The 57671-nt window shown below is 34.8% G+C and carries 46 protein-coding genes, 1 tRNA gene and 3 pseudogenes (2 of these 50 cut by a window edge); 27 read left to right on the top strand and 23 right to left on the bottom strand.

The window, feature by feature from the left end; all coding sequences use genetic code 11:
- On the top strand, nucleotides 1-147 hold the end of the coding sequence (gene mutY / locus M4Z11_RS01860; protein WP_249675423.1) for an A/G-specific adenine glycosylase. Its footprint begins 912 nt before the window's first position; 147 of the gene's 1059 nt are visible here — the last part of the coding sequence; the start codon falls outside the window, past its left edge; the stop codon is at nucleotides 145-147.
- Nucleotides 148-214: 67 nt separating this feature from the next.
- Here the strand turns inward: mutY and M4Z11_RS01855 are convergent, their stop codons facing one another.
- A complete protein-coding gene (locus M4Z11_RS01855; protein WP_249675420.1) occupies nucleotides 215-1351 on the bottom strand; it encodes a site-specific DNA-methyltransferase in 1137 nt (378 codons plus the stop codon).
- 296 nt (nucleotides 1352-1647) lie between these two features.
- On the opposite strand from M4Z11_RS01855, the gene M4Z11_RS01850 reads away from it, so the two are divergent.
- The 3 genes from M4Z11_RS01850 to M4Z11_RS01840 all read left to right on the top strand — a co-directional run bounded on the left by M4Z11_RS01850 (nucleotide 1648) and on the right by M4Z11_RS01840 (nucleotide 7848).
- Nucleotides 1648-2343, top strand: coding sequence for an HAD family hydrolase (locus M4Z11_RS01850; RefSeq protein ID WP_249675419.1), 696 nt, complete (start codon nucleotides 1648-1650; stop codon nucleotides 2341-2343).
- A gap of 855 nt (nucleotides 2344-3198) precedes the next feature.
- The gene (locus M4Z11_RS01845; RefSeq protein WP_249675417.1) at nucleotides 3199-4482 is read left to right on the top strand and encodes a M16 family metallopeptidase; all 1284 of its coding nucleotides are present in this window, start codon (nucleotides 3199-3201) and stop codon (nucleotides 4480-4482) included.
- A gap of 483 nt (nucleotides 4483-4965) precedes the next feature.
- On the top strand, nucleotides 4966-7848 hold the full coding sequence (locus M4Z11_RS01840; RefSeq protein WP_249675416.1) for an EAL domain-containing protein: 2883 nt from the start codon (nucleotides 4966-4968) through the stop codon (nucleotides 7846-7848).
- Between the two features lie 22 nt (nucleotides 7849-7870).
- Here the strand turns inward: M4Z11_RS01840 and M4Z11_RS01835 are convergent, their stop codons facing one another.
- A complete protein-coding gene (locus M4Z11_RS01835; protein WP_249675414.1) occupies nucleotides 7871-8455 on the bottom strand; it encodes a YqgE/AlgH family protein in 585 nt (194 codons plus the stop codon).
- A gap of 69 nt (nucleotides 8456-8524) precedes the next feature.
- Between M4Z11_RS01835 and M4Z11_RS01830 the strand changes: the two genes are divergently transcribed.
- A complete protein-coding gene (locus M4Z11_RS01830; protein ID WP_249675412.1) occupies nucleotides 8525-9403 on the top strand; it encodes a protein-disulfide reductase DsbD domain-containing protein in 879 nt (292 codons plus the stop codon).
- Nucleotides 9404-9418: 15 nt separating this feature from the next.
- Here the strand turns inward: M4Z11_RS01830 and rnhA are convergent, their stop codons facing one another.
- From rnhA to M4Z11_RS01815, 3 genes are all read right to left on the bottom strand, one after another.
- Entirely contained in the window at nucleotides 9419-9880 is a 462-nt protein-coding gene (gene rnhA, locus M4Z11_RS01825) for a ribonuclease HI (RefSeq protein WP_249675410.1), read from the bottom strand.
- Nucleotides 9881-10253: 373 nt separating this feature from the next.
- On the bottom strand, nucleotides 10254-11309 hold the full coding sequence (ispH, locus tag M4Z11_RS01820; RefSeq protein ID WP_249675408.1) for a 4-hydroxy-3-methylbut-2-enyl diphosphate reductase: 1056 nt from the start codon (nucleotides 11307-11309) through the stop codon (nucleotides 10254-10256).
- Between the two features lie 363 nt (nucleotides 11310-11672).
- Nucleotides 11673-11746 (bottom strand) — tRNA-Ile (locus M4Z11_RS01815).
- 169 nt (nucleotides 11747-11915) lie between these two features.
- Between M4Z11_RS01815 and M4Z11_RS01810 the strand changes: the two genes are divergently transcribed.
- The gene (locus M4Z11_RS01810) at nucleotides 11916-12659 is read left to right on the top strand and encodes an SIMPL domain-containing protein (protein ID WP_249675406.1); all 744 of its coding nucleotides are present in this window, start codon (nucleotides 11916-11918) and stop codon (nucleotides 12657-12659) included.
- A gap of 28 nt (nucleotides 12660-12687) precedes the next feature.
- Here M4Z11_RS01810 and M4Z11_RS01805 read toward each other — a convergent pair whose 3' ends face one another.
- The 3 genes from M4Z11_RS01805 to dnaG all read right to left on the bottom strand — a co-directional run bounded on the left by M4Z11_RS01805 (nucleotide 12688) and on the right by dnaG (nucleotide 17548).
- Nucleotides 12688-13149, bottom strand: a complete 462-nt coding sequence (locus M4Z11_RS01805) for a YcgN family cysteine cluster protein (protein WP_249675404.1) — start codon at nucleotides 13147-13149, stop codon at nucleotides 12688-12690.
- 116 nt (nucleotides 13150-13265) lie between these two features.
- Entirely contained in the window at nucleotides 13266-15275 is a 2010-nt protein-coding gene (gene rpoD, locus M4Z11_RS01800) for an RNA polymerase sigma factor RpoD (RefSeq protein ID WP_249675401.1), read from the bottom strand.
- A gap of 344 nt (nucleotides 15276-15619) precedes the next feature.
- Nucleotides 15620-17548: a DNA primase gene (dnaG, locus tag M4Z11_RS01795; protein WP_249675399.1), complete on the bottom strand. Its 1929-nt coding sequence runs from the start codon at nucleotides 17546-17548 to the stop codon at nucleotides 15620-15622.
- Nucleotides 17549-17683: 135 nt separating this feature from the next.
- Here dnaG and M4Z11_RS01790 point away from each other — a divergent pair, with 135 nt between their 5' ends.
- The 6 genes from M4Z11_RS01790 to M4Z11_RS01765 all read left to right on the top strand — a co-directional run bounded on the left by M4Z11_RS01790 (nucleotide 17684) and on the right by M4Z11_RS01765 (nucleotide 27627).
- A complete protein-coding gene (locus M4Z11_RS01790) occupies nucleotides 17684-18916 on the top strand; it encodes a mechanosensitive ion channel family protein (protein ID WP_249675396.1) in 1233 nt (410 codons plus the stop codon).
- A gap of 347 nt (nucleotides 18917-19263) precedes the next feature.
- On the top strand, nucleotides 19264-19515 hold the full coding sequence (locus M4Z11_RS01785) for a GlsB/YeaQ/YmgE family stress response membrane protein (RefSeq protein ID WP_249675392.1): 252 nt from the start codon (nucleotides 19264-19266) through the stop codon (nucleotides 19513-19515).
- 533 nt (nucleotides 19516-20048) lie between these two features.
- Nucleotides 20049-21239, top strand: a complete 1191-nt coding sequence (gene carA / locus M4Z11_RS01780; RefSeq protein ID WP_249675389.1) for a glutamine-hydrolyzing carbamoyl-phosphate synthase small subunit — start codon at nucleotides 20049-20051, stop codon at nucleotides 21237-21239.
- A gap of 630 nt (nucleotides 21240-21869) precedes the next feature.
- Nucleotides 21870-25355: a carbamoyl-phosphate synthase large subunit gene (gene carB, locus M4Z11_RS01775; protein ID WP_249675384.1), complete on the top strand. Its 3486-nt coding sequence runs from the start codon at nucleotides 21870-21872 to the stop codon at nucleotides 25353-25355.
- A 261-nt stretch (nucleotides 25356-25616) separates the two neighbouring features.
- The gene (locus tag M4Z11_RS01770) at nucleotides 25617-25826 is read left to right on the top strand and encodes a cold-shock protein (protein WP_249675382.1); all 210 of its coding nucleotides are present in this window, start codon (nucleotides 25617-25619) and stop codon (nucleotides 25824-25826) included.
- Between the two features lie 598 nt (nucleotides 25827-26424).
- A complete protein-coding gene (locus tag M4Z11_RS01765; protein ID WP_249675379.1) occupies nucleotides 26425-27627 on the top strand; it encodes a pyridoxal phosphate-dependent aminotransferase in 1203 nt (400 codons plus the stop codon).
- Nucleotides 27628-28296: 669 nt separating this feature from the next.
- Here the strand turns inward: M4Z11_RS01765 and M4Z11_RS01760 are convergent.
- Entirely contained in the window at nucleotides 28297-29202 is a 906-nt protein-coding gene (locus M4Z11_RS01760) for a LysR family transcriptional regulator (RefSeq protein WP_249675376.1), read from the bottom strand.
- Between the two features lie 58 nt (nucleotides 29203-29260).
- On the bottom strand, nucleotides 29261-30208 hold the full coding sequence (gene trxB / locus M4Z11_RS01755; protein WP_249675373.1) for a thioredoxin-disulfide reductase: 948 nt from the start codon (nucleotides 30206-30208) through the stop codon (nucleotides 29261-29263).
- Nucleotides 30209-30483: 275 nt separating this feature from the next.
- Between trxB and M4Z11_RS01750 the strand changes: the two genes are divergently transcribed.
- Entirely contained in the window at nucleotides 30484-31878 is a 1395-nt protein-coding gene (locus M4Z11_RS01750) for a TrkH family potassium uptake protein (RefSeq protein ID WP_249675371.1), read from the top strand.
- Between the two features lie 240 nt (nucleotides 31879-32118).
- Here M4Z11_RS01750 and M4Z11_RS01745 read toward each other — a convergent pair whose 3' ends face one another.
- Nucleotides 32119-33177 (bottom strand): glycosyltransferase family 4 protein, encoded by a 1059-nt coding sequence (locus M4Z11_RS01745; RefSeq protein WP_249675367.1) that lies wholly within the window; start codon nucleotides 33175-33177, stop codon nucleotides 32119-32121.
- 6 nt (nucleotides 33178-33183) lie between these two features.
- Entirely contained in the window at nucleotides 33184-33657 is a 474-nt protein-coding gene (gene greA / locus M4Z11_RS01740) for a transcription elongation factor GreA (RefSeq protein ID WP_249675365.1), read from the bottom strand.
- Between the two features lie 288 nt (nucleotides 33658-33945).
- Here greA and M4Z11_RS01735 point away from each other — a divergent pair, with 288 nt between their 5' ends.
- The 4 genes from M4Z11_RS01735 to M4Z11_RS01720 all read left to right on the top strand — a co-directional run bounded on the left by M4Z11_RS01735 (nucleotide 33946) and on the right by M4Z11_RS01720 (nucleotide 38400).
- Nucleotides 33946-34263 carry an SH3 domain-containing protein gene (locus tag M4Z11_RS01735; protein WP_249675363.1) on the top strand — a complete coding sequence of 106 codons (318 nt, stop codon included), beginning with the start codon at nucleotides 33946-33948 and terminating at the stop codon, nucleotides 34261-34263.
- A 296-nt stretch (nucleotides 34264-34559) separates the two neighbouring features.
- Nucleotides 34560-36980 carry an excinuclease ABC subunit UvrB gene (uvrB, locus tag M4Z11_RS01730; protein ID WP_249675360.1) on the top strand — a complete coding sequence of 807 codons (2421 nt, stop codon included), beginning with the start codon at nucleotides 34560-34562 and terminating at the stop codon, nucleotides 36978-36980.
- Nucleotides 36981-37462: 482 nt separating this feature from the next.
- Nucleotides 37463-37678 (top strand): cold-shock protein, encoded by a 216-nt coding sequence (locus tag M4Z11_RS01725; RefSeq protein ID WP_078680574.1) that lies wholly within the window; start codon nucleotides 37463-37465, stop codon nucleotides 37676-37678.
- 185 nt (nucleotides 37679-37863) lie between these two features.
- Nucleotides 37864-38400 (top strand): BA14K family protein, encoded by a 537-nt coding sequence (locus M4Z11_RS01720; RefSeq protein ID WP_249675358.1) that lies wholly within the window; start codon nucleotides 37864-37866, stop codon nucleotides 38398-38400.
- Between the two features lie 61 nt (nucleotides 38401-38461).
- Here the strand turns inward: M4Z11_RS01720 and M4Z11_RS01715 are convergent, their stop codons facing one another.
- Entirely contained in the window at nucleotides 38462-39106 is a 645-nt protein-coding gene (locus tag M4Z11_RS01715; protein ID WP_249675353.1) for an MBL fold metallo-hydrolase, read from the bottom strand.
- Nucleotides 39107-39263: 157 nt separating this feature from the next.
- Between M4Z11_RS01715 and M4Z11_RS01710 the strand changes: the two genes are divergently transcribed.
- Both M4Z11_RS01710 and M4Z11_RS01705 read left to right on the top strand, forming a co-directional pair.
- On the top strand, nucleotides 39264-39965 hold the full coding sequence (locus M4Z11_RS01710; RefSeq protein WP_249675350.1) for a response regulator: 702 nt from the start codon (nucleotides 39264-39266) through the stop codon (nucleotides 39963-39965).
- Nucleotides 39966-39972: 7 nt separating this feature from the next.
- Nucleotides 39973-41313 (top strand): ATP-binding protein, encoded by a 1341-nt coding sequence (locus tag M4Z11_RS01705; RefSeq protein WP_249675347.1) that lies wholly within the window; start codon nucleotides 39973-39975, stop codon nucleotides 41311-41313.
- A gap of 52 nt (nucleotides 41314-41365) precedes the next feature.
- Here the strand turns inward: M4Z11_RS01705 and M4Z11_RS01700 are convergent, their stop codons facing one another.
- Both M4Z11_RS01700 and M4Z11_RS01695 read right to left on the bottom strand, forming a co-directional pair.
- Nucleotides 41366-41866 carry a type III secretion system chaperone family protein gene (locus M4Z11_RS01700; protein WP_249675672.1) on the bottom strand — a complete coding sequence of 167 codons (501 nt, stop codon included), beginning with the start codon at nucleotides 41864-41866 and terminating at the stop codon, nucleotides 41366-41368.
- A gap of 378 nt (nucleotides 41867-42244) precedes the next feature.
- Nucleotides 42245-42517 carry an accessory factor UbiK family protein gene (locus tag M4Z11_RS01695; protein ID WP_249675344.1) on the bottom strand — a complete coding sequence of 91 codons (273 nt, stop codon included), beginning with the start codon at nucleotides 42515-42517 and terminating at the stop codon, nucleotides 42245-42247.
- 218 nt (nucleotides 42518-42735) lie between these two features.
- On the opposite strand from M4Z11_RS01695, the gene lgt reads away from it, so the two are divergent.
- From lgt to pgeF, 3 genes are all read left to right on the top strand, one after another.
- A complete protein-coding gene (gene lgt, locus M4Z11_RS01690) occupies nucleotides 42736-43593 on the top strand; it encodes a prolipoprotein diacylglyceryl transferase (protein WP_249675342.1) in 858 nt (285 codons plus the stop codon).
- Complete coding sequence (locus M4Z11_RS01685; RefSeq protein WP_249675339.1) at nucleotides 43593-44669, top strand: class I SAM-dependent methyltransferase; 1077 nt, start codon at nucleotides 43593-43595, stop codon at nucleotides 44667-44669. Before lgt ends, M4Z11_RS01685 begins: the two co-directional genes overlap by 1 nt.
- A gap of 64 nt (nucleotides 44670-44733) precedes the next feature.
- The gene (gene pgeF, locus M4Z11_RS01680; protein ID WP_249675336.1) at nucleotides 44734-45513 is read left to right on the top strand and encodes a peptidoglycan editing factor PgeF; all 780 of its coding nucleotides are present in this window, start codon (nucleotides 44734-44736) and stop codon (nucleotides 45511-45513) included.
- A 292-nt stretch (nucleotides 45514-45805) separates the two neighbouring features.
- Here pgeF and M4Z11_RS01675 read toward each other — a convergent pair whose 3' ends face one another.
- Nucleotides 45806-46273 carry a hypothetical protein gene (locus tag M4Z11_RS01675; protein ID WP_249675333.1) on the bottom strand — a complete coding sequence of 156 codons (468 nt, stop codon included), beginning with the start codon at nucleotides 46271-46273 and terminating at the stop codon, nucleotides 45806-45808.
- 575 nt (nucleotides 46274-46848) lie between these two features.
- On the opposite strand from M4Z11_RS01675, the gene M4Z11_RS01670 reads away from it, so the two are divergent.
- Nucleotides 46849-47781 (top strand): ribose-phosphate pyrophosphokinase, encoded by a 933-nt coding sequence (locus M4Z11_RS01670; protein ID WP_078680585.1) that lies wholly within the window; start codon nucleotides 46849-46851, stop codon nucleotides 47779-47781.
- Here M4Z11_RS01670 and M4Z11_RS07445 read toward each other — a convergent pair.
- Nucleotides 47778-49274 (bottom strand): annotated as a pseudogene (locus M4Z11_RS07445) (ATP-binding protein). The gene M4Z11_RS01670 and the pseudogene M4Z11_RS07445 sit on opposite strands and share 4 nt — an antisense overlap.
- A gap of 276 nt (nucleotides 49275-49550) precedes the next feature.
- On the opposite strand from M4Z11_RS07445, the gene M4Z11_RS01660 reads away from it, so the two are divergent.
- Both M4Z11_RS01660 and pth read left to right on the top strand, forming a co-directional pair.
- A complete protein-coding gene (locus tag M4Z11_RS01660) occupies nucleotides 49551-50177 on the top strand; it encodes a 50S ribosomal protein L25/general stress protein Ctc (RefSeq protein WP_249675330.1) in 627 nt (208 codons plus the stop codon).
- Nucleotides 50178-50246: 69 nt separating this feature from the next.
- The gene (pth, locus tag M4Z11_RS01655) at nucleotides 50247-50840 is read left to right on the top strand and encodes an aminoacyl-tRNA hydrolase (protein ID WP_249675327.1); all 594 of its coding nucleotides are present in this window, start codon (nucleotides 50247-50249) and stop codon (nucleotides 50838-50840) included.
- A gap of 101 nt (nucleotides 50841-50941) precedes the next feature.
- On the opposite strand, the gene M4Z11_RS01650 is transcribed toward pth, so the two are convergent.
- Nucleotides 50942-51625 (bottom strand): L,D-transpeptidase, encoded by a 684-nt coding sequence (locus tag M4Z11_RS01650; RefSeq protein WP_249675671.1) that lies wholly within the window; start codon nucleotides 51623-51625, stop codon nucleotides 50942-50944.
- A 258-nt stretch (nucleotides 51626-51883) separates the two neighbouring features.
- On the opposite strand from M4Z11_RS01650, the gene ychF reads away from it, so the two are divergent.
- Nucleotides 51884-52987, top strand: a complete 1104-nt coding sequence (gene ychF, locus M4Z11_RS01645) for a redox-regulated ATPase YchF (RefSeq protein WP_249675323.1) — start codon at nucleotides 51884-51886, stop codon at nucleotides 52985-52987.
- Nucleotides 52988-53125: 138 nt separating this feature from the next.
- Here ychF and M4Z11_RS01640 read toward each other — a convergent pair whose 3' ends face one another.
- From M4Z11_RS01640 to M4Z11_RS07435, 4 genes and pseudogenes are all read right to left on the bottom strand, one after another.
- Entirely contained in the window at nucleotides 53126-53572 is a 447-nt protein-coding gene (locus M4Z11_RS01640) for a PRC-barrel domain-containing protein (RefSeq protein ID WP_249675320.1), read from the bottom strand.
- 84 nt (nucleotides 53573-53656) lie between these two features.
- Nucleotides 53657-54452 (bottom strand): annotated as a pseudogene (locus tag M4Z11_RS01635) (cytochrome c1).
- Nucleotides 54453-54523: 71 nt separating this feature from the next.
- Nucleotides 54524-55264 (bottom strand): annotated as a pseudogene (locus M4Z11_RS07440) (cytochrome b N-terminal domain-containing protein); the annotation flags it as partial.
- Nucleotides 55265-55372: 108 nt separating this feature from the next.
- A complete protein-coding gene (locus tag M4Z11_RS07435; RefSeq protein ID WP_409337877.1) occupies nucleotides 55373-55633 on the bottom strand; it encodes a Rieske (2Fe-2S) protein in 261 nt (86 codons plus the stop codon).
- A gap of 368 nt (nucleotides 55634-56001) precedes the next feature.
- Between M4Z11_RS07435 and M4Z11_RS01620 the strand changes: the two genes are divergently transcribed.
- On the top strand, nucleotides 56002-56478 hold the full coding sequence (locus M4Z11_RS01620; RefSeq protein WP_249675316.1) for a tRNA (cytidine(34)-2'-O)-methyltransferase: 477 nt from the start codon (nucleotides 56002-56004) through the stop codon (nucleotides 56476-56478).
- Between the two features lie 474 nt (nucleotides 56479-56952).
- Here the strand turns inward: M4Z11_RS01620 and M4Z11_RS01615 are convergent, their stop codons facing one another.
- On the bottom strand, nucleotides 56953-57671 hold the 3' portion of the coding sequence (locus M4Z11_RS01615; protein ID WP_249675313.1) for a CCA tRNA nucleotidyltransferase. The gene runs 535 nt beyond the window's last position; the window shows 719 of its 1254 coding nt (coding positions 536-1254); its start codon lies beyond the right edge, outside the window; its stop codon occupies nucleotides 56953-56955.

Here is a 57671-nt window from a genome sequence, read left to right as displayed (position 1 = left end):
AATGTCTACTGTGCAGATAATATTCAGGGAATAAAGCTTAAAAATGGTTGGTGGTGCGATATTCATCATCTTACCAAAGAGGCACTCCCTACTGTTATGAAAAAAGCCATTGCTATAGCTATTTCTTCTCCTTTTAAATTCAAATAACTTCCCACCTATACAAAATAAAAATTGACTATAATAATGCTTTATCAGCAATTAAAATCAGTGCAACTCATATAATATTAGCTTTCAACATCTGTGAACGTATCATCATTCTTAAATCATCTATCGATTTTAATAGACCATTTTCTTCGTAATACCAAAATGTCCAACCGTTACAACTTTGCGAAGCCTGAGCCTTTCTTCCTATCATATGAATAGATCCCGCCTCACCATCATACATAATAGTCCCATCAGCTCTAACAATAGCAGATATTTCTTTCTTCTTGTCATAAAGAATGCTTCCGGGATAAAGCAATCCTGCATCAAGCAAGCTAGAAAATGCTATACGTGGTTCTGTCCTTTTTGTTTTTAAAATTTCTAATTCTGATTTAGCTAAAGGTTTAACTACAGCAATTCTTTCGCAGGCTGCATCAATATAATGTTGCTCGCGTTCAATCCCTACAAAATCACGACCTAAAAGTTTGGCAACAGCACCTGTCGTTCCTGAACCAAAAAATGGATCAAGAATAACATCACCAGGTTTGCTAGAAGCCATAATAATACGTGCTAGTAAGGATTGAGGCTTTTGCGTTGGATGTAATTTACGTCCTATTTTATCTTTTAAACGTTCAGCACCTGTACAGAGAGGAAACAGCCAATCTGAACGCATTTGTCTATCTTCATTGGCGGCTTTTAAAGCATCATAATTAAATGTATATTTTTTATCCTTTTGATCTCGAACAGCCCAAATAAGCGTTTCGTGAGCATTTTGAAAACGACGCCCTCGAAAATTCGGCATAGGATTATTTTTTCGCCAAATGATATCATTAAGCATCCAAAAACCTAAATCCTGTAGCGCCGTACCAACTCGAAAAATATTATGGTAAGATCCAATAACCCAAATTGTCCCATTAGGTTTTAATACACGACGACACGCAAGCAACCATGCGCGTGTAAAAGCATCATAAGCAGAAAAACTTTCAAACTGATCCCACGCGTCATCAACTGCATCAACGCGCGAGTAATCTGGACGATACAATACGCCTTCTAATTGCAAATTATAAGGAGGATCTGCAAAAATTACATCAACAGAATGTTTAGGAAGTTTTTCTAATACTGCAACACAATCTCCTTTAAAGATTTTATTACGCCACTGCGTCTGTGAAGAAGTGCAAACCTGATTTTTTTGTAGCTGAACAATTGTCATAAAAAACTCAACAACACGAACCGAAATAACTCTATAATTAAAATGATTAATTAATCTAATTGTCCACTATCTTCACAAAATAGAGTAAATGTATCGTTAAGCTAATTCAAATTTATTTTATTCGATGTAAGCAAAATAATTTCATATTGATAAATCTTTATTTTACTCCTTTGTAGCATATTGTTCATATTATCAAACTAATGAGAAAAATCTTTCAAGTTATATCTTTATCAAACCAGAGCTTTTCAATATCATTTTATGAAAATTCTTAAACCCGTTATAATAAGGAATGTCTTATGCTACAAATTGATCTTATTATTTTTGATTGTGATGGAGTTTTAGTAGATTCCGAATATCTTATAGCAAAAATTGGATCACAATTACTTAAAGAGATAGGATATAAAATATCGCCCAAAGAATTAAGCGAACGCTATTCAGGACTTATTTTTCAAGATACTCTTAAAAAAATTGAACAAGAAATTAAAAAACCAATTTCTGCTAATTTCATCGATCAAATGGCACATCTGTTTCGCACACAAATGAAAACTGAATTACATATTATTAACGGTGTAAAAGAAGCAATAGAAATTATTAAATCTCATTATCCCTATTGTATTTGCTCTAATGCAACAAGCACAGATATAAAAGATATGCTTAACACTGTTAAACTCTATCACCTTTTTGACAATAAAATATTTTCAGCACCTGAAGTTGGAACTAAAAAACCAAAACCTGCACCTGATGTTTTTCTCTTTGCTGCACAAGAATTACGTGTACGACCAGAAAATACTATTGTTATAGAAGATTCTATTCATGGTGTACATGCTGCTGCTGCTGCAGGAATGCGCGTTATCGGCTTTACTGGAGGCTCCCACAGTTATCTTGGCCACTCTAATGCTCTTATAGAAGCCGGTGCTGAAACGGTTATTACAAAACACGCTCATTTACCTGAAACCTTAAACGCAATGAAAATATGGAAAGATTCGCAATAAAAAGATACCTCTAACATATATTAGCTCATATACTCTCTCAGTAATTTTTGACTAAAAAATTCAACAATTACTACTAAAAACTAGAATATATCCGTAAAATTTAATAGCATTCTATCATAAGCAAAGAGTAAATTATATATGCTAAAAAAATGAAATATATCGAAATAAAAAACAAATTTATACGAATAACTCATAGAGTAATTAATCATTATAATGAACGATATTAACATCCTTATTATATATGAATATTGATCAGTGGTACTTATGCAATATACCTGTAAGCAATATAATATTATTTTTTATATCTATGAAAATGAATTTTTCTAATTTGGACATCTATTAACTCGAAAACAATAAATTCAAATTAATTTAGACTTTCAATATTATTGAAATCCTGAATCCAGTTGTTTCAAAATTGATGAAAAATAACTCAAAATATTTTTATTTTATCCTTTAACAGAACAAATTATATTCATAAAATGATATGATAGTTAATAGCATGTATCAAGACATAAACTATCTCACTAAATCTATATACAAAAATTGCACTCAAAATTACCCGCAACAATAAACAATCATACATCTTTAATGACGATTACTCTTACTGCCGCTTACATTACTTCAATTAATATTAGTTGTTAATATTACTCATCTACCATGACTAATGTATTTAAAAAATCTCATAGATTATAGAGAGCACTTTACAAACCATTGCTAATGATAGAAAAAATAGTAAAAGACTATTTTCTTTAGAATCGTGTGCATCTTATTATAATTAGCTGCATTTATTTAAATAAGAAATATTCCAATGCCGTTATAATGGTGCATTTGGTTGATTAAACGGAGTAATGATACATGGGTGTGGATATCAGCCGCCTTAGTAATGGTTTGACTATCGCCACACATAAAATGCCACAAATTGAAAGTGTAGCGCTTGGAATATGGGTTAAAGTTGGCTCACGTAACGAAACCTTTATACAACATGGTATTGCTCATCTACTTGAACACATGGCTTTTAAAGGAACAGAAAACCGTACAGCTTTTAAAATCGCAACTGATATTGAAGATGTTGGTGGAGAAATCAATGCTACTACAAGTATTGAAACAACCGCTTATTTTGCACGTGTTCTTAAAAAAGACATTCCTCTTGCTATTGATATTCTAGCCGATATTATGACAAGTTCAAAATTTGACGAAGATGAATTAGAACGTGAAAAACAAGTTATTTTCCAAGAAATTGGCGCTACTTGTGATGTTCCTGATGATATCGTTTTTGACCATTTTACTGAAACCGCCTTTCGTCATCAATCTCTCGGCCGTTCTATTTTAGGAACACAGAAAACAGTCCAATCGTTCACATCTGCTGATCTTCACAATTTTATGAATCAACAATATAGTGCAGACCGCATGATTGTAGTTGCTGCAGGATCTGTAGAACATGAAAGTTTTCTGCGCCAAGTAGAAAGTTGTCTTGGCACTTTCCGCCCCCATTCAACAGCTCCTTTAGTCAATCCTGCTAATTATATTGGTGGTGACTTTCGCGAATATCGTGATCTAATGGATACACAAATTGTACTTGGTTTTGAAGGACGTCCATATCATGCGCATGACTTTTATACTGCTCAGATTCTTTCAATCATTCTTGGAGGAGGTATGTCATCACGCTTATTCCAAGAAATAAGAGAAAAACGTGGGTTATGCTATTCTATTTATGCTTTCCATTGGGGATTTTCAGATACTGGGCTCTTCGGTCTTCACGCTGCTACAGGACAAGAAGGATTAGAAATACTTTTACCTGTTATTCTTGATGAGCTCTATAAAATAAGTAAAAATATTCATACAAATGAACTTCAACGAGCACAAGCACAATATCGCGCTAATCTTACAATGTCACAAGAAAATCCGTCTAGTCAAGCACATCTTATCGCTCGCCAAATACTCCTTTATGGTAGACCAATTCCAATTTCTGAAATGACTAAATGTTTAGAACTTATTACCTTAGAACAGCTAACTGATCTAGCTAAAAATCTTTTTATCAATTCTAGCCCAACACTAGCAGCTGTTGGCCCTATTGGTCCGCTCATGAATTTTGACGATTTAGTATCAACTCTTTCACCTAATATGAACTGTCTTCTCTAAAAGAAATGAAGAGAACTCCCTAATACTTCAATGAGATAAAATTGTAATTGGATATGCATAAATTACTCTAAAACCCGATCCCTCCCCAAATATGCACACATCTTTAATGAAAATTATCATAAAAACTTTTCTTTATTAAATTAAATAAATTTGAAAAATTTTTATCAAAAAAACGAGCAAATCTGCCTAATTAACACTCCATATGAAAAAATATGACAAATAATTTAATCAACAAGAATACATTGCGTAAAATCTAACAATAAATGATTGATATTTTTCCTTTTAAAAAGAACAAAATTCCGTTAATTTTGAGACTCATTAGTGTGAGCAGATATCTGATCTATTTTTGTATAAAATTCGTGTGATTTTTTCAAAAGAAAATGACAACCGCTCTTTATAAAAATAATAACTAATAAAGTGGAAGAATTTCCTCGAAAATCTCGTTTAAGATTCAATAGCTTCAAATACTGAGAGTGAGGCAGCGTGAAGAGTTTTGGTAAAATAATCAATGTCGTTCTTGTCATAATAATTAGTCTTTTTGTATACCTTTCATCAGCACAAGCAATCGAACCAATCAAAATTTCTCCTCAGGATATAGCTCTTGATTTATCCAAAGCTATTGAAATTCATCACACCAATAACCCTATCTTCCAAACCAGTACAGCACCAGGACCGGATGGTATTATATGGCGTATTGAAGTACAGGCAAAAAGTGCAAATTTTTCTGGAAACTGGGCAGTATTTTCCCTCGCAAATCCAACAGATGAACAAATTGATCGCCTCATTGTTGTGCCCCATTATCGTATGGCTCATTCGGGTCTTCTATGGCCAGATCTTGGATCAGCACGTATCGAATCCATCACTCCAAGTGCAGGTTTTTCCCTTGATCGTCAAACTAATGCAAATGCAGATATTTTTCGTATCACTCTCAACCCTGGTACTGTGATTACATTTGTTGCAGAATTAAGCTCTAAAAATCTACCACAAATCTACTTATGGCAACCTGAAGCTTACAAAGATACAATTAATTCTTATACACTTTATCATGGTATTCTTCTTGGCATATCAGGACTTTTGGCACTCCTATTAACTATTTTATTTGTCGTTCGTGGGACAAGTCTCTTCCCTGCAACAGCTGCTGTTGCTTGGGCTGTTCTTTTTTACATTGGTATTGATTTTAACTTTTGGAATAAGCTCTTTGCAATTACACCAATAACAGAACCAATTTGGCGTGCTGGTACAGAAGTTGCACTTGCTGCAACACTCTTCATTTTTCTATTTACTTATCTTTGTCTTAACCGTTGGCATTATCACTTTAGCTATGGTGCAATTATATGGATTATATCTCTCTGCGGTCTAGGAGCATTTGCTATTTATGATCCTACTAGAGCAGCTGGAATCGCTCGCTTATCATTTGGGCTTACAGCTATACTCGGAATTATATTGATCAGCTATTTTTCAATCCGTAGATATGACCGTGCAATCATGCTTATTCCAACATGGTTATTAATTAGCTTTTGGTCTCTTGAAGCTTATGCCTGCATAATAGGATATTTAGATAATGATATTGTTCAACCAGCTCTAGCAGGAGGATTGGTGCTCATTGTTCTCCTTATCAGCTTTCTTGTCATGCAACAAACGTTTTCTAATGATGCTTTCTATGAGGGGATTTTTTCTGATCTCGAACGACAAGTTCTGGCAGCAAGAGGAGCTGGAAGTATTATTTGGGACTGGAATGTCGAACGTGACCGCATTGTTGTTCACCCAGATATGACAGCCCTTTTTGGCGCCAACACCTGCAAACTCAACGGTACTATGAGCGACTGGATTTCAGCCTTGCATTATGATGATCGTGAGCGCTTTCAAGCTGTTTTAAATATCATTCTCGCACATAAAAAAGGACGTATTGATCAAATCTTTCGGCTCTCCTCCGGTGGTGGCCATTATCATTGGTTTTCTCTGCGTGCACGCCCAGCTATCCAAAAAGACGGAAAAATTACTCGCGTTATCGGAAGTATTGTCAATATCACTAATCACAAAAAGGCCGAAGAACGTTTACTATACGATGCAATTCATGATAGCTTGACCGGCCTTCCTAACCAACAAATTTTTTTCGATAGATTACAAAATTATAGCTCTTTAGCTAAAGCAAATATAAAAATTAAACCAACAATTTTTATGATTGATTTTGATAACTTTCGTCAAATTAATCGTAAACTAGGTATAGCGGTTGGGGACACTGTCCTCTTGATAATTGCGCGTCGTTTGAGCCGCCTTATTAATCTACAAGACACCTTATCACGCCTTTCTGCAGATCGTTTTGCAATTATTTTACTCAGCGAAACAGAACCAAAAAAAATTGCACTGTTCGCAAATCATCTGCACAAAACAATTTCAGCTCCTATTACTCTTGAAGAAAAAACTATAACGCTTTCTTCATCCATTGGATTGGTGACATGGAGTGATAACAGATCAACTGCTCAAAATATTTTCAATGACAGTGAGCTAGCAATGATCCATGCAAAACAAATGGGTGGTAATCACATTGAACCTTTCCGTCCCAATTTTCGTACTTTAAACCTCGAGCATAATAATATCAACAAAGATATTCATCATGCTATCAAGCGTAATGAAATAAAAATTCTCTATCATCCTATTCTTAATTTATCAGATGGACAAATTATTGGTTTTGAAACAATCGTGGAATGGCACCATCCAAATCATGGAAATTTAAATGTCCATGATTTTATCAAAATCGTAGAAAGCGAACAGCTCGTTATGGATTTAGTACAATTCATCGTTGATCGCGCTATAGTAGATCTTATAAATATACAAGAAAAATGTGCTAAACATCCTTTCTTTATTTCTATCAACTTACCAAGTGCAGAAATGATTCATCCTGACTTTATAAGTCAACTACGCTCTGCTCTTCTTCGCAATCCGGTTAGTAAAGGACGATTGATGATAGAAATATCTGAGCTTGTTTTAAGAAAAAATCCTGAACAATCAGCTCATTTTTTTGAACAGATTAAAGCACTGGGAATGAATCTGGCATTAGATAATTTTGGAACAGGTTATTCATCACTTACATATCTTGTCCGTTATCCATTCGACATGGTCAAATTAGATCGTTCACTTATCTCTATTGATTCACATAAGAAAAAACTTGTACTTAAATCAATTATCAGAATGGCTACTGATCTTAATTTACAAATCATAGCAGAAGGCGTAGAAAATGAAAAAGAAGCTATCTTTTTACGACAAGAAGGTTGTAAATATGTTCAAAGTACAACCGTCACTAAACCAATTGCCGTCGAGGAATTAATTGCTCTTGTTCAAAATCACTTCTCTCATACCTATAATTAAGTAACGTTATAAAACGAATAATTTATGCATGACCGACTTCAGAAATAAGAGAAGTTGGATTAATTCCCATGCGAATGAGGCTTTCATCATACTTACTACTGATATCGCTTTCAAAAAGAAAATTAGGAGATGTAGGACTAATTAACCAACCATTTGTATAAATCTCTGTTTCAAGCTGTCCTGCTTTCCACCCAGCATAGCCCAAAGCTATAAGGGCATGTTGAGGACCCCTCTCACAACTCATAGCTTTTAATATATCAAGGGTTGTAGTAAGACAAATTTCGTCTGTAACAGATATGGTTGCTTCACAAGCATAATCATCTGAATGCAGTACAAAACCACGAGACGTATCAATAGGCCCACCACAGCGTATTGGAAACTTTTTTATTGGCTCAGAAAGATAATTTTTTTGATTTTGGTTAATCACTCCTAACTGAAGCAAAAGTTCAGGAAAATTAATATTGTGTAACTGATTGAGAATAATTCCCATAGCACCAGCATTAGAATGGGCACAAATATAGATAACAGAACGAACAAAGCGCTTGTCATTCATTCCAGGCATTGCTATCAGCAACTGTCCATTCAAAAATCCTTCATGCTGTTTCATAATTTGATAGTCTCCACAATCTAATTTTTGACTTCAACTAAATCAGTATCAGTAAAGAATAAAGATCAAATGAAAAAATTGCAAATATTTCAAAATTTACAAAAAATTACAAATACTTTTCAAAAAAATCTCTTAGTAACTTTGAAAATAATACTCATATTTTTAGGATTTTTCTATTTTCTTGCTAATGCTCAAGCAAAACAAAAACCATATCTTATTGCAACACCTTGGTATGAATCAGAAGGTGGCTATGCTAGATTAGCTATAACTTCATCTTCCCTCTCTGGAATAAAAAGTGGCATTATTGAAATTACGTTAAGACCAAAATGGAAAACTTATTGGCGAAATCCAGGGAATTCCGGTATGGCACCATTTTTTAATTTCAACCAACAAGTGTCTTATGAAATTTTTTATCCTACACCACAGCTCTATAAAACGGAAAATGATTGGTCACTAGGTTATAAAAATAAAGTCGTACTCCCCTTTAATATCTCTGGTTCAGACGAAAATCTAAGTGGTTCTTTAACCCTCGGAATGTGTAATGAAATTTGTATCCCCTTTACTATCAATTTTAATTTTTCCTCACCTACTCAAAATAATACTTCTCTTTCTCTATCCTTATTAAAAAAAGCTCAAGATGCTTTACCCCGTACAGCCCATAATGCATTAAAAATACATGCTGAAAAAAATGAAAACACCCTCTTAATAAAGATAAAAAATAACAAAATAATCACAACTTCTGCTCTCTTTTTAGATGGAGGAACAATGCAAATTGGACCAACAAAAAAGATAAGTGATTACGAAGGATATGCGGTCTTTAACGCACCGATATATTACGATTCAGATGAATTAAACAAAACAGTTTTTTATACTGTTTCTTATCAAGACCATGCCTTCAGTGGAACATTTACAATAAATACACAATCAAGCCATACTATCATTCCATGAAATAAAAAATTATGTTTAAAAATGCCCATTCTCACGATATTCAGTAATTGCTTTACGTGCGAGTGCATCTGCGCGCTCATTATCTGGATGACCCGCATGTCCTTTTATCCAGTACCATCTGATACTATGGTGAGAACAGGCATCATCAAGGGCTTGCCATAACTCCATATTTTTAACAGGACTTTTCGATGCAGTACGCCAATTATTTTTTTTCCATCCCTCAATCCACGTAGAAATCCCATTACGTACGTAAGCTGAATCAGTATAGAGATCAACCAAACATGATTCCTTCAAAGCATTTAACGCGTGAATTGCTGCCATAAGTTCCATTTGATTATTGGTCGTATATACTTCTCCACCATAAAGCTCACGTTCATGACCATTCCAGCGTAAAACCGCTCCCCATCCTCCTAAACCAGGATTTCCCGAACAAGCACCATCTGTATAAATTTCAACAACTTTTTTTCGATCTAACATAACATACACACAACTCTACCTCAGCCAATAAGTTCACATTACTGCAAAAATAAAGTTCATACCAATATTTCAATAATTTTTTCGCATAACAAAACTATATTCCCTGTCCAATACAACAAATTATGATATAATTATTCTTTGAAACACTGATTATAATAAGAAAAACTATATCGGACGTAAATGTCGTATAGGGATACATAAAAGATAAATTATTTTTTTAAAAAACACTTTACATAAACATTAAAGTGAATAATTATTCTATTTTATACAACTCTAGACTTCGAGCATCCTTTCTTTTTCCTCGTTTTTAAAAGCAAACTTACTGATTCACATGCTAAAATGCCTTAGACTATAATATCCTATATAACTACTACTATTCTTCTTTTATTTTATGAACACTATTATCATTACTTTTGTTTTTTAATACTTCTGCTCGTCCCTTAATAAATGCTATATCTTGAGAGGATAGACTAATATCACGCAATTCACGATTTACTAGAAATGTTTCCGTTTCGACTATAGTTTCAGCCAATTCTATTTTGACATCATAACGTGTACGAAACGCTGTAATGATTTCATCAACAATAATTTCAGGAGCTGATGCTCCCGCTGAAAGGCTGATGACTGAAAGGACACCTAGATTATCAAAATCAATTTCATCAGCACGCTGAATTAAAATAGATTGACGCGCACCAAATCTCTCAGCAACTTCCACCAAACGTTTAGAATTAGATGAATTCGGTGAACCAACAATTAAAAATAAATCACTTCCTAACGCTGCTGCCTTAACAGCATCTTGTCGATTAGTAGTAGCGTAACAAATTGATTCAGCTGCTGGAGCTGCTAACGCAGGAAAACGCTGTTGTAATACATTAAGAATCTGTGCTGTATCTTCAACAGAGAGTGTTGTTTGTGTTACAAAACCTAATTTATTTGGATTATTTGGTTGATAATATAAAGCATCTTCTACTGTTTCAATCAATGTAACATTCTCTTCTTCAAGCTGCCCGATAGTTCCAATTACTTCAGGATGGCCTGCATGACCAATCAATATAACATGACGACCATGACGTTGATGACGAATTGCTTGCTTATGGACTTTAGAAACTAACGGACATGTCGCATCAAGATAAAATAAATTGTAACGAATAGCTTCTTCTTGTACAGATTTTGGCACACCATGAGCAGAAAACACAACAGGTCGACTACGATGGACTTCAGGTATCTCACAAAGTTCTTCAACAAAAATGGCTCCTCGTTGCTGCAACCCCTCAACGACATAGCGGTTATGGACAATTTCATGACGGACATACACAGGAGAGCCATATTTTTTCAATGCAAGAATAACAATCTGGATAGCACGATCAACACCAGCACAAAACCCGCGTGGCCCACAAAGGCGAATGATTAAAGGGGGAAGTATAGACAAAATTTATCCTTAATATCCATAAACTTTTACCCAAACTGCAATATATCATTGTTACTTTATATACAAATAGTATAAAGATAGAAACTAGATGAATCCTCTTAAGACTACTAATCATCATTTATCTAAAAAACGATGCACTAAACATTAGTTACAACTTCTCTTTTCGCAAAATGAAAAAGAGCAGATTACCATTCTTGCTAAGATCAGAAAAATAACTTTATACACCATATAAATCCTTGATTAGTAATATCTAATTAAGAACTTTTATATCATTATTTTTTCACACCAGGAATAGATTAATGGAATTAATACCTACAAAATCCCTCATGTTTGAATAAAGATATTTATTTTATTAGGGGAACGTGGGCCCGGAGGGACTCGAACCCCCAACCAAGCGGTTATGAGCCGCTGGCTCTAACCAATTGAGCTACAGGCCCCACGAAGATTTTCTCTAAACTAAAATATCCTATTATACAAGAGCTTGCTTTAATTATAATTCGTCTTTTTTTCCTTGCTTTTTGTTTTTTTCTTTCAACACTCTAATTCCTTTACAATGAATACCAAAAATGGGAAAGTAATAGAATACATATATTATAAGGAATAAACATGACTAAAATAATTTTTCAACTGTTGAATGTCTACCGAATTCAGTTGTCGATATTGACCGTATTATCTCTACTCACTACTTCACTCATTGTACATGCGGAAGAAATAATCAAAGATACATCAACAATTACAGTTACAGCAACTGGTGAAAACCAAGCAACACCAGATATGGCGATTATCAATCTAGCCGTTGTTACTCATGACATAACTGCTCAAAAAGCATTAGCCGCGAATAACAAATTTATGAATGATATTATGAATACTTTAAAAAATAATGGCATTCACACAAATGACTTGCAAACATCAGGCTTATCTATTTACCAAATGACTTCAGATAAAAAACAAGAAAAAAAGAACAATGAAATAACTTACCGTGTTTCAAATTCTTTAACAGTAAATATCCGTGATCTAGCCAATGCTGGTAAAATATTTGATCAAGCAATGGCACTTGGTGTTAATTCTGTTAATGGAATTACCTTTACCAATGCCAATACAAAGCCATTATATAAAGAAGCACGTAAAAAAGCTGTTACTGAAGCTATTGCAAAAGCAGAAACTTTAGCTCAAGCAGCCAATGTGAAATTAGGAAAGATTATTGCAATTAATGAAAGTAATAACGAACGTTATCCAACACCACGGCTCATGAGTAGAGCGCAAACTGCAGACTATGCAGATACAAATTTTTCAGGAGGTGAATTGAATTATAATGTTAGTGTCACCATAACATTTGCTATCGACGAATAATCATCAATCACTTAGTAAAATAATTATATCATCGGTTTTTGTAGAGAACTCCGGTGATATATTGACAATAAGATTCTATTGATGATAGTTCATCATCATGAATTTTAATCTGTTCACGTGCAGAACATTGAGTTTGATGTACCGTTTGAAAATCTTTTGAGATTAATGGATGCCACCACGGAAGATCTTTATCCTCATTCACCAGCCTATAAGCACAACTTTCTGGCAACCAGCGAGCTGTTTTAATTGTATCAATATCTAATAATATACAATCTGGAATAATTGATTTACGGTGATTATAATTTTTACATTGACACGTATCTTTATCCAAAAGACGACATGCAACACTAGTTGCATAGATATCACCCGTATCCTCATCTTCTAATTTATGCAAGCAACAACACCCACAACCATCACAAAGATTTTCCCATTCAGTAATAGACATTTCCTCTAATTTTTTACTTTTCCAAAAGGGAAGTTCTTTACTCATAAACAGGATCTACTCTTTTCATAAGACAATTCTTTAAAGAATAAAATAAATAAAATTCAATCTATTATTCATATCATATTTTTTATTTATCTTTAAAAATGTGCTATTCTTTTTAATTAAGAATCAAGAAAACTCCGTAATTTGCGTGAACGGCTAGGATGTTTCAACTTACGAAGTGCTTTTGCTTCGATTTGACGAATACGCTCGCGGGTAACTGAAAACTGTTGACCAACTTCCTCTAATGTATGATCAGTATTCATTCCAATACCAAAACGCATTCGCAAAACACGCTCTTCACGTGGCGTTAATGAAGCAAGAACACGTGTTGTTGTATCTCGTAAATTAGCCTGAATAGCTGCATCAATTGGTAATAATGCGTTTCTATCCTCAATAAAATCACCTAAATGAGAAGCATCTTCATCACCGACAGGTGTTTCAAGTGAGATAGGTTCTTTTGCAATCTTAAGCACTTTTCGCACTTTTTCTAATGGCATAGAAAGTTTGCTAGAGAGTTCTTCTGGTGTTGGTTCACGTCCAATTTCATGTAAAATTTGGCGCGATGTACGAACAATTTTATTAATTGTCTCAATCATATGAACAGGAATACGAATGGTACGCGCCTGATCAGCAATAGACCGCGTAATTGCTTGACGTATCCACCATGTCGCATAAGTTGAAAATTTATATCCACGCCGATATTCGAATTTATCAACAGCTTTCATCAAACCGATATTGCCTTCCTGAATAAGATCAAGAAATTGTAAACCACGATTAGTGTATTTTTTGGCAATTGAAATCACAAGACGCAAATTAGCTTCCACCATTTCCTTTTTAGCGATATTCGCTTCACGCTCCCCTTTCTGTACTTGCGTAACAATTCGACGAAATTCACTAATTGAAATAGCAGTTTCTTGCGCAAGATTTTGTATTTCACTACGCAAACTTTGAATGGCTTTAGCTTCACAAGTTGAAAATTCTTTCCAACCACGCCCTGATAAAGTCGCAATATAATTAACCCAATCCGCATCCAACTCACGACCTTGATATTCTCTTAAAAAATCTTCATGCCCAATGCCATAGTTACTAGCAAGCCTCTTCAATCTACCTTCGCTATGTATTAATCGCTTATTAATATCGTATAATTGCTCAACTAATGCCTCAATACGGTTTTGATTTAAAGAAAGAGATTTTACTGCTTGGATTAAAGCATCTTTCAATTGAGTATATTGTTTCTTTTGTGCAGATGAAAGAAGTTCTTCTTTACGATATGATAAGCTGCTTTCAACTTGTTTATCTTGTAGCTCGCGTAATTTTACATAAGTTTCAGCAATAAAATCTAAAGTTTCCACAACCTGAGGACACAACTCATGTTCCATTGCCGCAAGCGATAGATTAACTTCATCATCTTCTTCGTCATCATCTTCGCCCCCTATATCTTCCTCAAGATCATTCGTATCATGCACGCTATAAGATGGTGTTTCTTCTTTTATTTTTTTGACTTCACTTCCATCAATAATGGGAGCCTGCTTCGCTTCTGGACCAGAATAAGTCATCTCAAGATCAATAATTTCACGAAGAAGAATACGCTGCTCTTGCAACTCTTCACGCCAAATAATTAAAGCTTGAAATGTTAAAGGGCTCTCACAAAGGCCGGAAATCATCGTTTCACGTCCAGCCTCAATACGTTTAGCAATAGCAATTTCACCCTCACGCGAGAGTAATTCAACAGCTCCCATTTCACGTAAATACATACGAACTGGATCATCAGTTCGGTCGGCTACTTCACGTTTAGATGTTGTTGCAACCGCATAATTTGTGGCTTCTACTAAATCGCCACCTTCTATTGTGATTTCTTCTTCATATTGTTCAGCTTCAATTTCATCTTCATCATCTATAACACTAATACCCATTTCAGAGAACATTGCCAATATATCTTCAATTTGCTCAGATGTGAATTCTTCAGAAGAAAGAACTGCATTCAACTCATCCATCATCACGTAGCCATTTTTCTTGGCAAGTTTAATCATTTTTTTGATAGCATCATCGGAAAAATCAAGAAGAGGACCATCCGAGCTCACTTTGCCCATTTCTTCCACATTATCTTTTTGTTTAACCTTTGTTGCCATACTGTTAACTCCACTTGATCACTCTGTAAGATTCATGTGATCAGCTTATTTATTCTTACTTAGCGCATTAAAATTTTTTATATGCACTGTTTACAGGATTAATCTTCTATTCAAAAAGACACACTCTTGTATACACCTTTTCACGCAAAGACACGGTAACATTACAGAAACCACCCCAATATATCTCAGTCTTTCTGAGATAATATCTGCATACATAATAAGAACCAATTTCCCGCTTTTCCTAAAATTTAATCATCATTCTTCACAAAAACGTCATTTCAATAATAGGGCTTTTATACCAGACTTCGTGACTGATTCGCTTTTAAAAAGCGAATCATTTTATTCTATTTTGGCTTACCCTCATCTATTTTTTCGAAAAACCAGGATCCGAATCCCTCAATTAAAGCTTCTATTGCTTTCGTTCGTTCCAATTCAGCTTTCACCTCACGAAGTAGATTGAAAACTTCATCTCTAGGATTTTTTATGAGTTGCTCTTCGATATCTTGCAGTCTCTTATGTAGGTGGTGTTCTTGGAGATGCAAGTAGATAGCTTGTTTTAATACAGCGCGAGCATCTTCTATAGAAGCTCCTCCCAAAGTAATCCGCATACCAACTCTTTGCACAAGGTTATCTATATGCTCTAAAATAGTTTTTTTTCCTTTTTTTTCTAAAAGTGCAAACATTGTTTCTTTATCACATAACTGTTGATTTCCAAGAATTTCCAACATGGATTGATGTAAGCTTATTAATTGAGCATTTTTTAATTCTAATTCTGCAAAAACATCAAAATCCTCGTACCATAGCTCAGGATAGTGAGCTAAAATCAGCAAAATAACTGCTTCACGTAAAGGAATAAAATGTTTTGAACTACGAACTATATTAGAATTTTCTAATGCAGAAAAAGATTGATCTTTGAACATTCCATCTTTTTGATTTTGAATATATTCGCGTTGATTCTTTTGCTGTAAAAAAGATGAACGAAAAAAATCAAAGAGTCGTCTTTTTATATCTTGAAAATAATAGCGACGTATATCTTGATCCTTAATTGTTGATATCTGCTGTTTTAGTTCTCGCTCCAATGCAGCACGTGCTTCTGGAGTTGTAAAATGTTTTCCAAAAGTAGCACGCCACCATAAAAGCTCAATCAATGGAATTGATTTTTGAACAAAAGAAGAAAAAAGATGTGCATCTCCTGCACGAATAATTTCATCTGGATCTTTCCCATTTGGCAATAAAACAAAACGCACAGACTTTCCTGCTTTTAAAAGAGGAAGTACACGATCCGCAACACGAGAAGCAGCTTTTAAACCAGCACTATCTCCATCAAAACACAAAATCGGATCAGATTCCATTTGCCATAAAAGTCCAATTTGCGTTTCTGTTAATGCTGTTCCTAAAGGAGCAACTACTTTTTCAAAACCAGCCTTAGTTAAAGCAATTACATCCATATAGCCTTCAACAACAAGAACAGAATGTGCTTCTCCTTTTTCTGAGGCACGGCTATTTTTACGGACAGATGCTGCATTATAAAGCATATTACCCTTATGAAAAAGAACCGTTTCAGGACTGTTTAAGTATTTTGCTCGTGCATTTTCATCTAACGAGCGCCCTCCAAAAGCGACCACACGGCCACGTAAATCTTCAATAGGAAATATAATGCGATTTCTAAATCGATCATAAGGAGTAGAAATATCTTCACCAGATATAAGTAGACCACAATCCTCCATTTGCTTTAGCGAAATACCACGCACACTCAATGCATCTTTCAAAGTTGTACGCCCTACCGGAGCAAAACCAATCTGAAAGCGCTTTGCGAGTTCTAATGTAACACCACGTTCATAAAGATAATGACGTGCTTGGGCTCCAATTTGATGATGTAAATTATTTTGAAAAAAATCCGTGGCGATTTTCATGACATCATAAAGATCATTTTTTTTCATTTCATCTTTATGATTTTGTAAATCAAAGATAGGTAATTTCATACCTGCAAAATTAGCCAAACGCTCTACAGATTCCGAAAAGCGCAATCCATCAAGTTCGCAAAGAAAGGTAAAAATATCACCGCTTGTATTACAGCCGAAACAATAATAACGACCCTGACGATCATCACAATGGAAACTTGGAGTCTTTTCACCATGAAATGGGCAACAACACCAAAAATCACCACGCGAAGGCTTACTTTTTTTTTGATCAAATGTCACCCTTTGACCAATAACCACTGAAATTGGCAACCTGGCACGAATCTCATCAAGGAAATCAGGCGGAATACGCATTATCTCTCACAGAGTTTGAAAATTCTTTATTTGCATTTTAATTACTTTAAAGCATAATTCCAATACTTCCTCTTAAATAATAAATGAATTTCTAAACGAATAACCACATATGATTCAAAAATGGAGACAACAAAAGTGCCTAAATTTCTTGTTCAATATCCATCACTAGAAATGATCTCTTGGTTAATTTTTCTAGTTCTCATTGCACTTTTAGTTAATTTTTTAACACGTATCTTACTTATTCGCGGAAAAAAACAACTCGCTACTTTTCTCCATCAAAATACAACTACCGACATTGAAAATATTACTAAATACATAGCTCATATTGCGTCGGCTTTTATTCTTTCAACGGGTATCAATTTTATATCTACATTGCCCAATATACTCAGTACAATTATCCGAAATGTTTCTAATGCCTTTATCATTTTTATCGTTGCTTTAACAATTTCTGCTCTTTTCAATATCATTAATACCTTTTACGAGCAAAGACCTGCAGCGAGGTTAAAGCCAATAAAAGGATACATTCAAATAGCTAAAATTGCGCTTTTTACTCTTACTGCTATTTTTATATTGGCCACATTAATAGACCGATCACCTCTTATCCTTTTTTCTGGTCTTGGTGCAATGGCAGCTGTTTTGATTTTGATCTTTCAAGATACATTACTTTCTCTTGTTGCAGGAATTCAAATTTCATCTACCGATATGGTACGTGTCGGAGATTGGATTGAAATTCCTAATCTTGGCGCGGATGGTGATGTCATTGAAATTGCTCTCCATACTGTGAAAGTTCAAAACTTTGATAAAACAATTACCACAGTTCCTATCCGTAAACTGGTAACTGATCCTTTTAAAAACTGGCGTGGTATGCAAGAATCAGGTGGGCGACGTATCAAACGATCCTTATTTATTGATCAAGCAAGTATCCGCTTTCATACAAAAAAAGAAGAGGAATATTTGGCGCGATTTAATCTACTAGAAAACTACTTTGCACAAAAAATACCAGAAATTAACGAATGGAATACTCGCTTAGAAAAAAATCACAACATACCAGCCAATACTCGCCGTTTAACTAATATCGGGACTTTCCGAGCTTATGTGTTATCTTATCTAAGAGAGCATTTAAATATCAAAAAAAATACACCTTTAATGACACGGCAATTACCTCCTACGCCGAATGGCTTACCTTTAGAAATTTATTGCTTTACGAATACCACCATTTGGGAAGAATATGAACAAATTCAAGCTGATATTTTTGATCACCTTTATTCTGTTCTTCCTGATTTTGGTCTCAAAATTTTTCAAAATCCATGTGGCTATGACTTAACACGTGCAAGCTATAATCTAAAAAATACACTGAAAACAAAATAAAATAATAAACTTTAATCAAGTTTATTCTTTAAAAGAACTTAGAGTCATAAAATAACAATTTATTCAATTTAGAAGAACGAAGAATACTGCAAAATTCTTATCTAAGAGATCTTTTTGTGCAAATAAACAGCTAATCCTTACTTTCTTTGAAAGAATGATTATTTTTTCAGTATAGATTGAATTCAGTCATTGCGTAAGAAAATCAGTACAAAAAAACCATCATAAACTTCTAAACAACAAGCTCTCTTTAAATTAAGACAACAAATAAGTCTTGACCTTGAAACAACTTACTCTAATTTCTACTTCAGTTAAAGATAATAGTTTAAGTTTAGACATAGGAGAGTGGAATGGAAAATACGTATATCAGCTGGATCTTAGCTATTATTATTGGTGGACTTTCAGGTTGGATTGCACAATATTTTATGAAAAGTAGAACAGGGATATTTTTAAATATTATCTTAGGTATTGTTGGTTCTGCATTAGCCAGTTTCCTTCTAAGCTTTTTAGAAATTAATCTTGCTGGTTGGCTTGGTTATTTAATTTCCGGCTTTATCGGAGCCTGCATCCTTATATGGATTGGCAAAAAAGTTCGATCATAAAATACTTACTCATTTTTTTAAGAGTGTTCTCTACTGCCTTTTAAAGCAAATTAGGCCCTATTTTTGTTGTTGAACTATAGCGATAACAAATTCGGGGTGTAATTGCGTTATTTATAACTCTTTTACAACATTACCTAGTAAAAAAATAATACCTCGCATAGCATTTCTTTACGGTATTTCGATTTTCCATATCGTATATTTAGTTTTCCTTCAAACCGAACAAAATCCTATGCAATGTTTTCCCCATCAATTCAATGAAGAAAAGTTCACAACTCATAACCCCTCACTGTTTTTTTGCTTCATTCTTTTTTGCTTTATTCTAAGTAATTAATTTCTCTATAAATAATATAGAATAAAAAATAATTCATAATACAGTTTTAGAAAACCCAAAACTGGATCTTTACCTCCTTATAGAATATACTTATACTTTAAATCTAAGTGAAAATTACAATATACAGCATTTATTATAGTTGCGCGATTTTTGCATGACTTTGAGTATTATGCATTCAAATAGCAAATTGTGAGCCCAAACGATGACACAAACCATCTCGCTTCCCAGTCCTTGGAGCACAAATAAACCTACAGCTCTTTTGGTTTTAGCTGATGGTACAGTGATCGAAGGTAAAGGTGCAGGTGCTACAGGAATTGTTGAAGCCGAAGTATGTTTTAATACCGCCATAACAGGCTATGAAGAAATCCTCACAGATCCATCATATACAGGACAAATCATTAATTTCACTTTTCCTCACATTGGTAATGTAGGAGCTAATCGAGAAGATATTGAAGACCTTACACCCCTCAATTATCATGGCGCAGTTGGTGCTATTTTCAAAGCAGATATTACGGGTCCTTCTAATTACCGTGCACATGAAAATCTAAATCAGTGGCTTAAAGAACGAAAAATTATTGCACTTTACGATATTGATACACGAGCATTAACTACTCTTATCCGCGAAAAAGGTGTACCAAATGCCATCATTGCTCATGATCTAAATGGAAATTTTGATATTAATGCTTTAAAGAAGCGTGCACAAAAATGGTCTGGTCTTATCAATCTTGATCTCGCAAAAGAAGTAACATCAAAGCAATTGATAGAATGGAACGAAAAACCGTGGAAATGGAATAAAGGTTATAGTTTAAATAGCAAACGTAATTTTCACATTGTCGCAATTGACTATGGTATTAAACGCAATATTCTCCGCCTTATATCGGCTTTGGGTGCACATATAACTATTGTGCCAGCATCCACAAATGCAAGTAAAATTCTATCTATGAATCCTGATGGTATTTTTCTTTCTAATGGTCCTGGAGACCCAACTGCTACAGCCAAATACGCTGTTCCAACCATCAAAACGCTCATCGATCGTAACATACCACTTTTTGGCATATGCCTTGGTCATCAACTGCTTTCTCTTGCCGTGGGAGCTAAAACCATAAAAATGCATCAAGGGCATCATGGCGCCAATCATCCTGTTAAAGACTTTACTACCGGCAAAGTCGAAATTGTATCAATGAATCATGGTTTCACTGTAGATAAAACATCGCTACCACAACATGTTGAAGAGACACATATCTCCCTATTTGATGGTTCAAATTGCGGTATTCGAATTATTGAAAAACCGATCTTTTCTGTTCAATATCATCCTGAAGCCTCGCCTGGGCCTCAAGATAGTCATTATCTCTTTCAACATTTTCGCAATTTGATTATGGATTATAAAAAATAACCTAATCGCATAGCTTTAGTATCTAGATTCTGCTTATAACTTATATAAAACTTGTATTTTCTGCGAACTGGTATGAGTAATTCCTGACCATTTACCAAAGATACTTTATTAGGCATAATGATCATAAAAGATAATTTACTATAAACTCCTATACTGCTAGAAACAGTGTTATGGTTACTCTTGAACCTGTCTAATACAAAATCTGCCTTCAACAGTATTATAGCCAAAACCAGCTCCATAATCATATTTAGATATAAGTTATGTTTGAAATATCACAATGATTACCATTATAGCCATTTAAAAAATTATTTACTGATATACAATATAATAATGTTTCAACATATTTTTATAATACATGTTAGATTAGCAAAAATATAATGCTTTAAATATCTTCTATTTCAGCTAACATTGCTGAAATCTACTTATACTTTGACCTTTTGATTTTAAAATCAGTTAACCATTATTTATAAAAGCATACTATTCTCAAACATTATCCGCAAAGAAAAAGTATAAAAAAGATATTTTATGGATTACTTTCTTTGTCTATTAACCTATAAAGTGAGTTTAGCCAAAATTCTAATATTTCTGCCTACTACAACTGCGCATAGATGTTTGCCATAGGAAAAAGCCATGCCAAAACGTACAGATATAAAGTCTATTCTTATCATTGGAGCAGGACCTATTATTATTGGTCAAGCATGTGAATTTGATTATTCAGGCACACAAGCCTGTAAAGCCTTAAAAGAAGAAGGCTACCGAATTATCCTGGTGAATTCTAATCCTGCTACTATTATGACTGATCCGGATTTGGCAGATGCAACCTACATTGAGCCCATTACTCCAGAAATAGTTGCTAAAATTATTGCTCATGAACGCCCAGATGCACTTTTACCAACAATGGGAGGACAAACAGCACTTAATACTGCTTTATCTTTAAAGCGAATGGGAATTTTAAACCGCTATAATGTTGAAATGATCGGCGCCAATGCTGACGCTATTGATAAGGCAGAAGATCGTGCTCTATTTCGTAAAGCAATGGCAAAAATTGGTTTAGAAACACCGCGTTCTATATTAGCGAATGCAACTGAGCTCAAAGAAGAAGATCGCCGATTATATGAAAAATCATATAATAAACTTAAAAATGAACTTTCCGGTGATGCATTTGATCAAGCGTTAGAAAAGCTTGAACAAAATTGGTGTAATACAGAAGCTAATCGCAAGCAACATTATATAGCTCATGCCACTGCAAAAGCGGTTCAAGCTCTTGATATTATTGGACTTCCAGCCATTATCCGTCCCTCATTCACACTTGGTGGCACAGGTGGTGGCATTGCTTACAACCGCTCTGAATTTTACGAAATTATCGAACGTGGACTTGAAGCTTCACCAACAACAGAAGTTTTGATTGAAGAAAGTATTTTGGGATGGAAAGAATACGAAATGGAAGTTGTTCGTGATCAAAAGGATAACTGTATTATTATCTGTTCCATTGAAAACATTGATCCCATGGGTGTTCATACCGGTGACTCTATCACTGTTGCCCCTGCTCTTACTTTAACCGATAAAGAATACCAAATTATGCGGAATGCCTCAATTGCTGTACTTCGTGAAATTGGTGTTGAAACTGGTGGATCTAATGTACAGTTTGCCGTCAATCCTGAAAATGGCCGCTTAATTGTTATTGAAATGAATCCACGTGTTTCTCGTTCTTCAGCGCTTGCTTCAAAAGCCACTGGTTTTCCAATTGCAAAGATAGCAGCTAAATTAGCAGTTGGTTATACGCTTGACGAATTAAAAAATGACATTACAGGCGGTGCAACACCAGCATCATTTGAGCCTGCTATTGACTATATTGTCATCAAAATCCCTCGTTTTGCCTTTGAAAAATTTCCTGGTTCATCGCCTGTCTTAACTACCGCGATGAAATCTGTTGGAGAAGTTATGGCAATCGGTCGTACTTTCCAAGAATCTTTACAGAAAGCACTCCGTGGACTTGAAACAGGTCTTACGGGTCTTGATGAAATCATACTCCCTGAACACGCTGAAGGTGATGAAAAAAATTCTATCCGTTCGGCTATTGCCATCCCAAGTCCCGACCGTTTACGTTATATAGCGCAAGCGATACGTATGGGCTTATCCTTGAACGAGATTCACCAAATAAGCAAAATTGACCCATGGTTTTTGGAACAAATAGCGTCTATCATCGAAGCAGAACAGCGTATTCGTATCTATGGACTTCCCCATGATGCAGATAATTTACGCATGTTAAAAGCTATGGGTTTTTCAGATGCACGCTTAGCAAATCTTGCTGGAAAAACGCCAGATGATATTTTTGCCTTACGACAATCCCTAAATATCAAAAGTGCTTTCAAACGAATTGATACCTGTGCAGCCGAATTTTCTTCACCTACAGCGTATATGTACTCAACATATGAAAGACCCTTTGCAGGTACGGAGTGCTCAGAAGCAAACATTTCTGAACGCAAAAAAGTTGCTATTTTAGGTGGCGGTCCAAACCGAATTGGTCAGGGCATTGAATTTGACTATTGTTGTTGCCATGCAGCCTTTGCTTTGCGAGATGCAGGCTTCGAGGCTATCATGATTAACTGTAATCCTGAAACTGTCTCAACAGACTATGATACCTCTGATCGTCTTTATTTTGAACCTTTAACAACTGAAGATGTTTTAGCAATTTTAAAAACAGAGCAAGAAAAAGGTGAATTAGTCGGAGTTATCGTTCAATTCGGTGGACAAACACCATTGAAATTGGCAAGCGCACTCGAAAAAAATAATATTCCTATTTTAGGCACCTCACCTGATGCTATTGATCTTGCAGAAGATAGAGATCGTTTTCAAAAATTGTTGTGCCAACTTAATTTAACACAACCCCAAAATGGTATTGCTTATTCAGTTGAACAAGCACAACTCATAGCCGACGAACTAAATTTTCCATTAGTTGTACGCCCCTCTTATGTTTTAGGTGGGCGTGCTATGCAAATTATTCGAGATAAGCGTGACTTGCAGAATTATTTGTTCGAAATAGTTCCTGAATTAGTACCAGAAAATATTAAAGCTTGTTATCCTCACAACAAAACAGATCAGGTCAACACATTGCTTTGTAAAAATCCGCTTCTATTTGATACCTATCTAACAGAAGCTATAGAAGTTGATGTTGATTGTTTGTGTGATGGAGAAAAAACACTAGTTGTTGGTATTATGGAGCACATTGAAGAAGCAGGTATCCATTCTGGTGATTCAGCGTGTTCTTTACCAGTCCGCACACTTTCACATAAATTGGTTAATGAATTAGAGAATCAAACAAAAGCTTTAGCAAAAGCACTACGCGTTTGCGGCTTAATGAATGTACAATATGCTATCAAAAACGAAACAATTTATGTCTTAGAAGTCAATCCTCGTGCTTCGCGCACTGTTCCATTTGTTGCAAAAACTATTGGTCGACCAATTGCTAAAATCGCAACACGTATTATGATCGGAGAAAATCTCCAAAGTGCACTTAAAGCTTATGGTGGAGTACCGTCTACGCCACAAAAACCACATATTGCTGTTAAAGAAGCAGTCTTTCCTTTTTCCCGTTTTTCAGATGTAGATACACTACTTGGCCCTGAAATGCGTTCAACAGGTGAAGTAATGGGACTTGATTATGATTTTGCTCTTGCTTTTGCTAAAGCACAGCTTGGAGCTGGTGTTGATCTTCCTAAAGAAGGCACTTTATTTGTTTCTGTGAGAGATGAAGATAAAGAACGTATCTTAAAACCTGTCAAATGTTTAATCGAGCTTGGTTTTTCTGTTTTAGCAACAATTGGAACACAAAAATTTCTTGCTGAAAACGGTATTAAAGCAGAAAAAATTAATAAAGTTCTAGAAGGCCACCCTCATATTGAAGATGCTATTCGTAATCTAAAAGTTCAATTAATTTTTAATACAACTAATACTGCTAGTGCCATTTCAGATTCCAAATCATTGCGCCATGCAGCACTTATGCAAAAAGTTCCTTACTACACAACAGTAGCCGGAGCTGAATCAGCAGCACAGGCCATTCGAGCACTCAAAACTAGTAATCTTGAAGTGCGTTCTTTGCAAAACTATTTTACTTAAAGTTTTCCCTACTCACCCACAAAATATAATATCTTTTATTTTCTTTATCAATCTTTGATTAATGTAACAAAAAATTAATAGGGCTTGCTTTATATCAAAAAACTTTTTATAGTCTTCTCTATCGTATTTTTGGTTACGCGATTCTTTCTTTTCTGTGCAATCGCACTTCTGATGAAATCTCTCCCGCCTAATTTCGATTTAAACTCGTAGTGAGAATTTTAAATCTCAGTACATAATATTATATATACTAAGGAATTTCCTATGTCTACAGGAACAGTTAAATGGTTCAATACAAACAAAGGTTTTGGTTTCATTCAGCCTAATGATGGAAGTGCAGATGTATTTGTACATATTTCCGCTGTTGAACGCTCTGGTTTAAATGACCTTAATGAAGGACAAAAAATCTCTTATGATGTTCTTCAAGATCGTCGTTCAGGAAAATTTTCTGCTGGAAATCTTTCTGCTCTTTAAAATTTGAGTATCTCATAAAATATCTCGCCTTCATAGGCGAGTTTTTTAATTATCATAAAATATTGATTATTTTTTCTTCCAATTATTTAAGTTGTTTCTTTCTTTTATTTAAATTAATCATCACTAATTTAAATAAAAATATGACACATAAACCAGTAACTATAAAAAACTTTATTATTGAATAATAACAAAAAAAACCAAGCAAATAAGAAATTTAATAAAATCACACTGTTCTACAAAACAAAAAATTTTAATATATTTTATTCTTCAATCAACCAGTCATCTTCACCTTCTCAATCAACTTTATCTGCTTAATCTCATCCACCAAATTATACGCTATCAATCAGGTTGCTTATATAATTTGATGTGTCTTTTAGAAATAAAGTCAAATAAATGCCTCATTATCAGCATAAAAGAAGATTTATTCTTGAATTGATTTTTCAAAATTTCCTCAGTATAAAAAATTAAAGTCACTAAATCTGAATTTACAATAAAATTTGCTGGCAGTTTTCTTGCAGTTTTATGTTTTCTACGACATAATCTTTTATGTATTTTATAATTAAGAGTTTCCTGCCTAATATTATAAGGAATTGAAACGATGGTTTTCATTGCTGATAAGCTTTCTTCCATCAAGCCCTCTGCAACAATTGCTGTAGCTCAAAAAGTACGTTCTCTAAAAGCTTTAGGTCGTAATATCATCTCTTTAAGTACTGGAGAACCAGATTTTGATACACCAGATAATATCAAAAATGCTGCTATTGAAGCTATTCGACGTGGAGAAACAAAATATACGCCCATATCTGGTATTCCAGAATTGCGTCAAGCTATTTCTGTAAAGTTTAAAAGAGAAAATAATCTTACTTATACACCAGAACAAATCATTGTTGGCACAGGTGGCAAACAAATTCTCTTTAATGCATTAATGGCAACTTTAAACAAAGGTGATGAAGTTATTATTCCATCTCCTTATTGGGTTAGTTATCCTGAAATGGTTGCTCTTAACGGTGGTAAATCTGTTTTCGTAGAAACAAAAGCTGAATTTTTTTATAAACTTCAACCACAAGATCTAGAAGCTGCCATCACCCCAAAAACTAAATGGTTTATTTTTAACTCTCCCTCGAATCCATCAGGTGCTGCGTACACAAACGATGAATTAAAAAAATTAACCGATGTTTTAATGAAATACCCTCATATTTATATTCTCACCGATGATATATATGAGCATCTAACATATGGAGATTTTACTTTTGTCACTCCAGCTCAAGTAGAACCGCAACTCTATGACCGTACACTGACAATGAATGGTCTTTCAAAAGCCTATTCCATGACAGGGTGGAGAATTGGTTATGCGGGTGGTCCACGTGAATTAATTAAAGTTATGGATATTATTCAAGGTCAACAAACATCTGGTACAAGTTCCATTTCACAATGGGCAGGTGTCGAAGCACTTAATGGTCCACAAGACTTTATCGCTAAAAATAAAAATATCTTTCAAACACGCCGAGATCTTGTCGTTTCTATGCTCAATCAAGCCTATGGTATTGATTGCCCAACACCTGAAGGTGCATTTTATGTCTATCCGTCCTGTGCAAAGCTTATTGGTAAAAAAACACCTCAAAACAAAATCATTACAAATGATGAAGATTTCGTAACAGCTCTTTTGGAAACAGAGTCCGTTGCTGTAGTTCATGGATCTGCTTTTGGACTTGGACCAGCATTTCGTATTTCCTACGCAACATCAGATGAAATACTTGAAGAAGCCTGTTTTCGTATTCAGCGCTTTTGTAACAGTTTGTCCTGAAATTATGATCATCATCTATCCAGGTAGTATTAATGAATTTAAAATAAATGATAGCTCTAATTATTGAATGTATTTTAATAAAAGAAAAAAAGAATGTTTTATTATTCAAGATGAACGATAAATTAGCTTAATAATACAACATAAACATTAAATGATATAAGTTCATAACGGAAATAATACTTTTTTATATTCTCGAAATTTCTCAAAACGATATTAAAAAAGATAGCAGATAGATTATATATATATTAGGTATTATTGCACATCAACAAGAGATAACAGAAATTCTTAATAGGATAAGATTACTCGCACGCCTTTTGATTATTCCCTAATAAAAAAGATGATCTATAAACTGTCTACTCTCTTTAGTGTTTTAAATTTTTCAGGTTTGTAAATAAGTGTACGATTAAACCCTAACAAACATAAAAAATAAAAGTAGCTATAAAAAAGTTCAAAAAGATTTTTTTAGAAATGAAAAACCGGGCTAAAACCAGCAAATTCAGAAGATCTTGAGAGATAAATTAACCCTATAGATCCTCAAAGAAACCACTCAAGAAAACTTAATAGGACGAAATATAACTAAGAGATAATATTTTCTTCCATTTTACAAAAATAAACACATAGCTCATTAGATTATTCACCTCTACCCTTCAATAATCTATAAAATATTATTTAAAAGGACCATTTGCGTGCTTTTAAAAAGATATAATCTCTAAAAACATTCAATTTTGCTGAATTCTTCAAAGCAACAGGATAACAAAAAAAAGTATCAAAAGAAGGAATATCACTCATATCAGGAAAAAGACGTATAAGTTTCTCATCATTATTCACAATATAATCAGGAAGTACAGCAATACCAAGATCGTGCATAAGTGCATTTTTGATTGAAATAATGTTATTAATTTGCAAAATTGAAACACGCACGGAATCATCACTTTTCCCAGCTCTTTGCAACCAATTCAAGCCAACCAAATAAGGTGGCACAGGCTCACCAAATGAAATAATGCGATGCTGATCCAATTCAGATAATTTTTCTGGCTTACCATAATTTGCAATATAATTTTCTGAAGCATAAACATGCATATGAACTGTAAATAATTTTCTTTGTATAAGATCAGGCTGTTGAGGCTGATGTAAACGAATAGCGCAGTCTGCATAACGCATTGTCAAATCAAGCTCTTCATCATCAAACAAAAGCTGAATTTGCATATCAGAATACAGACTCAAAAATTCAGGTATATGCTCCGCAAGCCACCCTGCTCCTATTCCAAAAGTCGACGTTACACGTAAATGTCCTGTTGGTTTTTCACAGCTTTCACTTAATTGCAGACGCGTATTTTCAAGCTTCATCAAAATATCATGGGCTGTACGATAAAGTATTTCGCCCTGCTCTGTTAAAATTAAACCGCGTGCATGACGCTGAAATAAAGGCACTCGAACATCTTGCTCTAAAGCTGAAACTTGTCTCGAAATTGCCGATTGAGATAAATGAAGCCTTTGAGCTGCATGTGTAAACGAACCTGCTTCTGCCGCAGCATGAAAAACTCTTAATTTATTCCAATCTAATGGCAATGACACAATTTTCCTCCTAATTTTTAAACGTTATTTATAAAAACTACCTTTTTGAGATGTACATCTATGAATCCAAAAACCGTTCCACCTCTAACGCTGCCATACATCCTCTCCCTGCTGCAGTTACAGCTTGACGAAATAAATTATCAGCGACATCCCCTGCAGCAAAAACGCCAGGGATACTTGTTGCTGTTGAATCAGGTGCAGTCCATAAGTATCCCCCTGTTTTTTGTTTTAATTGCCCCTCAAATAAAGAAACAGCAGGATCATGACCAATGGCAATAAATATTCCATCCACATCCATTTGCATTTTTTGACCTGTTTTTGTATTTTTTAGACGCGCACCTGTTACAACAGCCCCCATTGGAGACTGAACAGGCAAACCAATAATTTCTTCCACTATATGATCCCAAATAACGCGAACATTATCACGAGAAAATAGCCTATTTTGCAAGATTTTTTCTGCTCGAAAATGATCGCGCCTATGAACCACACATACACTTTTAGCCAAATGAGATAAATAAAGAGCTTCTTCAACAGCTGTATTGCCACCACCTACCACAATTACATCTTTACCACGATAAAAAAAACCATCACAAGTAGCACAAGCAGAAACACCACCCCCCATAAAGGTTTGTTCACTTTCCAAACCAAGCCAACGTGCCTTTGCTCCTGTTGCAATAATTAGCGCATCACAACCATACTGCGCTCCTGAATCCCCAGATAAAATAAAAGGACGCTTAGATAAATCAGCCTTTACAATATTATCATAAACAATTTTTGCACCCATATTTTCTGTTTGCTTTGCCATTTGCTCCATCAACCATGGCCCCTGAATTGGATCAACAAAACCTGGATAATTTTCAACCTCAGTTGTAATTGTCAACTGCCCCCCTTGCTGCGTTCCAGTAATTAACACTGGTTTAAGCATTGCTCTAGCAGCATAGATAGCCGCTGTATAACCAGCAGGTCCGGAGCCAATAATAAGAACACGACTATGCAATTGCACCATAAAATTCCTTTTTTCGGCCTTTGATTAAAGTTTATAAGTTTATAACAAAATACGTCTTTAAAAATACATTTTTTAAGAACTCGAATTATGGCAAAGTTATATTTTTTCAAGATCGATTAAAAGTGCATTGCCAATTTATCATAGTTTGCTTAATATAAGCATATAAATTCTAATTAGGGAAACATTATAATAAAAACAATTAGAGACAAGGAGCGATTATTTTTCAGTTTATTATTAACATTTGCGCACGGTTTGCATTAATCATGGGAGGAACCATGCTTTTGCCAGCTCTTGCAGATTTACGAGATAACAATCACAATTGGACAATTTTTCTTTATCCTTGTGCTATTACAACTGTATTAGCAACACTTATTCTCTTAGCAACTAGAGGAGCTACCTGCCGTTTTTCAACACGACTTAGCTTTACACTAACCCTTTGTCTATGGCTAACAGGAAGTATAGTGGCAGCTCTCCCTTTTTATCTTTCTTCACTCCCAATTTCCTTAGCAGGAGCAATTTTTGAATCCATCTCTGGAATTACAACGACAGGCTCTACAGTTATTACTGGCCTTGACCATTTATCACGAAGCATTTTATTATGGCGCTCCATCATATGCTGGATTGGAGGGATTGGTTTTATCGGCTTAGCTTTATTACTTTTACCCTCATTACGGGTTGGCGGTATACAACTTTTCCACATGGAATCATCTGATAAATCGGAAAAAATATTACCCCGTATCCACCAAATCGCCAATGGAATTATTATTGCCTATATTGGATTAACACTAGCTTGCATGCTTTCTTATTTTGCTGCTGGCATGACATTATTTGATGCTATCAACCACGCAATGACAACGATAGCAACAGCTGGGTTCTCAACCCATGATACCTCCTTTGGTTATTTTTCTGATAAACCAGCTATTTTAATTGTTGCTACAATCTTTATGTTGCTCTCTGCATTACCTTTTGTTCTTTATATTAAACTGTTACTTCCTGGATACTCTAAACGTTCCATAGACCCACAAGTTATCGTTTTTCTTAGTGTTGTTTTTCTCTTTAGCTTTGCACTTGCAACCTGGTTGCGATTTCATAATCATCTTCCCTTCCACAAAATTTTTCTTGATGTCATTTTTCATCTTACATCTGTCATTAGCACTACCGGTTATAGTGCTGAAGACTACCAACTTTGGGGACCTTTTGCACTTGGTATTTTCTTTATTGTTTCTTTTATGGGTGGCTGTGCTGGTTCCACTTCTGGTGGTATAAAGGTTAATCGTTTAATTATCTTATGGCGTATTGCACAAACAAATATGACACAACTTCTTTCCCCTAATGCGATTGTAAAAGTGCGCTATGATCACTCAAATGTCTCTAATGATATTACTAAAGCAGTTTTACTTTTTCTGTGCCTTTATATGTTCTGTCTTCTTATTGGTACTGCACTTTTACTCACTACTGGACTTGATTTTACTTCTGCTTGCACAGGCGCTTTAACAGCGCTTTCAAATATTGGTCCAGGTCTTGGAAGCATTATTGGCCCTGTTGGAAATTTCTCAACCATTAATGATCACGCCTTATGGATTTTGAGTGCTCTAATGCTCGCCGGCCGTCTTGAAATTATAACTATCTTTATACTTTTTACCCGTTCTTTTTGGAACGAACAATTCTAACGTACAGTTTTCTATATTTATAATATGAAAATTCATAGAATACAGCATTATAGATGACATAAATTTTAAAACCAATTTTAATGTAATGAATATAAAATGCCAAAAGAGCTCTTAGTAAATCAGTACATCAAAAATTTTGAAGGAGTATAAATTAGAATCTTAGCACTATATTTATGAACGCGTGCATCTTGCTTTTAAAATATTATTTCATCTCTATTTAAAAAATAGACTACAATATATTTAAAATACTTTCTCTGCAAACATTTCTTTATAAACATGCCCAATTGCTATTGCTTCCTTTTCTAAAGGAAAATGTGTCTGAACATGAGTTAACGCTTTTTTCCCTGCCATTATTGTTTTTTCTAAATCAGAAAAATATAATTCAATCGCTCCTGTTAAAGCTACTCGATCTCCTGCAGAAACAACTGTTCCTGTTCCTTCTCTTATTAATTCTTCATACATCCCTGCATTACTAGCCACTACAGCAGTCTGAGATGCCATTGCCTCCAATGGTGTTAAACCAAAGCCTTCTCTACGAGAGGGAGCAACATAAAGCGAAAGACGACGATACCACAAAGGTGTATCCTGGATCTCACCAAGAAAAATAATACGATCACTTAAACCAGCAGTAGCAACTTTCTGACGTAATTGTTTTTCAAAGTTATAATGTTTTACTGTAGTACGACCAGCAATAATCGCTGTCCAATCTGGATAACTGGGCAATAATTCTAACATTGCATCCACAAATAAATCAGTGCCCTTCAAATAGCGTACACGTCCAAAGCATCCTATTGCATATTTTCCAGATAATCCGGAAGCTGAAAAATAATCATCAATGGTTTTCGGTGGTGAAAAACGCTCAAGATCCACACCATGCATAATAACTTGATGAGGAACTTCAAGATACTTTCCAGTGCGTTCACTTGTAGCAATCACTTTATCCATGCGACGAATTAACCATTTTGTAAAGGGCTTATGATGACGTTGAGATGCCGATGTAAAAATGAGTTTAAGCTTCATTTTTAAAACATCCCGTAAGAAAATCCCACAAAGCATCTCAATATTGCGTCGTGCATGCCAAATTCGAAATGATTTTCCTACTGGACTTTTCCATAAACCGAAAAGATCTTTAAAAGAAAGAGCAGGTAAATTTTTTGGCAACCCTATCCCTAAAGTGGATATATAAATACCCTGTTTTCGTTGCAATGGAACAAGATGAATAATCGTCGTTGTTACTCCTGATAAACGTTTCTTAAAATGCGGAACAATAATGTCAGTTTCTTTCAAAGATGCACGCATAACAATTTAGATATATTGAACCTTAATAATTTCATAATTATGCGCACCGCCTGGTGCATTTACTTCAATTACATCACCTTCTTGCTTACCAATAAGTGCACGTGCAATAGGAGAAGAAATAGAAATTTTACCAGTTTTTACGTCAGCTTCTTGATCACCAACAATCTGATAAACTTTTTTCTCTTCAGTGTCTTCATCCAAAAGATTAATAGTAGCTCCAAATTTAATTTTATCACCTGAAAGACGTGAAACATTAATAACTTCTGCTCGCGCAATATAATCTTCAAGCTCATTTATACGCCCCTCATTATGACTTTGTGCTTCTTTAGCAGCGTGATACTCTGCATTTTCTGACAGATCACCATGTGCGCGTGCCTCAGAAATTGCTTCAATAATCCGTCGACGCTCTTGTTGTTGGCGCCACCGTAACTCTTCTTTGAGACTTTCAAAACCGGCTGTAGTCATCGGAACTTTTTCCATGATCCGTCCCTTTCTTGTACACGAAAGACCTTATAAAGATATAAAAATCGGCCTCCAAGATGACTCTTGGAACCCGAAAATTACAGTTGTCTTTATTATATAATACAGAAATTCTGTTTTCCATATAAAAAATAAAAAGAGCACAGAGGACTCTTTAGTTACTTTGAAAGTGAATTTATATTTTAGATTTTAAATGTTTAGCAATATCTCTGTTATTATCGATATATTAAAGGATATAATTATCTGTTTTCTGTTTTATTATATTGAATAAAAGGATGTTGTGTAAAAATGAAAAATTTGCTTAATTTTTTTATAGCTGGCTCTCTCATTTTAGTAATAACACCAGCCGATGCTACAAATGCCATCGTAATAAAGAATTTGAATTTCAGAATAGGTCCGAGCACACAACACCCGCTTCTCGGCTGGATTCCGATAAACCAATCAGTTTCGATCCGAAAATGCAAAGGCAACTGGTGCCAAATTGATTATAATTCACGAACAGGTTGGGTATCATCCCGTTACCTTTCATTCAAAAATGGAAATGATCTTTACCAAATGTATATAAAGCGATCGATTACAGTACACACTCCCAATATCAAAAAATAATAGCCAAAAACATTACGAAGATTGCTTTACCGAACGTTATTAGCACTAGTCTCAACCTTTCTAGTACAAAAAGCATGACTTTGACCTTAGCTATCCCTTCACTTTACTTATAGAGAGGTATAACTCTCTAGGATCAATATTACAAAATGGTTACACTCCCCTCTGCCATATCACGGAAAATATTTTAACTAATTATCAAATGATAAAAAAGAAATTTCTTTCAAAAACAAATGCAACCAAAAACTTTTAATTTTTTTCTAAATTATATTAAAATAACTGTATAAAATGTTCTTATCATGTCACATAAAAAGTCAAAAACAACTCAAAAACAATTCAATCAAGGATCAATAGATCCGTCTGTAGTTATGAAACAATGCTCTAATACCAAACTTCATACGATCAAAAAACATAACGTTTCATCTGAAACCACAAATACTATATCACCTAAAAACATAACAACAAACGGCGTTACAGCAACAGTTGAAACTCTTTCTGCACTCATTACTTCAGGTAATCCCCTTTTTAAAAATGGTGCCTTATGGACACCTCATCGTCCTATTCGTCCTGAAAAATCTGAAGGTGGAATTCAATTTCAAATTAAAACATCCTTTCAGCCTGCCGGTGATCAACCCATTGCCATCAAATCTTTAGTCGAGGGAATTAAGAAGAATGAACGCACTCAAGTGCTTTTGGGCGTTACCGGTTCAGGTAAAACATATACAATGGCCAAAATCATTGAAAAAACGCAACGCCCCGCTCTTATTTTAGCACCAAACAAAACTCTAGCTGCACAGCTCTATGGAGAATTCAAAAACTTTTTTCCCAATAATGCTGTCGAATATTTTGTTTCTTATTATGATTATTATCAACCCGAAGCTTATGTTGCACGATCTGATACTTATATTGAAAAAGAATCCTCTATTAATGAACAAATTGACCGCATGCGCCACGCTGCAACACGAGCTGTACTAGAACGTGATGATGTCATTATCATCGCATCTGTATCTTGTATCTATGGAATTGGTTCAGTAGAAACTTATACAGCAATGACTTTCCAAATGCAAAAAGGCGACAAACTCGATCAGCAGAAATTATTGACTGATTTAGTTGCTCAACAATATCAGCGACAAGATATAAATTTTGTTCGTGGCTCTTTTCGTGTTCGAGGCGATACAATTGAGATTTTCCCTGCCCACCTTGAAGACCGTGCTTGGCGTATTTCGCTGTTTGGTGATGAAATTGAAACAATTACTGAGTTTGACCCTTTAACAGGACAAAAAACAGGAGATCTTCAATCCATTAAAATTTATGCTAATTCACATTATGTAATACCGCGACCCACATTAAATCAAGCGATAAAATTAATCAAAATAGAATTAGCAAAACGCCTCGATGAATTAAATGCAGCTGGTCGTCTTTTGGAAGCGCAACGTTTAGAACAACGTACAATATTTGATTTAGAAATGCTAGAAACTACTGGATCCTGTCCAGGAATTGAAAACTATTCCCGCTATCTGACTGGAAGAAAACCAGGCGAACCACCTCCAACTCTGTTTGAATATATTCCTAACCACGCTCTTGTTTTTATTGACGAGAGTCATGTAACAATTCCTCAAATCGGTGGTATGTATCGAGGTGATTTTCGACGGAAGGCTACTCTAGCAGAATATGGTTTCCGCTTGCCCTCTTGCATGGACAATCGTCCTTTACGCTTTGAAGAATGGGATGCAATGCGCCCACAAACTATCGCCGTTTCAGCTACACCTGGATGCTGGGAAATAGAACAATCACGTGGCATCTTTGTAGAGCAAATCATTCGTCCCACAGGGCTGATTGATCCACCAACAGAAATACGCCCAGTCAAAACACAGGTTGATGATGTCATCAACGAAATTCACCAAACAATCAAAAAGGGTTACCGTACATTAATAACTGTTCTTACCAAACGCATGGCAGAAGACCTGACCGAGTATCTCCATGAACAAAATATTCGTGTGCGTTACATGCATTCTGATATTAATACACTAGAGCGTATTGAAATCCTTCGAGATCTACGCCTTGGTACTTTTGATGTTTTAATCGGTATTAACTTACTTCGAGAAGGCTTAGATATTCCAGAATGTGGTTTTGTTGCTATCTTCGATGCTGATAAAGAGGGTTTTTTACGTTCAGAAACTTCACTTATCCAAATGATTGGACGAGCTGCACGTAATGTAGAAAGTCGAGTTATCCTTTATGCTGATAAAATTACTGGTTCTATAGAACGTGCTTTGCAAGAAACGAAACGACGTCGAAAAAAACAAATAGCCTATAATGAAGAGCATCAAATTACACCGACTAGTATTAAAAAGAATATCGATGATATTCTTAGTTCGGTTCACGAAAACGATCATAATGTCAAGATTTCTCATTTTATCACGCAAAATAATAAAGTTGGCAACAATTTAACCAACCATATTCAGCATCTCAAAAAACTAATGCGTAAAGCAGCTGATGATCTCAACTTTGAAGAAGCCGCTCAATTTCGTGATGAAATCAAACGATTACAAGAAATAGAATTAACTATCGCCAGCGATTCTTTAGTATATAATAATAAATATTCCCTTGATAAATCCATAAAACATTCAAGTCTTTTCACTAAACCAAATCTTGATCAAATGGGCCCTAATACTATGGATGTTGGTTTATTAGCAAAACGCAAAAAAGAAAGAAAATAATCAAAAAATACTTTAAATGAGATTTTAAAAAGAAATTCTTACAATAAACAGTCTAAAATCTACAAATTGCTACAAAATAATTAGCTCTTATAGAAAACCCTACCAATAGGTCCACAAAATAGTACCATATCATAAAAAATTGGAATAAAATATTTCTCTTTTCCATCTATTATCTAAGATAAATTAATAAGCCGCTATACTTACTATGAACTAAAAAAATAACATAAGAAAACCGATTCTATAAAGAAAACTCTTGTCAAATATTCTATTTTCAAGCAATCTTGTTTTTTTAGATAAATTGCGAACATTGGAAGGTGATATAAAAAGTCTTCTAGAAATGATTCTAGATTCTGAGTTGATAAAAAACAATAAAAAACATTTTCTAGATATCGTAACTTGCCTAAATATACCGTTTACGTAAGGTGCGTAATACGGGTGTTGACTATCTGCCTTACAAAGGCAATCAAATAAGGAAATATTCTATGGCTCAAACGGGCGAAGTAAAATTTTTTAACAATAACAAGGGCTTTGGTTTCATTAAACCTGATAATGGGAGTACTGATATCTTTGTTCATATTTCTGATGTCCAAGCCTCAGGCCTCACTGGATTAAATGACGCGCAAAAAGTATCATTTGACATAGAGCCTGACCGCCGTGGTAAAGGACCAAAAGCTATAAATATTAATGTTATGAGTTAATTTAAGCAAAGTCCGTTTTGTGAAATCGGGTTTAAAACCCGGTTTCATTTTACTATATTTAATTTTATATAATAAACTCTTTCTTTATTCGTTCTAGTGGAATAAAATCGAGCATTGTTCAGATTACATTCAGCTTAGAACATTTAAAGTGCAGACCAAGGTAAATTTGTATAAGGAGTATTGCTATGATAAAATTAACTAAATTAATAGCGTTATCAGCAATGTTGACAACAGCCATTTCAGCGCCGTTAGAGACAGTACTTGCTGCTGCACAAACACAATCATACCAACAGACAATTACGCGCACAACAGGTGGAACTGGACGTACTCCTCTCCAGTTTTCCAGTCAGACTTTTACAGCACAAAGAAATTTCGAATATACAGAACAAAATATTCACGAACGTCATGTAAGTCGTAGTAGTAGTAGTAGTGGTAATGTAGGTGGTGTTATTGCTGCAGGTCTTCTAGCCTTAACAGCAGGTATAATTATAAAAAATGCTTTAAAAGAACCTGAACAACCACAAGTTGTTTATCAAACCCCACCACCAAATCAAACGGTCTATCAAGTGCAGCCAACAGTAACATATCAACCTGCCCAGCCGTTAAATACAACAAGTTGGTATCAATATTGTAAAAAAACATACCGTTCCTTTAATCCAAAAACAGGAACTTTTCGAGGTCATGATGGCTTAGATCATGTTTGTTATGCTCCACTACAGTAATTTTCAACACCGCCACAAAAAAAACCGCTTTAAAGCGGTTTTTTTGAGTATAACTAAACCATTAAATCCCCTGAAGAAAAGGATTGTATTGGCGTTCATAACCTATTTCGCTTCCTGGCCCATGCCCGCAAATAAAGCTGACATTATCACCTAATGGCAAAACTTTTTCTTTAATTGATTTAATTAACTCTTCATGAGAACATAACGGAAAATCAGTGCGTCCAATAGCGCCACGAAAAAGCACATCCCCTAATAAAGCGAAACGCCTTTTTTCATTAAAATAAATAACATGACCAGGGGAATGGCCAGGTGTATGGAAGACATTGAACACATGTCCAGCACAATTAACACTATCGCCATCTTCTAACCATTGATCAGGAATACAAACACGCGCATCAGGCATGTGATAGATTTTTGCTCTTTCACTTACATCGTCCATTACTAGTTTGTCATTACGATGTGAACCAATAATTTGAATATCCAACGCTTCTTTAGCCTGCATGGCTGCTCCCACATGATCAATATGACCATGTGTTATCCAAATAGCTTCAACAATAACCCCTTTTTCTTGAATTGTTTGTTGTATCTTAGGCCAATCACCACCCGGATCAACTAAAACACCTCTTTTACTTTCATTATCAAAAAGTAAAGTGCAATTTTGTTGAAAAGGCGTAACCGGAATAATATACACACTGAAATCGCTCATTAGAACCCTTTTCAAAATTTAATATTTTAAAATCTTTTAGTTTATAGATAACATTTCTTCTGTCTTTATAAAGCAAAAAATTGTTCGCTCGACAGCTTTATATAACTTATGTAAAGTACAATTTATGTAAACTGAATTTTTTTTAAGGGTTTGAATCATGACTGATCACATTCAGACTTTATGTGATAATGCACCCCACCTTCTCGTGATTGATGATGATACCCGCATTCGCAACCTTTTATCCCAATTTCTCATTAAAAATGGATTTCGTGTTTCAGTCTCCGCTAACTCTGATGAAGCTAAACGTCAACTTAAAAGCTTAGATTTTGATCTTCTTATTGTTGATATCATGATGCCTGGTGAAAACGGTATTGATCTAACCTATTCACTCCGTCAAACAAAAAATGTTCCTATTTTAATGTTAACAGCTTTATCAGAAATAGATAATCGTATTCATGGATTAGAAGCAGGGGCAGACGATTATCTTGCCAAACCCTTTGATCCTCGTGAGCTTTTACTCCGCATTAATGCCATTTTGCGACGTGGCTCATTTTCTACCCAACCAAAAATTGAACAGATTATTTTTGGACCTTATATTTTTTCAATTTCACGACGTGAACTCAAAAAAGAAGGAGAAATTATTAAACTGACAGATAAAGAACAGGAAATGATGGTCATTTTTTCTGAACATGTAGGAGATACTATTCCACGCCACAAATTCGCAATGGATGATAACAATAGTGCACGTTCTATTGATGTGCAAATCAACCGTCTTCGTCGTAAAATCGAAAGCAACCCAACAACTCCTATATGGATCCAAACCGTGAGAGGAATTGGTTATAAACTTTCAATTGAATAGGCCTGAGATGATCGAACCTGCAAAAAAAATTGCGCGATGGTTATCTAAGAAAATGCCTAAACGGCTTTATGCTCGTTCTTTGATCATCATCATTGCTCCTATGGTACTCTTACAAACAGTAATTGGCTATGTTTTCATGGAACGCCATTGGCAAATGGTAACAGAACGTCTTTCAACCACTGTTGTCCATGATATTGCAGCTATTATCGATATAATTGAAACATATCCGCAACAGCATAATTATGAAGAAATTAAGCGTATTGCACAACAACGCATGGGACTAAACATCTCTCTCCTCCCACCTGATCCTCTTCCTCCTCCAGGACCCAAACCGTTTTTTGCCATACTTGATTACTTTTTAAGTGAAGAAATCACTCGCCAAATTAACCGTCCTTTCTGGATTGATACAGTTGGCGATTCTAATCTTGTCGAAATTCGTATCCGCCTTGATCACAATATCTTGCGCGTTTTTGCCATGCGCAGCCAAGCCTATGCCTCTAATACCAGTATTTTTTTAAGCTGGATGGTAGGAACAGCCCTTGTTTTACTGTTAATAGCTATTTACTTTTTACGTAATCAAATCAAACCAATTCAACAATTAGCCAAAGCAGCAGAAAGTTTTGGACGTGGGCATCCTTTACCAGAAGGATTTCAACCACAAGGAGCTGATGAAATACGCCGTGCTGGCATTGCTTTTTTACGTATGCGTGAACGAATTGAACGCCAAATCGAACAGCGCACTATGATGCTCTCAGGTGTAAGCCATGATCTAAGAACCATCCTCACACGTTTCAAGCTTCAACTCGCATTAGTAAGTAATGATTTTGATATTAACCCGCTTGAGCAAGATGTCAGCGATATGCAAAATATGTTAGAGGGTTATCTCGCTTTTGCACGTGGTGAAGGCAGTGAAAATATTAGCACCCTTGATTTAAATGTCTTGATGCAAAAGTTCTCCACTAATGCTCACCTTCATCAACGTAACTTCTCCTATACTATTGAAGGCTCCCCACAGATACAAGTACGCCCATATGCTTTTACCCGTTTGATTAGTAATCTTCTATCAAATGCATTTTATTATGCAAATACCATCCAACTCACAGCTAAACCCCAACAAGAATCTTTTATCATTACTATTGATGATGATGGGCCAGGTATTCAAAAAGACATGCATACAGAAGTTTTTAAACCATTTTTTCGGCTTGATCAATCACGGAATCAAGATGCAAGTGGAACAGGTCTTGGTCTTTCTATTGCCCAAGACATCGCACGCAGCCACGGAGGTAACATTCAATTAGATGATAGTCCATTAGGAGGTTTGCGCGCTATTATAGATATTCCTCTATAAAACATATTCAAAAACTTTTTTAAAGAATAATAAGAACAATATATTGAAGACTTTAAGCATTTCCTACGGTTTCAAATAAAGCATACTGTAGTGCTTTATGAGCGCTTTCACCAGCCCAAGCAACCATTTGAAAAGCAGCATAATGACTTTCACAAATTTTAAGTGCATAGATCAATAATGTTTCTACTTGTATATGTGATGGGTGTACACCACCTGCTAAAAGAAGACCCTGCCGATAAATAACCGTATTATCTCCTTGCCAATAATCAAAATGTCCTAGTAACAATTTCTCATTAATTGCCAACAACAAACGCTGTATCTCTGCTATACGAGTATTTTCAATAAAAAAATCAAATGCACAAGCTAAATGAAGAGCCTCTTGCTCCTCCATCCATGAAAAAGAAAGACGATAACAAGCTCGTTTTCCTTCTACGCAAACGCTAATTTCATCTTGTGCATTCCGCTCAAAAGACCAATCATACTTAAAAGCAATTTGTTCGATAAAATCAACCGGATGCTCTTCTCGCTCTGTGGCTCCAATGGCAAGCCTCATCATGAACCCTCAATAATTAAGAATATTACCAATACAATGGAAAAAAACTATCATCGTAACAATACTCGCCACAATCAAAGCCTTTACACCAAACAAATACACACTAAAACGTAGCCAACACACAACACCAGGAAATAAATGATAATATTTCCTATAATAATATGGCTTGATAAAGAAAAAACGAATCATCAAGCAAACTCAGTGTATTGATACAATTTCGTAGCGCTAGTCCCTTAATTTAAAAAAAATAATTTTTTGTAAAAAATGAACTAAGAATAAATTGCTCATTTGCTCTAACAGACTCATGATTAAGGATTTTTCAGTTTCATACACAGTATGGAAAAATTGGGGATTATTTTTTCTAAGACTATTTGTTGCTTAAACTGTATCTTTTTTAACTTTTTTTCTGTTGTGTTTTTCTAAATCATCAAGACGTTTTTTCAAATCAGCATTTTCGGCATAAAGTTTAAGAACCATTTCCTTAATAACTTCAAATTCTTCGCGTGAAACAAGATCAAGTTTATTAATCATCCTTTCAGCCTGTGAGCGAACAGCTGTTTCAGCTTCACGCCGTACACCTTGTGCAATACCTGCTGCATCCGTTGCTAATTTTGCCAGTTCATCAAGAATACGGTTTGATCCATTATACATAAGCTTTCCTTTAATTTTCATTATTTATATACACACTGTAATGCATTTTATAATATTGAAAGATGTACTTGTTTTCCTAATAGATATTACTTTAATCTATCAGTATTCTTTCACCTCCACCAATAACAGCAACTAACCTCTGACCCAACTTGACCATTTTGTATTCATCTGTCATGGTTTGATAATCATATAACTTCATAAATGTAAAGCTTTCACTCATGAATGATTTCCCTTTTTGCCAAGCTATTGCTTTTCCTCTCTTTCTTGATCCAGTGATCATCCGTTTAGGACCGATAGCATTCCATTGGTACGGATTTGGTTATGTTGTAGGCATTTTGTTTGCCTGGTGGTATGCACAAAAATTACTTAAAAAAAAGTCCCTGTGGCCTAAAAATAAAGCGCCTATGCACCCCCAAAAAATGAGTGATTTTGTTACCTTAGGTACTCTTGGGATTGTGGTTGGCGGCCGCTTAGGACAGGTACTTGTGTGGGATCCTATTTATTATTTCAAGCATCCGGTCGATATCATTGCCGTATGGAATGGTGGTATGTCATTTCACGGAGGACTTATAGGTATAATCATTGCTATGATTTGGTTTTCTTATAAAAACAATATTAACGTATGGGGAATGTTTGATACAATCGCTGCAGGCGTTCCCATTGGCATTGGTATTGTACGGATATGCAATTTCATTAATCAAGAATTATGGGGGAATGTGACTACTGTTCCTTGGGCAGTTTGTTTTTATAACGATCCTCAATATCTTCCACGCCATCCTAGTCAACTTTATGAAGCATTTATGGAAGGATTTCTTCTCTTTATCATTTTAGCCATTGCCATTTTTTCTTTTAAAGCATTAAAACGTCCTGGAATAATAACTGGAATATTTAATATAAGCTATGGAATAGCACGCAGCATTTCAGAAATTTTCCGTGCCCCTCAAGAGGATCCAGAATGGTTTGCGTCTCTCTTCCACTCTACTGGAGTTACCTATGGTATGGCTTTATCTTTGCCGATGATTCTTTTTGGTTTTTATGCACTTCTTCAAAATTTTAAATATAAGCTTACAAAATAATGTCTAATCTAAAAGAGAGAATTAAAGAAATTATTATTCTCAATGGACCAATCTCTGTTAGCCAATATATGGCATTAGCACTTACGGATCCTCAATTTGGCTATTATCAAAAACAAAAACCCTTTGGACATGATGGTGACTTCATCACAGCACCTGAAATAAGTCAATTATTTGGAGAGATAATTGGCATTTGGGCCATTATGAGCTGGCAAGCTCAAGGTTACCCTAATCCTTTTATCCTAGCTGAAATAGGTCCAGGACGCGGAACTCTTATGGATGATGTTTTACGTACTATTCGTAAAATTTGTATAACAGCATTCAACGCTGCTGACATCTTTCTTATTGAGATAAGCCAACGCCTTGCAGCAGAACAAAAAAAACGTCTTCTCTCTTACCAAAAACAAATTTATAGTATTGAAAACTTTGAACAAATTCCTTTAAAACCTCTTATTATAATTGCAAATGAGCTTTTCGATGCACTCCCAATTAACCAATATATAAAAGTCAATGGAGAATGGAGAGAACGTCGCATTACACTTAATCAAGAGGGTGGTTTTACATTTACCATTGATGTACATAAGTTTCCTTCTACTTTCTTACCACCCCACTGTGCTCAAATGTCCAATGGAACAATTTTAGAATACGCGCCCTTACGAAACCAATTAGCACAAAAAATTAGTAGCCGTTTAATGCAAACACAAGGCTCTGCTTTACTCATCGATTATGGTGCATCCGATTTTGCATTTGGAGACACGCTGCAGGCTATATCAAAACATAAATTCTGCGATATTTTTTCTGCTCCTGGTGAACATGATTTAACATCACATGTTGATTTTTTTTCTTTGAAAACAATCGCCATTCAACAGGGTTGTTTTGCTGAAATTCTAGAACAAAGAGATTTTCTTTTCAAAATGGGAGTGCTGGAACGTGCCCAAAAGCTTAGTATCAACAAAAGCACAGCAATGAAGAAAAAAATTCACCAAGACATCGAACGATTAACTGGTCCAAAACAAATGGGTAAACTTTTTAAAGTTCTTCACATCAGTGATAAAAACATACAAATACCTTATTTTTAACCACAAACAATAACAAATCATTTCAGATACCATTTTCGTTTCAAATAATCATAAGGGAGCCTTTATGGAACCTATTCTTGCACAAGATTTTTGCAATTTACACTTACATAATATCAAACATGGCTTTTTTACACGCCAAGGAGGTGTATCAAAAAGCTTTTATCAAAGCCTCAATGTCGGACAAAACTCCAACGATTCTCCTGAACATATTATGCAAAATCGTACCTTAATCGCTAATTATTTTGATATTGAAGTGCAAAATTTAATTACTGTTAACCAAATACACTCTTGTGAAGTTATCGTCGTTGATCAAGCTTTTATCGGAGAACTTCCAAAAGCAGATGCTCTGGTTACAACAAAAAGAGGATTAGCAATTGGTGTTCTGACAGCAGACTGTGGACCAATTCTTTTTTCTGATCCACAAGCGGGTGTTATTGGTGCTGCACATGCTGGTTGGCGAGGGAGCTTGAACGGAATTTTAGAAAAAACAATCTCAGTAATGGAAGAACAAGGAGCCAAACGGCAATCAATAACAGCAGTACTTGGACCATGCATTGGTCCATGTCATTATGAAGTAACAAGTGAATTTTATAACCAATTTATCGAGCACAATAACGAGTTTGAAAAATATTTTTCAAAAACAGATAAAGTACACCACTTTAATTTTAATCTATGGACATTTATTATAAACAAACTCGAGCAAGCGGGGATCCGTATTTCTTGTCTAAAACTTTGTACTTATCAAGATGAAAAGCGTTTTTTCTCCTATCGACGTGCAATACATCGTAATGAACCCGATTATGGACGACAAATTTCCGCCATTATGCTAAAAAATAGAGAGTAAAGTTGCTTTTTACTTCAAAGAATAAGAAAAAAATTCCTATTCAAATAAATTGTGGAAATTTTTATTATTGGTTATTTTCTTCTCAAATAAACTGTTTGTACGCAAATTCTAACAGCTTTGCAAATAGCCTTTGCTATATTCCACAAAAACAACTCTTCAATGTTAATAATTATTAATTTATATTAAATCAAATCTCTTGATACAATTATATCTTCTTGTTTTAACAACTCTTAGTAAATAACTTTCAACCTCAAAACGCCGTATAATATTAGTTTCATAAAATCCTGATATGCTATAAGTACATCTTGTGAACTCGATCATTTTTAGAATCCTTGACATTGTTACAAATCTTGGTTCTGCAATAAACATTGGAGCTACCCCAAATCATGGTATTACCAGAAACAGTGTTTTTACCACAAATTTTAACGTTTCTAAAAACTCTTGCTTCATCGTAAATTGCAGCATTTTCAGTAACTTTAGCATTATCATAAATCATAGCATTACCAAAAACTTTAGCATTATCATAAATCATAGCATTACCAAAAACTTTAGCATTATCATAAATCATAGCATTACCAAAAACTTTGGCATTATCATAAACCCAACAATTTCCCTGATGTGATAAATTCTTTTCATCCTCAATAAAACTACCAAGATCATCTGTTTTTACGTCTCCAAAGTCTTTAAGAGCTCTAATACGATAAAGTGTATGAGAACCAATTATTATTTTTTCATCTGTAAATTCATATTTTTTTAGCATAAATAATCTACTTATTTTATATTCAAAAATTTTTAAACTAAATATCTAGAGTATCTTTCTAACACTTATCATTCATACTATCTAAAACTATCTTACTCAATTGAAAATTCACATCGCCAGTGTAAGCTCATAGCCTTTCATAAATTTTTATTACCTCATCAAGCAATCTCTCTCATAAAAGATTAAGATTTATGCAAAATTTTACGAAGAAACATAAACGCATATTTGGAAAATTAGAAAAGCTGGATATCTAAATTATTTTTGGTATTCTCCTTACTTCATGAAATAAATGAATAAAAACGAGACGGTATAAAAACTAAGAAAATTCTTTATAAAACAGTATTTTTTCTCATAACACTGACTACTTCTAAACAATTTATCTCTTGTTAGCTGTTTTTTCATAATTTTTTAAACATTCTACAAACAGTAAGTATTTGACATAAATCAACGAACTACATTCATTTTGAAATAATGATAGTTAATTTTTCATTCTTTTATAATTGTTGACTTGCAATCTAATAGTAAAAAGTTAAAAATCGTTTCATATTCAATCGTAATTACTTAGAGGTTCTATTATGAAACTTTTTTGCGGCAATTCTAATCCATGTCTTGCTGAAGATGTTGCAAACTATTTAAGTATTCCTCTAGGCAAAGCAACTGTAAAACGTTTTGCTGATCAAGAGATTTTTGTAGAATTGCATGAGAACGTACGTGGGCAAGATGTATTTGTTTTGCAATCTTCATCCTATCCAGCGAATGATCATTTAATGGAACTACTCATTATGATTGATGCACTTCGTCGGTCTTCAGCACGTCGTATTACAGCTGTCGTGCCTTATTTTGGTTATGCTCGCCAAGATCGTAAACCTGGACCACGCACTCCTATTTCGGCAAAACTTGTTGCTAATCTCATTACTCAAGCAGGTGCTCATCGCGTTTTGACATTAGATCTTCATGCAGGACAAATCCAAGGCTTCTTTGATATCCCAACAGATAATCTTTATGCTGTTCCTGTTATTGCTCGTGATATTAAGATGCATTATTCTCTCGAAAATGTTATTGTTGTTTCACCTGATGTTGGTGGTGTGGTGCGTGCACGCTCCTTAGCCAAGCGCTTAAATAGTCTACTTGCTATTGTTGATAAACGCCGTGAACGCCCAGGTGAATCAGAAGTAATGAACATCATTGGTGATGTAACTGAAAAAGATTGTCTCTTACTGGATGATATTGTTGATTCAGGTGGTACTCTATGTAACGCAGCGAGCGCCCTTTTGCAACATGGCGCAAGAAGCGTCACTGCTTATATTACACATGGTGTGCTTTCCGGCAATGCTATAGAACGCATTACCAATTCAGAAATGAAAGAATTAGTGATTACTGATTCAATCATGCCAACCAAAGCAATTAAACAAGCCCATAATATGCGTATCTTGCCAATTGCTGATTTAATCGGAGAAGCTATTGCAAGAACAGCAGCAGAGCAGTCTGTTTCAAGTTTATTTGGTTAAATTGGTGCCTTTAGATCTCCTGGTGCTGTTTCTAAATTAAGATCAGGAAAAGTTACCACGCACTTACCACTAAAATCAGTATGAATAACAATAAGCCCACACTCTTCAAAATAAATTAAAAGACAGCGTGCACAACTTAAAGAATGAGTTCTATAAAGACGCACTAAAACTGCATCTGATGGGCAAGGCTTCCCCTTTACTGCTGCCTGCACGACACGCAAAAATACACCTTGAACATTATTTTCTAAACTTTTTGATAGATGTAAGGCGCGCTTCTACTCTTCTCTTACAACACCTTTTTCATCAATAGAGGCCTGAGAGATAGCCAATTTACGACGAAATTGTGAAATATTAGGCAGAAACTCTGTTACACCATGAATACGACAACGTATCAAAAAATCTTGATAAAGTACTACTTTTGAACAATACGCAACTTCAGGATCATTCATCATTTTACGAATAATATGTTCTACCTGCATTTTGTAATCAATTGCTGAAATCTTTAGAGAGGAATGTTTATCTTCCTTTATTAATCTTTGTTTTTGCGCACAACCTTTTCTAATATTTCATGAATTTTTTATTTTTTTACAAGCTCTAGTGAATGATGACATGGTGTCGTTTTTTTTCAGATAAAGCAGTAAAAACAAGTTTTTTGCATCTGTTCTTTCCGTTGGAAGCGGTATTAGTTTCGGACCAGCAGAACATGTTGATGTTTCAACAGGACCAACAATAACCGATAAAGAACGCCATGATAAAGCAGGTCCTAAAACAATAAAGTGACCGCGCTCAAGATTTCGAAAAATTTCTGCTTGACGACGCTTCATTCCTAAAAGATCAGCAGCACGTATCATATCAATATCTAAAAAGTGCGTTCTATTAAAAAATTTGATGCTTCCGCAGCCACGTTTTTTGCAAGCTTAGTTAAACGTTGTGTAGCAATAACACCAGCAAGACCACGTTTATGTCCTCGACACATTAAATTGATCATAGCACTAAACGAAATCTTACGTACTTCATCAGAAACCTCCTCTGCTGTAGTTGGAGCAAATAATTGCGCTTCATCAACCACAACTAACATAGGATACCAATAATCACGCTCAATATCAAAAAGTACTCCAAGGAAAAACACCAACAGCGCGCATCTGTTGTGGAGTATCTAGTTTTTCAAGATTGAACACAGCTGAAACTCGATGTTGGCGAATCCAATGAGCAATTTGTATCAACTCTTTTTCGTTCCGTTGAATTTCAATAACAATATGGCCAAATTTATCAGCCAAAGTCATAAAATCGCCTTCTGGACCAATAACATACTGTTGTAGCCATGAAAAACTCTGTTCAAGAAGACACCAAAAAAGATGTGATTTTCCTGAACCAGAATTACCTTGTACGAGAAGACGTGTTGCTAATAATTCTTCGAAATCAACGAGCGCTGGAACTGATTTACGCAACGGGCCATATTCTGATACTTCACCTAAGGCAATCTCAACTTTCATAAGATCTCCACTATTCAATCTTTGAAAATTGATATTGATTCTACATTTTTCAGCATACTTGTAACATTTCCTCTTCCATAAGGATAGAAACCAAGGATTTTTCCTACAACTCTTGCATCTCCTAATGGTTTGAATTATAGAACAAGCTTCTGTGTAGACACCCTTGGAGGCAACATAGAATAGGGTAATCGCCGTTGTGCAGCGTATATCTTCGTATTCATGCAAAACCACTACTGGTTTTCATGATTCTCCAATTATATAAAAAGGACTTTAGTTATGAGCAAAAGCTACACTTTTAAAGCCGAGATACGCGAGCGGGTTGGTAAGGGGTCCTCCCGCAAACTTCGTCGTAATGGTTTCATTCCAGCTGTTATTTATGGCGATAAACAAACTCCTTTAGCAATTTCAGTTCCCTATAAAGATATTTTCTATAAAATTCATGCTGGTGGATTTCGTACTACTGTTGCAACTATTGAAATTGATCAACAAAAAATTCAAGTTTTACCAAAAGATTATCAACTTGATCCTGTCCGTGACTTTCCTATACACGTAGATTTCTTACGCATTTCAGCAAAATCTGTCGTTCATGTGCACATTCCTGTACACTTCCTTAATGAAGATATAGCTCCAGGAATTAAACGAGGTGGTGTCTTAAATATTGTGCGCCACGAAATTGAATGTACTGCACTAGCGCATGCCATCCCTGAAGCAATTGAGATTGATCTTTCCAGTTATTCCATTGGTGATTCTATTCATATTTCCGCAGTACAATTACCAAAAGGTGTTACACCAGTCATTCAGGAACGAGACTTTACCGTTGCTACCATTGCTGCCCCTGCTAACACAAGTGTGAGTGATGATCCTTCAGAAAAAGAGAACAATGAAAACAATGTAAAAAACTAAAAAATTTTATTAGATGAAACTTCATCTTTTTAACGCTTTTTGTTTTCTTATACTTTACCGGAGGTGCACATGTTGCTCATTGCTGGTCTTGGCAATCCCGGTTTTCACTATAAAAATAACCGCCATAATATTGGTTTCATGGCTGTCAATGTTATTCACCAAATCTTTTCTTTTTCTCCATGGTCAAAAAAATTTCAGGCTGAAATCTCAAACGGTTTTATAAACAATGAAAAAATTATTCTTATAAAACCGCAAACTTTTATGAATTTGTCTGGTCAATCAATTGGCGAAGCCTTGCGATTTTATAAATTAGACTTGAATAATCTTATTGTCATTTACGATGAGCTAGATTTACCACCCGGTAAAATAAGAATAAAAATTGGAGGAGGAAGTAATGGACATAATGGCATCAAATCTATTGATAGTCATTGCGGCACTAACTACTGCCGTATACGCTTAGGTATTGGACACCCTGGTCCCAAAGAGTTGGTTAATCAGTATGTTTTGGGAAATTTTACCAAATCTGATCAAGAGTGGCTAACCCCTTTACTAGACGCAATTGCAAATAATATGGAACTCTTAATAAAAAGAAATAATAATTGTTTTATGAATAAAATTACATTGGCAATGGAAAGATTTACAATAAAGCACCATCTCACTTGAATACATAAGATACACACGCCCCTTGATATCTTTATCTGAAGGAAATATCAAAGTTAAGTGAGATATAAAACTCAGTTAATAAATCCTATAACTTATTACGATTAAATAAGCCCGTTTAATGTATTTTCGTTATTTTGCAATACCACTACACGTGAGCCATCAGGAACGCGATTATAAAGATCAATAATATCTTGATTGAGTAGACGAATACATCCACTAGAAATAGCGCGACCAATTGACCAAGCTTCATGTGAACCATGAATACGGAAGAGGGTATCTTTCCCATTTTTAAAAAGATAAAATGCTCGTGCCCCTAATGGATTCTCAGGACCAGGAGGCATACCCTGCCCTAAATGACCATAACGTTCTGGTTCACGCTCCATCATTGCCTGAGTAGGAGCCCAACGCGGCCATCGGCGCTTATATTGTATAATCCCAACACCTGTAAATGCCAACCCTTCTCTGCCAACACCAATACCATAACGTAAAGCTTTGCCATTTTCACCAACAAGATAAAGAAAACATGCTTGAGTATCTACAACTAATGTACCAGCAGAATAATCTGTCTGATAATTGACTTGTTGACGCCAAAATTTTGGGTCAATTGTTGAAAGATTAACCGCAGGTAAAAAATAAGGTTCATTTGTTACAGGCCCATATAAGTCCTGTATTTCGGGTGGAACATACTGGCCCTGTTGAGAAAAAATAGGTATATTTGATTGACGTGTAAGACATCCAGCCAAAGCTAAAGGCGTTGCGATTAAAAAAGCTCGACGAGATAACAATCTCATATTTTCTCCGATTATTTATTTTCGAAAATTTTGCATACTACGAAAAACTTACTGCACTATTAATATTTATTAGTAAAATCATTATTTAAAGTAATGTAATAATAAAAAAATTATAGTAATTATTCATTATATTTTTCACACTATCACAATAACTACAGACTAGAACTCTTTTCAAAACATGCTATAGAAATACCAATAAAGCTTTATTTTGACCACAAGAAATAAATTACAATCAACAAAGAAAGAGAATCTATGGGCTTTAAATGCGGTATTGTCGGATTACCCAATGTTGGTAAATCCACTCTCTTTAATGCATTAACAAAAACAGCTACAGCACAAGCTGCCAACTATCCTTTTTGCACAATTGAGCCTAATACCGGTGAAGTTGCTGTCCCAGATCTACGGATGAAAAAAATCGCCTCTATTGCCGGATCAAAAGAAATAATTCCTACACGTATTAGTTTTGTTGATATTGCAGGACTTGTACGTGGTGCTTCAAAAGGTGAAGGTTTAGGAAATAAATTTTTAGCGAATATTCGTGAAGTTGATGCCATTATCCATGTTTTACGGTGTTTTCAAGATGAAAATATTACACATGTAGAAGGACGAATTGATCCTATTTCTGACGCCACAACCGTTGAAACAGAACTCATGCTCTCAGATCTTGAAAGTCTTGAACGACGAATCATACAAATTCGTAAACGTGCAACCGGAAAAGATAAAGAAGCCCTTGCTATTCTCCCTATCATGGAATCTGCATTAAAATTGTTGCAAAAAGGATACCCTGTACGGTTAATGCTCAAAGATATTTCTGCAGATGAACGATGCATTCTTAATGCTTTGAATCTTTTAACATCAAAACCCGTGCTCTACGTTTGCAATGTAAGTGAAAATGAAGCCGCTCATGGTAATAACTTTACTCAAGCAGTTGAGAAAATGGCAACAGAACAGAATGCACAAACTATTATCATTGCCGCTTCTATCGAAGCTGAAATTGCCCAACTTACTGACGAAGAAGCTTTAGAATATCTTAAGGCTTTAGGGCTTTTTGAACCTGGCCTCAATCGACTCATTCGCACTGGTTATGATTTACTTAACCTAATTACTTACTTTACTTGTGGCCCTAAAGAAACGCGCGCATGGACAATTGTGCGTGGAGTAAAAGCACCGCAAGCTGCAGGTGTTATTCATTCAGATTTTGAACGTGGCTTTATTCGTGCACAAACTATTAGCTATGAAGATTATATTGCTTTGGGTGGAGAAAATGGAGCAAAAGAAGCAGGAAAAGCTCGCGATGAAGGTAAAGAATATATTGTGCAAGATGGTGACATCATATTGTTTAAACACAATACTTAATATGCATTTCTTTTAAAGTCTTAAATCTCTTAACCCTTTAAAATTCTTCTTTATATCGAATACTTCTGTGTTCTTAAAAAAACTTTCAAATAAAATAGCCGCATTATAAACGGCTATTTTATTTTTGATAAGACAAAATTAACGATTCCAGTGACCTTCATATTTAAATTCTGGAGCGCTTTTTAAGGAATCCTTTGTTGCATTGATAATAAATTTCCATTTACCATAATCATTTGTTTTCTGAATTGTATCAGGAGAAACAACTATATAACGTTCTCCTATACCAAGAAAACCGCCAATACCAATGACAATTCCTTCGACACTATTTTCACGTAAAATAATATCTTTTACTTCACCAATACTTTCATCTTCCATATTGTATACATTAGCACCAATAAGGCTTGAAGCAACAAAATCAGCTGCTGAAGGCGTAATATAACGCGCGGCCATATCTGAACCAACCCGTACAATACCTGTTGATGAAATCACCTCAGTTTCAAAAGGTGTTGTCGTTGTAAAAGACTGAGCATACGCACCAGAAACCATAAAAATTGACACGAAAGCAGTGCAAACAATTTTTTTCATTTTATAATTCTCCGTTTTTACTTTATAAACTCTCAATGCATCATTATAAAATTTGTTCCCTACACGCTTTTAAGATAGCTTATTCTATGTGTTTATTTTTTTCATTTTTTGTTTTTCTTTATCTAAATTATACCAAATTCTTCTTTTCATACTATAAACAAGCACTCCCAAAATAATTAAAAATAAGATAACACAAAAGCCAGTCCTCTTACTAAAATCCATATGAGGATTAACTATACACATTAAAATAGACAAAACATCACCTACAATAAAATAAGGATCATACCAGTAACCTTCAGCAATTCTTTATCCTTTGGAGCCCTCTGATGTCCTGTTAAAAGAGCTGTAATATAATCAAGACTAGCAGTGTTATCATTGGTCAAAACATCAATAATCAAAAGCAGGGAATAGTAAAGAAATAGAACGCATACATTCCATTAACGATAAATCAGGAGGTTCAGCACCATTATGTATAAATTTGGCTTCTTCAATATTAGCAAAAGAGAAAGGAAAATAATCTAATACAATACCAGAACCAAATCTCTTTAAAAACTTTTCTTCCCGATTAGGACTATCGCTTACTTCATATTGCACAGCAAAAGCTTTAATTTGTTCCTGGTTATCACCCAGTACCTTTAAATCACGAAAAGATACATATTTTAACCTATGACAACTAGCACATTTTTTTATAAACCTTCAACCTACGTCGTAATTGCGCTTTATCATAAATACCGAATGGTCCCGAAAAATTCCAATCTTGTCTTTGAGGCACATACAAGGAAAAAACATATCCTCTCTTATCAACAATATTTTTGGCAATGCTTTGAAAAGAAAACGTCATAACTCCTATGAAGATCAATCCAACAAAGGCCCTTATCATAGTCGATTTGTTCTCTATTTTAGATCTTCCATAATTGAAGCAGGCATAGAGCTTCTCTTTTCAACAGAGAGTATAATTGGTAGAATAATCAAAAAAATATCTTTGATAAGTGCATAAGGAGAAAAAGGAACACTTTCCTCATCGATTGCACTTCAATTCCTGTTAGATTGCTCTGTCCAACTTGGTAAATTGCCCAAATATGAAGGTCTATAAGAAAAAATAAAAAACGACAGCACATAATGAAAAACATAAAAATGGTTAAGCGTCGGCTGCCCCATACTACCACCAAGAAGAGTTTCATAGCACTATGTTTCAAAGAAAGGAATAACTTTAAAAAAACCAGTAATTACCAATGCTGGAAAAGTGGACATCACCGCCCTCATCAACACATAACCCAAAATGCAACCATCATCATAATGATATAAACGAAGATACCTATCATCCAAATCATTTCTCGCATATTTGTATAAGAACCATAATAAAGCCTTCGTGCTAAATGGATGTAGACAGCAATAAAAAAAGAAGATACCATAGAATACCTAGGACTAAAAAGCTAACCAAACTGCCCTTCACGCCTCTATCATTCACCTATTTCAAGGACTAAATAAACATTTGATACATAGTGCATAGCTAATACAATACCTGTCAAAAGCTATAATGGTTTAAATAGCACCAAATGTATCAAAATAATTAAGGTTATATGGAACAGGAAAAACTATAAACATATTTTATAAAAAATGAGAAAGAGGCAAACGCTTATAAAACCAACGAGCAAGAGCGCTTTCAGGAAGATAAGGAAAAAATTTCCTCATTACATTATCCTATTCTCAGTAAAGCACCAGAAAGAAATTGATAAGTGAAATGGCTAAATTGTAATTAGCTGATTTTGCTCATATCCTTCCAGATGTATCATAAACAGATCAATGACAAGGACACAACCATTCATAAAATTGACCTGATCGGTCAAGTGTTACACAGCTCAGATAAGTACATAAATTGATTATAATCAACCAATTTCCACGTCTCTTTCCTGCTGAACACGCAAAATCCGTTGTTTTTTTATTATTAAGGTCAAGATTGCGTACTTGACAGGCTTTAAGATCACTCAATTTAATCACTTGAGATTCAGCTATTTCTTTTGCAGTACGATTACGAATGACCACACGCTCTATCCACGTCATTTTACCGTCACTGACATGCCTTCTTCAATACTCGATAGATCAAACTTCAATAGAATCAGTAGATTAAACAGCTTGATCAGGATGCAATTGACTAATAAAAGACATGTAACTGCACCAACCTTCACCATACCAGCAACACCTGTTGCTAAAAATAAAAAAATCTATGAATCATTTTATTTTCATCTCACATACATCTTACTGATTTCAATTCTTTATTTCCTATCTTTTTGCACCATAAAAGTGACCTTCAAAAAAATATTTTCGCATATTCTAATTGTGTTCTATTGTATAGCTAAATAAAAACTATCTCTTTGATATCACTATCGCTATAAATAACTTCTTTATAAATCAATCTACAAATACTAAATATGACACTTCACATAGCTCTTTTTCAACCTGATATTGCTGGTAACACAGGAACAATCTTACGTCTTAGTGCTTGTTTTGGTCTGCATGTACACATTATTGAACCTGCAGGCTTTGATCTATCCGATCGCAATCTTAAACGTGCAGGTATGGATTATCTTGAACGAGCCTCCTTAGAACGCCATCTTGATTGGCAGAATTTTATTGATACCATGCAGCGCTTTAACCGTCGTCTTTTGCTCTTAAGTACAAAAGCAAAAACGTATTATACAGAAATATGTTATCAGAAAAACGATGTTTTACTTTTTGGCCGTGAATCAGCAGGTGTCCCTGATTATGTTTATAAAGCAGCTGATTATGCCTTAACAATTCCTATGCTGCCAAACGCACGCTCTTTAAATCTTGCAATAAGTGTTGCTATGACAACAGGGGAAGCACTTCGTCAAATTGGTTATAATGAAATAAGACAAACCTTATAATAAAAACTAAACTTCATAGCCCTGCCAATCTTCATCACAGAAGCTATTTTATCAAACGATAAAGTTTTTAATAGGTGCTAGAAATTGCATTGGAAAAATGAAAATTATTAAGTTTGATTGTCCTATTTGTTACAACAACTTTATAAAATGATTTTAGTAACAAATAGCGTGAGGGAAAGCATCATATTTTTAATGCGAATACATTTTACAGTACGCTTGAATTTTTACTCAATTATTGCTTGAAGGTAGCTATCAAATTAAATGGTGAGCATATGAACTCTATCGAAAAGATCCGCCCAAGAGTTATATAATTTGAGCTGAATATGAAAATTGCGAATTAGCAAAAACATATTTTTACACCGCAAATAATTACAGAACAATAAAATTGCATAATCACACACCAAATAAAAAAATCTATAAGTAAGACAATCTTTAAAAGAAAATTTCAAAGAACTCCTAACAAAAAAAATAATATTACTGCTCAATTTTTTCTAATAATTTATTACGGTCAATCAAAAAGCCGCTTTCAATCCATAATGTTTCCAACTCTTTGAGTTTTTTTCCTAAAAACATCCCTTTTACCAAACCTCTTTCCAATAAATCCTTGCCACTAATAGGAAAAGTTGGAATTTGCCATTTTCGAGCAAGTTGATAAAGCCTGATATAACATTCTTCTTTTTTAACCACTTTACTATCCTTTAAAGTCTGGTCACGTGCGGCTGCTAAAGACAAAGCTAATTGATCTAAAACTGGTTGCCGACCATAAAAATAAATCAGTCTTTGCATAAAAATATCTGAACAGTCATGATTAATCAGTTCTAATTCCGCCCATTCCTTTAACCGTATTTTCTCTTTATTCGATAAACGTAAACGATGAGCCATATCGTGAAGACGCGTAACATCAGGAGGAATAAGACTTTCTAACCGCAAAAACGGATCAACCTTCCAACCAAAAGCCTGCTCTGTTTTAATAAGTGAGTGGATTGCATCAATACCCCATCTTTCTGTCTCAGGTAAAATGAGCGTCAAAATTCCACTTTGACGCATCCATAAAAGAGCACGTGTTGGATCTAAAGCAGTGAGAAGTTTTTTCATTTCTCCCCAAACACGCTCTGGTGAAAGTTTTTGTAAACCATGTTTTAAACGAGTACATGCTTTCAACCCTTCTGCATCAGGACGCCCTATTCCATACC

The organism is Bartonella bilalgolemi (assembly GCF_023500045.1).
In the GTDB taxonomy this organism is placed as follows: domain Bacteria; phylum Pseudomonadota; class Alphaproteobacteria; order Rhizobiales; family Rhizobiaceae; genus Bartonella; species Bartonella bilalgolemii.
This window is presented reverse-complemented; position numbering and strand designations above follow the sequence as displayed.

Coding starts and splice junctions, on each gene's coding strand:
- M4Z11_RS01855 (WP_249675420.1), bottom strand. CDS start 1,351: ATGACAATTGTTCAGCTACAAAAAAATCAGGTTTGCACTTCTTCACAG.
- M4Z11_RS01850 (WP_249675419.1), top strand. CDS start 1,648: ATGCTACAAATTGATCTTATTATTTTTGATTGTGATGGAGTTTTAGTA.
- M4Z11_RS01845 (WP_249675417.1), top strand. CDS start 3,199: ATGGGTGTGGATATCAGCCGCCTTAGTAATGGTTTGACTATCGCCACA.
- M4Z11_RS01835 (WP_249675414.1), bottom strand. CDS start 8,455: ATGAAACAGCATGAAGGATTTTTGAATGGACAGTTGCTGATAGCAATG.
- M4Z11_RS01830 (WP_249675412.1), top strand. CDS start 8,525: ATGAAAAAATTGCAAATATTTCAAAATTTACAAAAAATTACAAATACT.
- rnhA (WP_249675410.1), bottom strand. CDS start 9,880: ATGTTAGATCGAAAAAAAGTTGTTGAAATTTATACAGATGGTGCTTGT.
- M4Z11_RS01810 (WP_249675406.1), top strand. CDS start 11,916: ATGACTAAAATAATTTTTCAACTGTTGAATGTCTACCGAATTCAGTTG.
- M4Z11_RS01805 (WP_249675404.1), bottom strand. CDS start 13,149: ATGAGTAAAGAACTTCCCTTTTGGAAAAGTAAAAAATTAGAGGAAATG.
- rpoD (WP_249675401.1), bottom strand. CDS start 15,275: ATGGCAACAAAGGTTAAACAAAAAGATAATGTGGAAGAAATGGGCAAA.
- dnaG (WP_249675399.1), bottom strand. CDS start 17,548: ATGCGTATTCCGCCTGATTTCCTTGATGAGATTCGTGCCAGGTTGCCA.
- M4Z11_RS01785 (WP_249675392.1), top strand. CDS start 19,264: ATGGAAAATACGTATATCAGCTGGATCTTAGCTATTATTATTGGTGGA.
- carA (WP_249675389.1), top strand. CDS start 20,049: ATGACACAAACCATCTCGCTTCCCAGTCCTTGGAGCACAAATAAACCT.
- carB (WP_249675384.1), top strand. CDS start 21,870: ATGCCAAAACGTACAGATATAAAGTCTATTCTTATCATTGGAGCAGGA.
- M4Z11_RS01770 (WP_249675382.1), top strand. CDS start 25,617: ATGTCTACAGGAACAGTTAAATGGTTCAATACAAACAAAGGTTTTGGT.
- M4Z11_RS01765 (WP_249675379.1), top strand. CDS start 26,425: ATGGTTTTCATTGCTGATAAGCTTTCTTCCATCAAGCCCTCTGCAACA.
- trxB (WP_249675373.1), bottom strand. CDS start 30,208: ATGGTGCAATTGCATAGTCGTGTTCTTATTATTGGCTCCGGACCTGCT.
- M4Z11_RS01750 (WP_249675371.1), top strand. CDS start 30,484: ATGCTTTTGCCAGCTCTTGCAGATTTACGAGATAACAATCACAATTGG.
- M4Z11_RS01745 (WP_249675367.1), bottom strand. CDS start 33,177: ATGCGTGCATCTTTGAAAGAAACTGACATTATTGTTCCGCATTTTAAG.
- greA (WP_249675365.1), bottom strand. CDS start 33,657: ATGGAAAAAGTTCCGATGACTACAGCCGGTTTTGAAAGTCTCAAAGAA.
- M4Z11_RS01735 (WP_249675363.1), top strand. CDS start 33,946: ATGAAAAATTTGCTTAATTTTTTTATAGCTGGCTCTCTCATTTTAGTA.
- uvrB (WP_249675360.1), top strand. CDS start 34,560: ATGTCACATAAAAAGTCAAAAACAACTCAAAAACAATTCAATCAAGGA.
- M4Z11_RS01725 (WP_078680574.1), top strand. CDS start 37,463: ATGGCTCAAACGGGCGAAGTAAAATTTTTTAACAATAACAAGGGCTTT.
- M4Z11_RS01720 (WP_249675358.1), top strand. CDS start 37,864: ATGATAAAATTAACTAAATTAATAGCGTTATCAGCAATGTTGACAACA.
- M4Z11_RS01715 (WP_249675353.1), bottom strand. CDS start 39,106: ATGAGCGATTTCAGTGTGTATATTATTCCGGTTACGCCTTTTCAACAA.
- M4Z11_RS01710 (WP_249675350.1), top strand. CDS start 39,264: ATGACTGATCACATTCAGACTTTATGTGATAATGCACCCCACCTTCTC.
- M4Z11_RS01705 (WP_249675347.1), top strand. CDS start 39,973: ATGATCGAACCTGCAAAAAAAATTGCGCGATGGTTATCTAAGAAAATG.
- M4Z11_RS01700 (WP_249675672.1), bottom strand. CDS start 41,866: ATGAGGCTTGCCATTGGAGCCACAGAGCGAGAAGAGCATCCGGTTGAT.
- M4Z11_RS01695 (WP_249675344.1), bottom strand. CDS start 42,517: ATGTATAATGGATCAAACCGTATTCTTGATGAACTGGCAAAATTAGCA.
- lgt (WP_249675342.1), top strand. CDS start 42,736: ATGAATGATTTCCCTTTTTGCCAAGCTATTGCTTTTCCTCTCTTTCTT.
- M4Z11_RS01685 (WP_249675339.1), top strand. CDS start 43,593: ATGTCTAATCTAAAAGAGAGAATTAAAGAAATTATTATTCTCAATGGA.
- pgeF (WP_249675336.1), top strand. CDS start 44,734: ATGGAACCTATTCTTGCACAAGATTTTTGCAATTTACACTTACATAAT.
- M4Z11_RS01675 (WP_249675333.1), bottom strand. CDS start 46,273: ATGCTAAAAAAATATGAATTTACAGATGAAAAAATAATAATTGGTTCT.
- M4Z11_RS01670 (WP_078680585.1), top strand. CDS start 46,849: ATGAAACTTTTTTGCGGCAATTCTAATCCATGTCTTGCTGAAGATGTT.
- M4Z11_RS01660 (WP_249675330.1), top strand. CDS start 49,551: ATGAGCAAAAGCTACACTTTTAAAGCCGAGATACGCGAGCGGGTTGGT.
- pth (WP_249675327.1), top strand. CDS start 50,247: ATGTTGCTCATTGCTGGTCTTGGCAATCCCGGTTTTCACTATAAAAAT.
- ychF (WP_249675323.1), top strand. CDS start 51,884: ATGGGCTTTAAATGCGGTATTGTCGGATTACCCAATGTTGGTAAATCC.
- M4Z11_RS01640 (WP_249675320.1), bottom strand. CDS start 53,572: ATGAAAAAAATTGTTTGCACTGCTTTCGTGTCAATTTTTATGGTTTCT.
- M4Z11_RS07435 (WP_409337877.1), bottom strand. CDS start 55,633: ATGACGTGGATAGAGCGTGTGGTCATTCGTAATCGTACTGCAAAAGAA.
- M4Z11_RS01620 (WP_249675316.1), top strand. CDS start 56,002: ATGACACTTCACATAGCTCTTTTTCAACCTGATATTGCTGGTAACACA.